The organism is Gilvibacter sp. (assembly GCF_013214815.1).
In the GTDB taxonomy this organism is placed as follows: domain Bacteria; phylum Bacteroidota; class Bacteroidia; order Flavobacteriales; family Flavobacteriaceae; genus Gilvibacter.
In genome coordinates this window covers 1-57671 of sequence record NZ_JABSPU010000002.1, presented here as the reverse complement: position 1 = coordinate 57671, position 57671 = coordinate 1, and the positions used below count along the sequence as shown (strand labels likewise).

Sequence of the window (57671 nt, the reverse complement as noted above, 5' to 3'; positions counted from 1 at the left end):
TTGATCCGTGTTTTTGATATGGGCATGGAAGGTGCAGCTTGGGCGACCTTCATCAGTTATGCCATCTGTTTTGCGTTCATCTTTTGGTTCTTTGCTGTTAAGAGTGAACTCCGTTTGAAATGGAGCTCCTTCTCTTTGCAGCGGAACATTGTTCGCGAGATCAATGCCTTGAGTTTTGTGACCTTATCCCGCCAAGGAGTAATTGCAGTGCTCACCATTCTATTGAACAATGTACTTATTCATTATGGGGATGATTTGGACGTGGCTGTTTACGGAATCATTTCGCGTATGCTCATGTTTGCACTTTTCCCAGTGATTGGTGTAAACCAAGGCTTCCTGCCTATTGCAGGGTACAATTACGGCGCCAAACAGTTTGAACGCGTGCGAGAATCCATCAACACCTCTATTAAATATTCCGGAGGATTGGCTGTACTGATCTTTGCCCTGATCATGGCATTTCCAACAGAAATAGTTACGGTTTTTATTGGCAGCAGTGACAATATTGACGCGCAGACACTGGCCAACAATACGGAGATTCTAAAAAGGACTCCAAACGCCTTACGCTGGGTATTTGCCGCGACTCCCATCATAGTGGTGCAACTCATTGGGGCGAGTTACTTTCAAGCCATTGGCAAAGCGGTTCCCGCATTGTTATTGAGTCTTACCAAACAAGGTTTTTTCCTAATCCCTTTGATCTTGATATTACCGACTTATTTGGGCGTATTTGGCGTCTGGATATCCTTCCCCATAGCAGATGTGCTGGCTACTGTAGTGACCGGTTATTTCTTAAATGCTGCGGTTAAACGGATGCGGGCCACGACTTAGTCGAACTCATTGATTCCGTAGAGGACTTCCTTCAATTTACTTCCATTGATCTCCGCAGGTTTATAGGCATTGTTAAATTTATCTATGGAATTGGTGATCTTTTGCCTAAGTACTTCAAATTCTCCTGGTATCTGCCCTCTGCAAAGTGCTTCGTTCTCGTAACTGGATAACATAATTGCGAATTTCTGGTAGAATTTTGCCCCTTGATCAATGAAGTTGTTGTACTGTGCAATGAACTGAAGCAAACGGTCTATACTGAATTCCAAATTGACTTGGAGCTTAAAAGCCTGATCGCTTTTAGAAGGATCCAAAATTGCCGATTGCATCTTATTTAAGTATTGATTCAAGGCTTCTTTAAGCGCATCCCAATCGTCCATAGCTCGGCATTTTTCTAAGCTATTTTGATATCCTATGGGCAAAGTATATGCTCTAAAGAGTTCCTCCAATCCATCTAAAAGGTCATCGCTGCTAGACTTTAAAAAAGCGGTTTCAAAGTAGATCGTGTTGAGGTCCTGATGCATGTTTAAAGAAAAATCCAAGATGCATTCAATATCCTTAATAGCCGCTTCCTTTTCCTTGCGGGACTGTCCGCTGTTGAATAGGGAAACCATTGAATGTACAACAGAAGTATATATGTTTTCACCCAGTAGATCCGGAAGGTCAAAATTCGATTTTTTTTGCTGCTGTTGTAGAATTCCTTTGACTTCATTGAAAGCTTCAAAGCTATTTGGATTAGCCATAGCGCTCATTTCTGAAAACGTGGTCACTGCTTCAAAATGATGATCCAAGGACAACATTTTCTCAAAGAGCAACCGTATCAATTGAAGTCCTTTGAGGTATCTTACTTTACTGATATCGGCATATTCTGTTTGCTTGGTAATGTCTAATAGCTCGAGCAGATGGTCTTTCCTGTAAATAAGCCTGACCAGATCTGCTGTCGTTTGCGCCATTAACATATTCTGACGTACTTCTTCAATGGCAAGACCCAAGGTTCTGTATTCCTGTTGATAGGAAATTCGGATTTCGGTGATCTCGCTTTCTAATTCCAGCAGAATCTGATCAAAGGTACTCTCAGGTGGAAATTCATCATGGAATGCTCTCAAAGGTTGAATGCATGCAGAATGGATAAGTGTAAATACAAGTAGTGCTTTCATACCCTTAAATTTTGGTGAGGTATATATTGACTTGACCCTGTTCCAAGGTTATTGGATAGTTCCGCGCACTAAGTCCACTAAGTTGAGAACCTAAACCATCTAATAAATTTTTAACTCCTTCATTGAAGCTAAAAGCGGTGTCAATTCTTATAAAGCCTGCGGGCGAGGTGATGATTGTCTCAGTGAGCTGACTTTTGGCTTTTGAATCCAAAAATTCGGTGTGTATCCTTAAAACGATAACACCGTCTTCTTTGATCAAGGTTGCGTTGTGTTCTTGTCTTGCGGCTTCACTGCTGATCGCGCAGATGCCGCGACCGCTGTGGCACTCTCCATAGCGTCCAAACTGTACTTGAGCTGTTTGGGCATGGATGGGTTGGGACAAGGCCAAAGAGGCCATTGCCATAAAAAAATAGCGTTTCATAATGTATATTGGCAGGGGAAGTTAAATGCGGCTAAAAGCTTTTTCTTTAGCCTTTTTGGTGGTGTCTAAATCCAGTTTTGACAATGTTTTTTCTCTGAGCATGAGTAAACCTGATATCAAAAAAGGACTGAACATAATTAGGATTAAAAAAGAGGAGATTAGTGTAGAGATGAGATTCATTTCATTCGTGGCCAGAGCTTCAGATTCCATCCAAAAAGTATTGGGATACTTCTTTAGGTATGACGGTAAATTGATCAACATATGCAGTAAACCCATCCAATAGATATTTCGGACATGGATGTAAATGGCTCCTAAAAAGACGCCCATAAAAGTTGCCATTACGGTTTGATTAAGAACTGAGACGGTATCGGTATTGGAGCTTAGGTTAATCAAATGCATACTGCCAAATAGCGCGGCAGAATAAAAGACAGCCTGCCGAATCTTAACCCCTCGAATAAGGTACCCGTTAATTAAAAGGCCTCTAAAAATAAGTTCTTCCGCAAAGGTCTGAACAAATACAATACCCAAAAGCTGGGTCAAGAAAATCGAATCATAATTGTCCAAATTCACTCCTGATGAGGTAGCCCAGCAAAATACAAGGCAAGCAATCAAACTAATCCAAAACCAGATTCCTACTTGTATCCCAGTGCGTAGTTTTAAACTAAATACAACTGTGTTTGACCAAAAAAGAATAACTACAGTGGTGATTAGAATCCCGTTGGTAATTAGCACTTTGAGCAATTCAGGCATTTCGACATCTTGAAACTGTCTTATGATCACACCCACCACTAGAACGATCAGTAAAAGCAACGGGATGCGTTTATCTATTTTAAAGAGGCCTTTCATTTTTTAGAGCATAATCAGATCACTCAGGCTTATACTGATCTCGCAGGATTCTATTTTCCAACAGCTCCAGCCAAACCAATTACATGCATTACAGGTGGTCCCATTATCACAAGGACAACCGCAAGGAACGAACTTACAGCCAATTCCCTTAGAGCTTACCTTGCTGAGTTTTTGATGGTGTTTGAACTGATTGCCAACGATAACCACATCGAGAAAATCGCGATTTCGTAGTTTTTTATAATCACCCAACTCTTTGGAATGATAGATACCATCTCCGGCTTTTGGATCGTTTCCTTTGCCATCATCAGTAAAGGTAACGCCACTAAACCCGAAGCCTTCGGGAAGTTGTTTCCGACCACTAAAATCTGTGAGCTTGATTTGAAACACAAAGCTTCCGTCTTTCTGATCCACAAGATCTATACTCGTGATGGCCAGATTTTCACTCATATAAGCGGTAGATTGGGCCATGGTGTTGTTGTTGAAAATAAAGGTGCAGAGGAGTAACATTATGAACAAGCGTACATTGATTTTCATAATATTGAGATTGTTTAGTTAATGATTGGCCTATGGCCGGATAGCTGGAATCAAGACACCTAGTATCTGGTTGATTCATTTTTCAAATGTCATGTCATTCTTGTGAGGTTTTAAAAGTTAGTGATGGTGGCTTTTTTGCCAGGAGGATAAAAGTAGGATGCTAATAAACTCATTTCCAAGCATAAGAAATCTACTTTTATGTATTTAGGGTGATATTCATAAATGTGCGAACGACTCAAAATCACCGCTGTATCCCCTTTTTTAACAGCTTCTTAGCGAATTCTTGGTTATCTTTACGTAAACCAAAAAACCATCCTGATGTTTTACGCAAAGATTCGTGCAACTGTCCTTGCACTCACACTCCTTTTTGTAGCCATTCCTTTTGAAACTCAAGCCCAGGCGGTAGATGAAGCCCTGTACGATGCCATGGAGTATCGTTTGGTTGGTCCATTTAGAGGCGGACGTAGCGCGGCTGTTACCGGTGTCCCGGGGAAGCCCAATTTATTTTACTTCGGAGCCACTGGAGGCGGAATTTGGCAAACCAATGACGGAGGACGTACCTGGAAGAATATCTCAGACGGTTATTTCGGTGGTTCTATCGGAGCCATTGAAGTGGCAGAAAGCGATCCCAATGTGATCTATGTGGGTGGTGGAGAAAAGACCGTGCGCGGTAATGTATCTTCTGGTTACGGAGTTTGGAAAAGCGTTGATGCCGGAAAGACCTGGACGCAAATGGGCTTGGAAAAAAGCCGACACATTCCGCGAATTGCCATTGACCCGAACGATCATAACGTAGTGTATGCCGCGGTGATGGGGAATATTTATAAACCAACCGATGAGCGCGGAGTCTATAAAAGTATAGACGGAGGGAAAACCTGGCGCAAGGTACTTTTTGCCAACCGCGATGCAGGAGCGGTAGATTTGACTATAGACCCGAGCAACCCAAGAGTGCTTTACGCTTCTACTTGGAATGTACGCAGAACGCCTTACAGTTTAAGTAGTGGAGGAGACGGTTCCGCTTTGTGGAAGAGTACCGATCGCGGAGAGACTTGGACAGAGATCTCAAAGAACCCTGGTTTCCCAACGGACACTTTAGGAATTATTGGTGTCACAGTTTCTCCTGTCAACGCTGATCGTGTTTGGGCCATAGTAGAAAACAAAGACAAAGGTGGAGTTTACCGTTCAGAAGACGGTGGAGCCACTTGGAGCCACATCAACAGCGAGCGTAAACTAAGACAACGCGCCTGGTATTACACGCGCATCTATGCAGATTCTCAGGATGAAGATCTGGTTTATGTACTCAACGTACGCTACCATAAAAGTACAGACGGAGGGAAATCCTTCAGCACTTATAACGCACCTCATGGGGATCACCACGATCTGTGGATTGCCCCAGAGGATCCAAAACGTATGATCATTGGAGATGACGGAGGAGCGCAGGTAACCTATGACGGTGGAGCCACTTGGAGTACCTACCACAACCAGCCTACGTCTCAGTTCTACAGAGTGACTACAGATAACGCATTCCCGTATCGTATTTATGCAGCACAGCAGGATAATTCTACCATAAGAATCAATCACAGAAATGAAGGATTCAGCATTGGAGAGAACGACTGGGAATCTACTGCCGGTGGAGAAAGTGCTCATATTGCCATTGACCCATTAGACAATGATATCGTTTATGGTGGTAGTTATGACGGATTCCTGACGCGTTACAATCACAGAACAGGAACAGTACGCAGTATCAGCGTATGGCCGGACAATCCTATGGGACATGGTGCAGAAGACATGAAATATCGTTTCCAGTGGAATTTCCCGATCATCTTCTCACCTCACAATCCGAAGAAGATGTACACATTCTCCAATCACGTACACGTGACTACCAATGAAGGACAGAGCTGGGATATCATTTCTCCCGATCTGACCAGAAATGATCCGGAGAAACTAAAATCTTCCGGTGGACCAATTACGCAAGACAACACTTCTGTTGAGTACTATTGTACCATTTTCGCTGCGGCAGAATCGCCAGTGACAGAAGGCCTTATGTGGGTTGGATCTGATGATGGATTGGTTCATTTAACCCGTAATGGCGGAGCTTCTTGGGAGAACGTGACTCCTAAAGGCATGCCAGAATGGATGATGATCAACAGCATAGAACCTTCTCGTTTTGACCCTGCAGTATGTTATGTGGCGGGGACCAAATACAAAACAGGTGACTTTGCACCTTATCTATACAAGACCAGCGACTACGGAAAGACTTGGAAAAAGATCACAACAGGAATCGCTGCAGAACACTTTACGCGCGTTTTGCGTGAGGATCCAAAACAAAAAGGCTTGCTTTATGCGGGTACAGAGACGGGAATGTATGTTTCCTTCAATGACGGAGCCAACTGGCAAGAGTTCCAGTTGAATTTACCTATCGTACCGATCACTGACTTAGCTTTAAAGGATGACAACTTAATCGTTGCCACACAGGGACGTAGCCTCTGGATCATTGATGACTTGACCTTATTGCGTCAAGCAGCCAGCAGTGCCAAAACAGATGCGATGTTGTTCCAGCCAAAAGATACGTATCGCATGGGCGGTGGTGGACGTTCGGGTTCGCTGACCTCTGGAGCCAATCATCCGGGAGGCGTTATGACGTATTTCTATGTGAACGACCCTAAGGATAAAGACATTCGTTTGAGTTATATGACTCAGGCTGGAGATACCATTATGAGCTACGGAACCAAGGATCCTAAAAACAAATTAAAAGTTTCTGAAGGCAGTAACCTCTTTACTTGGAATATGCGTGGAGAAGGTGCGGAGCGCCTAAAAGGAATGATCCTTTGGTGGGCAAGTACCAATGCGCCTAAGGCGGTTCCGGGCACCTATAAAGTAGCCTTAAGCGTGGATGGAGAAAGTCAAGAAAAGACCTTCAATATCTTAGCTGATGAAAATGCGGAGACTGATATTGCTGGAATGCGTGAGCAGTTCAACTTCATTAACGATGTCAATGAAACGGTAGATAAAGCGCATAAAGCGATCAAAAAGATCAGAAATGTCAATAAGCAATTGGAGGCTTTCCAAAAGCAATACAAGGGAGATGAGCGTGTGGCAGAACTCATTGAGCAAGCCAAGAATCTCAGCGAGCAGTTTGGGGAGATCGAAAAGGCCTTGTATCAAACCAAGAACCGTTCTGGGCAAGATCCTCTCAACTTCCCGATTAAATTGACCAATAAATTGGCGCACTTGAACTCTTTGGTAGGGATGGATGACTTCCCGCCAACCGAGCAAGATGTGATGGTGAAAAACGAACTTACTGCATTGATCAATGAGCAGTTGGATAAGTTTGATGTGCTCATCACCCAAGAAATTGCCAATTTCAATGCGGCATTTAATAGTTTAAACTTGAATTATCTGTTTGTAGCTGATGAATAAGCTTCTGACTTTATACCTCTTTTTAACTGCTGCGCTTGGTCTCCAAGCGCAGCAAGATTTTAAGGCCGATTTTGACTTCCTTTGGGATGAGGTCGAAAAGAATTACGCCTATTTTGAAAGACAAGGCACCAATTGGAAGGCTGTAAAAGAGCACTACCGTCCGTTAACCGATACGGTTACGCATCCGTACTACTTTACGCTTTATTTGGAAGCCGTGTTGCGCGAATTGGCGGACTCACACACCCATTTGTTGACCAATACCGATCGATCTCAACGTCTGTTGCCTAGCGGAACAGATATGAAAGGAGGTCTCATTGATGGCCGCTATACTATTTTGGAAGTTCGTGAAGCGGCTCCTGCAAAGTCAATAATAAAACCTGGGGATGTCGTAGTATCGATCAATGGAGTTCCTATTGAGGATGCTGTAGCTCGTTACAGCGGAAAATTCAATGGAGGATCGCAGATTTCCTTAGAAAACGGATTTAATATTGCGCTTGCCGGTGATTATAGATTGCCTCGAACCGTTACGGTCATCCGTGAAGAAAAACAGTTGGAATTAGACCTCGGGATTTGTCCGTATCCACAAAATGAGAATGCTTTACTCACCAGCAAAATGTTGGATGGGAACATTGGATATATCCGCATAGAGAACTCCTTGGGGAATACAGACTTGATCACTGTATTTGATGATGCCTTGAATACGTTGATGGACACCAAAGCCTTGATAATAGATCTAAGGAACACCCCATCTGGGGGTGATTCTAATGTGGGGATGCCCATTTTAGGTCGATTCACTGCAGCACCTAAGCCGTACCAGACCCATTACCGGGTAGCAGAAGACAAGCGCTGGACAGAAATTGTTGAACCGCGCGGAATCACTTACGATAAACCCGTTTATGTTTTGGTGAACTTTTGGACGGGAAGCATGGGAGAAGGCGTGACCATTGGATTGGATGCCTTTGGCAATGCTACTGTTGTTGGCACCCAAATGGCGCGATTGCTAGGTGCAAATTATTCTGTGAATTTGCCCAATTCAGGCTACGGATTAAACATTACCTTTGAGCAATTATTTCATGTGAACGGAACCCCTCGGGAAGACTTTTTACCGGAAGTCTCTTTGAATTGGAACGATTTGAATGCTGATGGCGATCCGTGGATGGAAAAAGCCCTCGAACGTATAGGCAACTAATATGGAGTATAATTACATCAAATCCCTTCACTTGATCTTTGTGATCACCTGGTTTGCTGGGCTCTTTTATATAGTGCGCTTGTTTGTGTATCAGATAGAGGCTTCTCAAAAGCCAGAGCCAGACAAGACCATTCTTGGAGATCAGCTAAAGATCATGGCCAAAAGACTTTGGTTTATCATCACTTGGCCGTCCATGTTTTTAGCTACGGGCTTTGCCATTTGGCTCTTAGCGTTGCGCCCGTTTTACATTACCGATGCATGGATGCAGGTTAAATTAGCTTTTGTGGTAGCGCTCATCGCTTATCACATTAAATGTCATTTGATCTATAAGGATTTACAAGCTGATAAAGTAAAGTACAGCTCTAACTTTATGCGTTTGTTCAATGAGGGTGCCACCTTGATCCTCTTTGCGGTGGTCTTTTTGGTGATCCTTAAAAATGCGATCAACTGGATCTACGGCACTTTAGGAATTATAGTCTTTGCGCTAATTTTGATGCTCGGATTCAAGGCCTACAAAAGATATCGAGCAGAAAAAGAATAATTCTGGTCTAATATTTGTAGTTTGAACGGACATTAAAAACTTTCAAACCCGGTGAAACTTAGCTTAAGAACACGGATATTTCTTTCCATGTTGCTCTTGGTGATTGCAGCCTCCGTGCTCATTGCCGCGGTTTCTATTTATCAGTATAGTGAGGAGGCCAAAGACTACCACACTGAACGTCTAGAACGTAAGGAATCGGCCATAAAGTCCAGCATCAACTATGTGCTTAAAACAACGACTTATCCAGTGGAGACCGAGAATCTTTCGCTGATTTTTCGCACTAAGATCTATGAGATCAAAGACATCCACAATCTGGAATTGTATATCTATGATCTGGATGGGAAGTTGCTCAAAAGTTCCAAAGCATCTTTGATGCGCGATACCACTCGAGTGCAAATTCCACAGGATATGCTCAGTGGTTTGCAGAACTCCTCCACCAAAAAATACGTCCAAAAATTTACCGAGGAAGGCAAGAGCTTTCGCTCGTCTTATTCCTATATCACTGACAACAAATTCAAGCCCATTGCTATCTTGAATCTTCCCTACATAGAGGAAGATGACTTTATCAGCCGGGAGTTGGTTGAGTTTCTGACCCGCTTGGCGCAAGTGTATTTATTGATGTTGGGGATTGCGATCTTTCTGGCATTCTTCCTTTCCAAATACATCACCAAGTCGCTGCAGTCTATCAGTGATAAAATGACAGAGACCTCCTTGGGAATTCGCAATGAAAAGATCGTCACTGATGACACCAGTCCGGAGATCGTCAATTTGGTGGAATCTTATAACGCCATGATTGATGAACTGGAGATCAGTGCGGCAAAATTGGCTGCTGGAGAACGCGAGGCTGCATGGCGTGAAATGGCCAAGCAGGTTGCTCACGAGATCAAGAATCCGCTAACGCCGATGAGACTGTCTGTACAAAGTTTTGAGCGCAAGTTTGACCCCAACGACCCAGACATCAAAGAGAAGGTTAAAGAGTACAGTAACACGCTCATTCAGCAGATCGATACCATGAGTTCTATTGCTTCTGCTTTTTCTACTTATGCCAAAATGCCTGCGCAAAAAGATGAAACGCTTAATGTGGTCAAGATCACGAAGCTTGCTTTGGACATCTTTAACGAGTCTTATATTTATTTTGAAGCTGATGAAAATGAGGTGATCGCCAAGTTTGACCGTACGCAACTGATCCGCGTAATCACCAATTTGGTCAAGAACTCTACCCAGGCCTTGGTCAATAAAGAGGACCCTAAGATATTTGTACATGTTTTAACTGATGCAGATTCAGCAGTGATTCGTGTGAAGGACAATGGTGTTGGGATCTCTGAGGCGAACAAAGAACTCGTTTTTGAGCCAAAATTTACTACCAAAAGCAGTGGGATGGGACTTGGACTCGCAATGGTAAAAAATATTGTGGAAACCTACGGCGGAAGTATTAATTTTACCAGTGAAGAAGGTGTTGGAACCACCTTCGAAGTTCGTTTTCCAAAACTGACCTAAAAAACCAAACAATCATGACTTACAACAATGTGCTATCTGAATCGGCTAATGGCGTTTGTACCATTACCGTGAATCGTCCTTCAAAACTTAACGCTCTGAATACAGAGACCATCTCTGAGCTGCATGAAGCCTTCAAGGCAGCAGATCAGGATGAGCAGGTTAAGGTGATCATTGTGACAGGTTCTGGAGAGAAAGCCTTTGTTGCTGGAGCGGATATTGCCGAGTTTGCTGATTTTTCTGTCTCAGAAGGAGAGAAATTGGCTAGCAGTGGGCAGGCACGTCTTTTTGACTTTGTTGCTAATTTATCAACTCCAGTAATTGCCGCTGTTAATGGATTTGCCTTAGGTGGTGGGTTGGAATTGGCTATGGCTGCACATTTTAGATTGGCCAGTGACAACGCACGCATGGGCTTGCCAGAGGTTTCTTTAGGGGTGATTCCAGGTTATGGAGGTACGCAACGCTTGCCGCAATTGGTCGGTAAAGGTCGTGCTATGGAAATGATCATGACCGCTGGAATGATCAAGGCAGACAAAGCCTTAGAATACGGTTTGGTAAATCACGTGACCAGTCAAGAAGATCTCATTCCAAAATGTCACGAGATCGCCGGAAAGATCATGACGAACTCTTCTGTTGCGATTGCCGATGCAATAACTGCCATTAACTCCAATTACGAAGCTGGAGAGAACGGCTACGACACCGAGATCACCGAGTTTGGTAAGTGTTTTGGTACTGCAGACTTCAAAGAAGGCACTCAGGCTTTTTTAGAGAAACGCAAGGCACTCTTCCCAGGAAAATAGGCGGAAAAGATTGCGCCCGTTTACATACTTCATTTTTTATTAACTACTAAATTTTAATTGCTCTTGAAAAAGATTAATGTTGCCCTATTTATGCTTACTGCTGTCTTAATTGGTTTTTCCTCTTGTGATAGCGATGACTCTGTTTCTGATATGTTTGAAGATGCTAACGGCGGAGATGTTGCCCAAAATTTGATTGCTCAAGTTACTGTGGAAAGTAACGATCCTTCCGAGGCAGACCGCAACATTACGGTCAACTATGCTTCGGATAATTCTGTAACCTCAGTCAATGACGGAACAGATACTGCGATTTTCTCTTATGAAGGTGGAGCCTTGAGTCAAGTGACAGGTTCTGGAGATGCTTTAAATATTATGGAACTCTAAGAGGCGCCTTTGGATGCTTTTGAGATTGGTGAGGTTTTGAGCTACGATTCTAACAACAACCCTTCTGTACTTTCATTAGTGGAAGAAGAGTTTGACGGCACTTTGACCTTCTATGAAGCTACCATCACCTATGACAGCGAGCCTAACCCAACATTTTACACCTTGCAAGCCGCTGGAATTATTGAGGTTTTGGACCAAACGGAACTCAGCTTTTCCATGATTCCGGATCCTGCGGAGATCGTTTTGGCGCGTATGCTTTATCCGCTTAACAATCCAAATGGGATGGTAATTCGCGATGAGAGTGGTGCTGTTGTGGTGACTATGAGCATCAATCACGTTTACAACGATGACGATTACCCAACCTCGTCTACAGTGACCATCGATTCTACAGATGACGGAGCTTCAGCTTACGTGTTGACTTATACATACCGATAGACTTTTAGGAAATAATCCTAATATTTGGAAATATTCCAAATTAGTTTGTACTTTGGTGGGAGTAATTCCCACTAAAGTACATGCAAACACATCTAAAAGGTCGGGGCGCGCAAGAGCGTGTCCACAATAAATTCGCCTCCGAAAAACACGAGTGGCTGGATGACTTTTTGGAGTATTGCAGCAAGGAACAGGAAGACTTTGAATCCAACAAAACGCGCTATTTAACCGTTTATCCCAAAAGTTTTGTAAATCCTGTGACCAGCCCTGACGTGGGGATGCAATTCTCTGCGAATCCCTATCAAGGTTGTGAGCATGGCTGTGTCTACTGTTATGCAAGAAACTCTCATGAGTATTGGGGTTACGGTGCGGGATTGGATTTTGAGCGCGTGATCATGGTCAAGAAGAATGCTCCAGAATTGCTCATCAAAAAACTCAAGAGTAAAAAATGGGAGCCGAACCCAATTGTACTTTCTGGTAATACAGATTGCTATCAACCCGCAGAAAAGAAATTTGAATTAACGCGCAAATGCTTGCAGGTTTTGCTAGACTGGAAACATCCAGTTGGGATCATAACCAAAAATTCTTTGGTGCTTAGAGACCTGGATCTACTTAAAGAGTTGGCCGCGCATAACTTGGTTCAAGTGGTGATCTCCATCACCTCCCTATCTGAAAAAACGCGCAGGCTGTTGGAACCCAGAACGGCAACCATCAAGAAGCGTTTGCAAACTGTAGAGACCTTAGCGGCTAACAATATCCCTGTAATGGTTATGATGGCGCCAATAATTCCATCCCTGAATTCTCATGAAATTCTGCCCTTAGCCAAAACAGTTGCAGATGCTGGAGCACTTAGAATTGGTCATACCATCGTTAGACTGAATGGACAATTGGAGCAGATCTTTTCTGCTTGGTTAAAAGCCGCCCTTCCCGATAGAGCCGACCGTATTTTGAACCAAATTGCAGATTGTCACGGTGGGCAAGTCAACAGTTCTGAATTTGGAACCCGTATGCGTGGCCAGGGAGCCATTGCAGCACAAATTAATGATCTGATTGCGCTGGCAAAAAAGCAGTATTTCCCCGCTGCAGAAAAACCTAAACTCCGCACGGATCTATTTACAAATCCGTATGAAAATCAACTCAAATTGTTTGATTGATTTATGTAAATTATAGTAACTTTTTATTGGAATTTACCTTTAAAGCGTTAATTGAGTCGTAAATTTATATAAATCCCAAGCGGGAGTTTTATGTGACTTGTTATGAAAATGCGCTTTGTTTTATGGGTAATGCTCTTGTGCAGTTTTTCCTTGCTCGGACAGCAAGAATGGATTGTGCAAGGATATCTTTATGATGCAGAGACGAAAGAACCTATAGAATTTGCAAACGTCGGGATCGTATCTAAAGGAATTGGTACCATCAGCAAAGAAACGGGCTTTTACGGCTTTACATACTTTTCAAATGATGCGGAGCCTACAGACCGCTTGCAATTCTCCATTCTGGGATATGAGACTTTGAATTTGTCTTTGGGCAAGTATCATGGGTTATACGGGGAAGAGCGCGCTAAGATCTATCTCAAGCCGGCCATAAATGAGTTGGATGTGGTCAACATTACTAACGAAGAGCGCAAGTATGAGACCATCGGCTTTGAAAATTTGGACAACAAAACCATTGGGTATTGGAAAGATAAAAAAGGCCTTGGTGGAGAGATCGCAACGCGAATCAGAATAAAAAGAGAGCGCACTAAGCTTTTAAATTTGAGCTTCAAGATCTCCGAAAACCTCTCCGACAGTTTGCGTATACGGGTCAATGTTTATGATTACCGAAATAAATATCCCGGCAAAAACATCTTAGCTAAACCCATCTATCACATCATTTCTAAGGATTACGGAGTAGAGACCATTGATCTCAAACCTTATAATATTATTGTGGATGAGGACATCGTAGTAAGTCTGGAATTGGTGGAGATTTATGGAAAAAAGATTGGGTTGGCACTTTTTGGATCATTTGATCGGGGAACCTCTTATTTGCGTTTGGTTAGCCAAGGCGATTTTGATCGAGCAGATTATATAGGTATGGGCTTTTGGTTGGATACCTCCAGACCTAAAAGCTCTGGAATCTCCAAGGAACTCAAACGAGAAGAAGTCAACACGATGCTGCTTTATTGGGACGCTTCTGCGGCCTCTTCTGAGCGCAACTTTACTGAAGAACTGGAACTACTCAAGAACTTCATTAAAAAGCAAAAAGACGCCGATATCACCGTGGTGAAGTTTGCCATGGGATACCGAGAGAAGCAACGCTTTGAAAGGGCGAGAAAGTCTTGGGATGAGTTAGAAGATTTTCTGCTCGACACTAATTACGATGGGGACTCCGACTTTAAAGTCTTGCAAGAAGATATTGGGTCTAAGGCCGATGCAGCACTCTTATTTACCAACGGATTGAGTGCCACCAGCCAACTTACCGAACGATACGAGGTTCCGCTCTTTGCTGTGAATAGCAATGAAACAGCAGCAGATGCCGCTTTGAAAGATGTGTGTAGATTGAGTGGCGGGCACTATATCAATTTAGCCCGAATGAATATGGATCAAGCTATGCGCTACCTCACCTATGACCTCAATGATAATTTGCGTTATGCGCCTCGAGGTGTTGCTGGGCAGTCCGGTGACATATTTGGGCGCATTAGTAATGAAGCAGGTCCATTACCCGGTGCGTTTATCAAAGTATTGGGCAGTTTTGAATCAACGGTTAGCCGTGGTGATGGATCTTTTTATATCGATGCGGATATAGGCGATATAATCACGGTTGATCATTTAGGGATGAAGCCCTTGCGTTTGGTCCTTGATCAATTGGGAGAATTAGACCTGATTATGGAGACCGATGGACAATTGTTGGATGAGGTTGTGGTGCAAGCCGCTGCTGCCTCAGAGGCGACTACAGTGGATACACCCTTTGGTGAGCGCAATGTAGATGCAGTTGGATATGACCTGCAACAAGTTACTCGGAAAGACATAGGTCCGCAGCATTTAAACTTAGATCAATTGGTCGTTAAATTACCCGGTGTATTGGTAACAGGGATTGGCGATGAGAAGCGTTATACCTTTGCGCGTTTAACCACAGGTTCAGTCACCCTTGATACCAGCCCAATAATTGTTGTAGATGGAATCACCTATCAGCAAGGTCAGGCGCCCTTGGATCAGCTTTTACCGCCTATAGATCCGCAAACCATTGAAAGCATTGTGGCGCTGAAATCCGTTGTTGCCTCCAACAGATACGGTTCATTAGGCGCTTATGGGGCTATTGTGATCAAAACAGAGAACAGTTCTATGCGTTTTGACACGCCTAAAGAGACCAATACGGCTCTGGTTAAGGGCAATGATTTTGCAGAAGACCTGCCGCGATTGGAGGCTGTTATTCAAGATCCGAATTATGTGGTCCGTTACAAGAACGCGGAAAATACAGAAGATTCGAAAGCGCTTTATAGAGATTTTAAGGGGCAAAAGAGTATGCTCAATGTACCTTTTTTGGTCAATAGCGGTAACTACTTTAGACAAGTCGATGGTCGATTTGCGAAACGATTGTTTTCCAATCTAGCGGTTTTGGCTCCCAACAATGCCAAGATCTTAAAGACCTATGCCTTTGTTTTGGAACAGCAAATGCAATCTAAGCGCGCTATGGAAGTTTATCAGACCATTCATCAATTAAGACCTTATGAAGCCCAAAGTCTTTATGATCTGGCCAAAGCGCAAGTACGCGCTGGGGCTTATGAGGAAGCCTTTGAGAATTTCAAGCAGATCCTTGCCAATCAAACGGACGGCGTGGACTATCAAGAGCTCGCTCAGGATGCCACTTTTGAGATGAAGCGTCTTTTGAATTCGCATCGGGATCAGCTCAATACTGATGATCTTCCTACCTGGTTGGAAGACGATGAATTTTCTCAGAAAATACGCGTTGAAGTGAGTTGGAATGACCCTTTAGCAGAATTCGAGATGCAATTTGTCAACCCACAAGGGAAGTTTTACAACTGGAGTTTTGACAGTTTTTCAAATCCTGAAGAAATGGTTCGATTTAGGAAGTCTGGAGTTTATACCAAATCTTTTGAGATCGCAGAAGATGCTCCTGGGATCTGGCAGTTCAATCTAAGAAACATTGGAGCGCCTAATGCTGCCAATCCGGCCTACCTTAAATACACCTTATATCTCAATTATGGGACGCCTTTTGAATCTCAGAGAACCAAGGTGGTTAATTTGGCGGAACTGCCTGCAAAAGTGGTACTTGACCGCTTCACAAACAAACGTTAATTTCTATCGGGGATTACTTTTTTAGTGGTTTGCGTTGTATCTTAGATATCAGTTAGTTGTGCATGCAGTGATAACTTTTAAAGTTGCTATTATGAAAACAGTTTTATCATTTTTATTAGCGATTCTGACGCTACCGGCGGTAGCTCAGATGAATGTGGTGACCATAGACGCCTATGTCTTGGATGGATCGACACAACGACCCATAGAATTTGTAAACATCAATGTCTTGGACCGAGACCTCGGTACGGTAACAACAGCAGATGGAAAATTTAGACTTGAGATCATTGAAGATCAAGTCGGACCACAAGATCAGATCAAATTGGTAGCCTTGGGCTATGCTCCTAAAACCATGAGTATGGAGCGTCTGTATAACCTTATGGAAAAGAATAATGTCCTCTACTTGAATCCTTATAATGAGGTGATCAGTCAGGAAACAATTAAGGCCACCAATCAGGGCAGTCGTGCTAAAGGGGTTGCTGGAGTTGTCCTTGCAGAAGGAGTTCCTGTTCAAGGAGCGACCATTCGCGTTAAGGGATCCTACAAGCAAGTGAAAACCGATGCAGACGGGAAGTTCCAGATCGACGCACTTTCTGGAGATGTTCTTCAGGTGGATTATTTGACCACGCTTCCTAAAGAGGTGAGTGCTCAATCGAGCATGAATATTGATTTGACCGTAGACGGTCAACTCCTAGAACAAGTCACTTTAAAGTCTGAGAAAAGAGAGTTCTTAAGTGATAGAAACATTGAAACGGCTTACGGCAAAAAGAAATTTGACCGATTGGGTTACCGAGCGGCTCAGATCACTGCCGATGAGATCTCTGAAGGCGCTTTGACCTTTGAGCAAGCTTTGTTGAGACTACCAACTGTTGGTGTTGTAAACCCAACCTCCATTAACTTGAGTAATGGTCGTGCCATTGTTATTGACGATATGGTTTACGGTCCGGATCAAATTGGTCCCTTGGGAGTAAACGGATTGGTGGATATCAATAATGTTTACAGCATTACGGTAATTCCTGGAATTGTTGGTTCTGTGCGTTATGGAACTCTAGGACGCAATGGTGTGATCATCATCAGAACAAAAACCTATGCGTCTGCGCAAGGTGATTATAAGCCAGGAGAGAAAGAAGAAACTGCTTTGGTTACTGGAAACAACTACAACCAAAGTTTAGTAATGCTAGAAGACCTTCCTGTGAGTGACTATGTTGCTCGCTTGAGACAAGCCAATTCTTTTGAAGCTGCTAAGTCTATTTACAATCAACAAAGGTCATTAGCTAGCGGAAGTGCTTACGGAATTGACTTCTTTGTAGAGGCTTCAGAATACTTTGAAAAGTGGAATATGGAGTACGCTGCTCAGGTAGCTCAGGAAATCCTAAACATCGCACCCAAGAATGACAAAGCTTTAAAAACCCTGGCCTATCGTTTAGAAGATATGGGAGACTTGGAAGGAGCTAAAGCTGCCTACCAAAGATTAGCGCTGCTCAATCCTAACGATGCACAGAGCTTTAGAGATCTAGCCTATATTTACAAGGAAACTGGAGAGTACACCAAGTCCTTCGCGCTCTACAAGCGAATCTTAGCCAATCAAACTCCTGGCGTTGATTTTAGTGGAATCCAAGGAGTCGCAGAAGCAGAATTGCGCGAACTTTTGGCCAACCACAAAGACAAGGTTTATTACAAGGATCTGCCAAATAACTTGTTGCAAACAGATTACAAGCGTGACATGCGAATTGTATTTGAATGGAACGATCCTGCAGCAGAGTTTGACATTCAATTTGTAGATCCGAGCAAAAAATACTTCACCTATAAGCACACGCGTTTTGACAATTTGGAACAAATGGAAGACGAATACACCAAAGGATATTCCATTGAGCAGTTTGAGATTGACGACAGCGTTCGCGGAAACTGGTTGATCAATGTGGAATCACTAGCTGGTGAGGCCTCTATCAACCCGGTATATTTGAAGTATACCATTTACACAAACTACGGCAAGAGTAACCAGACCCAAGAAACAGGGATGGTGAATCTGTCTGATTTGAATCAGAAAGTGACCATTAAGCAGTTGCGCTACTAAGCCGACCACGCTGCGATTTATTGCATTGACCCTGAGGGGTCTGGGTATACACGCCAGAAGACACCTACGCTTCTGGCTTGTAACCCAATAACCTTAAAACATGTATACCTATGAAAAAGATCATTACACTACTACTCGTTTTTATGAGCTTTCCGCTCTTTGCACAAATGAATGTCATCTATGTTGACGCTTACGTTTTAGATGGCAAAACCCAACAACCTGTTGAGTTTGTGAATATCAATATCGTTGATCGCAATTACGGAACAGTGACTCAAGCAGATGGAAGCTTTAAGCTGGAAATCGTTGAAGAACAGATCTCATCCGCAGATCAAATTGAGATCTCAGCCATAGGATACGCACCAAAGGTGATGAGCATGGAGCGCTTTTACAACTTGATGGAAGCCAATAATATTCTGTTTTTGAATCCGTATAACGAGGCGATCAGCGCTGAAACTGTAAAGGACAAAGCTGAGGTTAATGGAATTAGCGGGGTGGTCCTTTCAGAAGGAGCGCCAGTACAAGGCGCAGTAGTGCGTGTAAAAGGAAGCTACAATGAAGTTAAGACCGATTATATGGGTCGCTTTACCATTGAAGCTTTGCCTGGAGATGTTTTACGTGTGGATTATTTGACCACCTATCCTGCAGAGCTTGTAGCTAAGGCAGAAGCTCTAGAGATCAACTTAGAGACGGATGGGGAATTGCTTGAAGAAGTAGAACTAAGAGCGCGTAAAGAGCGCGAGAACAAAGTAGGTTCGCGTACCATCAATACAGCTTACGGAACTAAAGACTTTGATGCCTTAGGTTTCTCTGCTTCTCAAATTACAGAAGAGCAGATCTTACCGAGCTATGTGGTTTTAGGCCAAATTCTGAACAAAATGCCTGGAATTATTGTGTCTGATATCTTCGGTCCAAACCCGATCTATGCATTTAATCGTTCTCTGGGAACTTCTGTGACTCAAAGTACCTTACCTATCATTGTAATTGACGATATGATCTACGAGCAAGGGATCAATCAGGTGCCATTAATTGACGTACAGAACATTCACAGCGTGACTACCATTCCTGGAGTGGTTGGTAGTGTTCGCTACGGATCCCTAGGCCGCAGTGGTGTGATCATCATTGAGACCAAAACCTTTGCAACTGCGCAAGGAAAGTATCCAACTCCAGAAGAAAAGTTAGAAGCGCTTAAAGCGACAAACAACGATTATTCAGAAGGTATTTTGGCTATGGATGATATGGTCAAAAGTGAATATATCAATCAGCTGCAGCAGGCCAGTAGTTTTGATGAGGCTCAGGACATTTACAAACAACAAAGCTCTTTGGCCAATGCTTACGGAGTAGAGTACTATTTGAATGCTTCCAAGTATTTTGAAAAGTGGAACAAGGAGTTTGCCATGAAGGTGGCATCTCGTATCCTTGAAGAGGCTCCAAACAATCCAAAGGCATTAAAAAGCCTTGGATACCGCTTGCAAGAGCTAGGCGATCTCAACGGTGCTAAGTCGGTTTTCCAACGCATTGCAGTGCTCAATCCAAACGATGCGCAGAGTTACAGAGATCTTGCGTATATGTATAAAGAGACTGGAGAATATGCTAAGGCTTTTTCACTCTATAAGTTCATCTTAGACAACAACAATCCGTCTTTAGATTTCACTGGAATTCAAGGAGTAGCTGAAGCCGAAATGCGTCAGCTATTGTCCAACTACAAGGACAAGGTGGCTTATGAAACTTTGCCAAACCGTTTGCTCAACGTAGGTTACAAAAAAGACATTCGTATTGTCTTTGAGTGGAATGATCCAGCTGCGGAGTTTGACCTGCAATTTGTAAGTCCAGCTGGGAAGTTCTTTACCCACAAGCAAACGCGCTTTGATAACTTAGAGGCTATGAAAATGGCTTATAAAGGAGGTTATGCAATTCAGCAGTTTGAGATCGATGATGCTGAGCCTGGACAGTGGTTGATCAACTTGGAGTCACTCAATCCAATGGCTTCCATCAACCCAACTTATTTGAAGTATACAATCTACAGAAACTATGCGACTCCACAGGAGACCAAAGAAGTGGGAACGATCAACCTGTCTGACTTGGACAAGAAGATCACACTTAAAGATCTGAAGTACTAATTAGCGCTCACCTTCCCATTCCCCGTAGAACTGGGAAAGGTAAGCTTCCATAAATTTATGCCTGCCGGCTGCCATTTGGCGGCCGGTTTTGGTATGCATCATATCTTGGAGCAGCAATAGCTTCTCGTAAAAGTGGTTGATGGTAGGAGCTGTACTCTTTTTGTACTGCTCTTTGGTCATATTAAGCTGAGGTTCTATTTGCGGATCGTATAGTGCTCGGTTTTTAAATCCACCGTAATTGAAGGCGCGTGCAATTCCAATAGCTCCAATGGCATCAAGACGGTCAGCATCTCTGACCACGCGTAATTCTAGACTGTCATAGCTATTTTTTTCAAAGGAGTTTTTGAACGACATATGTTCAATGATCTTTACTACGGAGTCTATCTGAGCCGGGTCAACCTTTTGGGTTCCTAAGAATTCAGCAGCTTTTTTAGGCCCTAGGGATTCGTCTCCGCCGTGAAACTTAGCGTCAGCGATATCGTGAAGCAAAGCTGCCAAAGCGACTGTTTGTACTTCTGCTTGCTCCTCTTTCGCTAGGCGCATAGCTGTTTTGTAAACGCGCTCAATATGAAACCAATCATGACCACCTTCTGCCTGAGCCAGTTCTTCTTTGACAAAGGCAATGGTATTGTCAATGAGGGCGCTACTTAATGGCATCGTGAACAGTTTTCTCAAGTTGGCCTATCAGAGCTGAGCGGTCTTCAACGGATTCTAATAAAATCGGATCGTGTACGGTAAAGCGAACATGAGTTCCCAGACCTAATGGGAAAGAACCGTAACGCCAAAGCTTCCAAGAATTGTTGATGCTCACAGGAACAATAAGGGCTGATGGGATCTTTTCAAAAAGTGTCAATAGCCCTTTAGACTGAAAGGGCTTGGGTTGTCCAGTACGGCTACGGGTTCCCTCTGGAAAGATCACCGCTGCACGTTTGTTGCTTTCAATATACTCTCCAAAATTGGCAATAGCGGCCACTGCTTGCGCAGCATTCTTACGATCAATTAGTACGCTACCACCATGTCTTAGATTAAAAGATACTGATGGTATTCCTTTCCCTAAGGATTTCTTGCTGATGAATTTCACATGGTTTTTTCTGAAATGCCAGATAAGCGGCGGAATATCATACAGGCTTTGGTGATTACACACCAAGATCAAAGGTCTGTCGGTACCTATTTTGGATTTATGCGGATTCTTGAAGCTGTATCGTGTTCCCAAAATGCCGGTTCCCGCCATTAGCCAGAATTGCAACCAATCTACAGTGACTTTGTGTGCTTTATAGCCAAAAACACGCAAAGCGATCCACTGGATCGGATGGAAGATCACTAAGGTCAGTCCAAAAACCAGATAATAAATTGCCGATATGGGATAAGATAGCAGTTTGGCCATGCCCAAAATTAGTCATAAAAAAACCACGTTTAAAAACGTGGTCTTATTTTTTGTTGAGCGGAGCTTAACAGTATTCGTTAAAAGCGTCCATAAGGTTCTCTGCAATCATGTCTGCTGGACGACCTTCAATGTGATGGCGCTCTAGCATATGAACCAATTCTCCGTCTTTAAACAAGCCCATAGAAGGAGAGCTTGGAGGGAATGGAATCATGCGCTCGCGTACAGCGTTTACAGCCTCAGTATCAACTCCGGCAAAAACAGTCACCAAATGATCTGGTGTTTTCCCGTTATTTAAGGCGTGCTTTGCTCCAGGACGTGCATTTGCTGCAGCACATCCGCATACAGAATTCACTACAACTAGGGTAGTTCCTTCTTGATTAAGTGCTTGCTGAACCTCGTCAGCAGTATATAATTCAGAAAACCCAGCAACCGTTAGGTCTTCACGCATGGGCTGTACTAATTCTGGTGGATACATAATTTTTCTTGTTTTTGTGTAACAATTTAACTGCAAAGATAACCAATTTTGTACTAGTATTAGCGACTGAGTGGCCGCTCACACGAGGTGAATTGGTTATCTTTAGTCGCATTTTTAATCTTTATTTTACACGATTATGTTTCGATGGGCTGGAGCCGTATTAGGTTGGGTTGTTGGAGGTCGATTCTTTGGAGCCGTTATAGGTTTTATCATTGGTAGTTTTATCGATGAGATCAACAAAGGCAAATCTCAAAAGCAACCTTACAAACGCGTTTTTAATCAACCCAAATCCGATCAGGTCTCACCAGCGGATTTTGAGTTGAACCTACTTTCTTTGGCTTCGTTGGTGATCCGTGCAGACGGTCGCGTCAATGAGGACGAGCTCAATTATGTACGTCAGTACTTTGTGCAGGCTTATGGCAAGCAACGCGCCAATGCCGCCTTTAAGGTCTTTAATGATGTGATTAAGAACCGAGCCATCTCCGCAGAGAACATTTGTAAACTCATGCGTCAAAAAACGCGCTACGAATCCAGACTGCAGATCTTACACTTTCTGTTCAGCGTTGCCAATGCAGATGGACGTGTGGATCAATCAGAAGTAGAAGAGATTGGGCGTATTGCGCGTTATTTGGCAATCAGCCAGGCAGATTTTGAGAGTGTGAAAGCGATGTTCTTTAAATCTGCAGATAGCGCCTATAAAATTTTGGAGATTGAAAAAACTGCTTCAGACTCTGAGATCAAAAAGGCTTACCGTACCATGGCCAAGAAATACCATCCAGACAAGGTGCAGCACATGGACGATGCCTATAAAAAAGGTGCGGAAGATAAATTTAGAAAAGTTCAAGAAGCCTACGAACAACTCCAGCAAGAACGCGGTTTCTAAAAACAAAAAAGCCCGATCAAAACGAGCGGGCTTTTTCAATTAAACGCTATTATCTTCTACGAATAGGTCCGTTGTCTGGTGAGGTTGGACAACCGGATATGCAATAGTCTGTGGCCATGGCCCAGTTAGAACCGCCAATTTTGGTTCCTTCTGTCCAAGCGGTTTCTGTAACCACGGTGTTTCCATTGCTGTCGATTTTAGATACAACCGAGTGTGCTGCGAGGGTAAAGCAATCAGGTACGGCGCTCTTAGGAATAGTGTAAACAACCTCATTTGTGTCATTGTAGTGACTTGCACTATAAGGGAAGTGGCCAATACGGGGGTTGCCAGATCCATTTACAGGGATATCATCGCGGTGTCCTATAAATAAGTGCGTTTCATCGATAACCCAATTAGAGATTGTAGTATATGTGACGTAGATATTATCAGAATCGGCAAGAATGAATAATTTTCCAGCAATCGTATCTTGTCCTGCCATAATGTAAGCTACAGAACAAATCTCCGGTGTAGTGGTGCCTGTTGCAGTTCCAGCATTCAAGACTGTTTTGGAAGAAACTGAAAACGATGCGTTGTTGTCTAGTGTCAGATTTTCGTCTACGGTTTCTGTTGAACAGCTTGTTAAAAATCCTGCTAACAGTGCCCCAATAAAGATTAGCTTTTTCATGTTGTTGTTAATTAATCTGGGGCGAATATAGAAGGTGATTTTGAAACTGTAAGAAAAAACAGACACTTTGCAGGAAAATTCGTTCAAATGCACAAATGATTAGATTTCAGACCCTTATTTGTAGATGAATTTGTAGGAATTGAGATCTAATTTATACGTGAAATCGGCTTAAAATCCAGTTTAATCAATACTAAAAATCATATAAAGTACAGTAAAAGAGGGTTTTGAGTATTTAATGATCAAAAAAATGTATGATGCTATATATGTAGGAAGAACTAGTGCGCTTGTAGGAAATTCAAAAGTTGTTTTGCATCCATATATTCAAAGAAACGCTCTTCTAACTTGAATTCTGCGTTTAGAATTACAATTGCCGGAAGCGAAAAAGGTTGGCCCTCTCTTGACGCGAGCAACAATGGAATTTGATGCGTGGGCCTTCTGGACTTACCAATTTGTTCGTTTATAAATTGATCCCCACCAAAAATAATCGTGTCTTTGGTATCTGCGTTCATTTTAACCGCGTAGTATTCTAGGTTTAGTAAATCTATTACTTGAGGATCACGATATGCAACTCGATCCATTTTTTTGCAATAGACACACCAATCGGCATAAAAGTCTATATAGACTTTTTTTGCTTTTACCGCCAAGGAGTCTTCCAATTGCTCAAAGCTAAGCCACTGGACTTTCTCCTGTTGTTGCGCCATTCCCACTTTTGCAAACAGGAATAAAAAGATCAGGTATGTCAAAAATCTGGACTGCATCGGCTAGTGAAACTTCCCAAATTTAATTCCGAAGAAAATAGAACGGGGGAGGTTAGGGCCATAAACATAATCGGAATCACGCTGTGGGCCGCTATCAAAATCGTCTTGGTAACTATTGAATATGTTTCGGATCCCTCCAGAGAAGGTGATCATGAAGTTTTCACTGATATCTAAGTGTTTTTCCAATTTTAGGTTCAAGTCAAAAAACGGGTCAACTTTATTGAGTTGCAAAAATCCGTTGTCATTGATTACCAGGGGAACAGTCATAGGACCTGTGTAGGTACCGGTCAGGTCAAGATTGAATTTCTTACTGGGAATCCAGCTTGTATTTAAATAACCGTAGAAATTAGGAACCCGTACAAACTCGTCGATTGTAATATCGGTTTCTGATGCACTTCCGTCGCTTTCATACAAAATTTGATCCTCATCGTATTGGGTGCGTTGTAGTGTTCCGCCCAATTGAAAGCGCCACTTTGGGTTGGGAGAAAGTCCAAATTCAAAATTGGCACCAAATACTCGGGCATTCTCACCATTGCGAACCTCTTCAAGTATGGAACCGTTCTCTAAGGCCGCACCAGTACTTACCAAAGTAAAGGGATCTTCTAATACGGTATAGAAACCTTCCACTAAGAAATCCATTTGTAAGAGATTAATGGTCTTTGAGTAGTTCAAAGAGCTAGTAAAAGCATTGGAGAATTCGGCTTCCAGATCGTTGGATAAAATTACAAATTGAGGTTCTCCACCCACGCTGGATATGTGCAGGTCTTCATTAAATGCTTGTGGGGCTCTAAATCCTCTTGCGTATCCTCCGCGTATCCGCAAATCTTCCGTTATTAAATAAGAAAGTGTTAGGCGCGGTGAAAGTGCCGTTTGGCTTATATCAACACCGCGAGAGATGCCTCCCACGTTGTATTTTCCATCCACAACTATATTGTCCAATCGCGCTCCAAGAAGGGCGGTGAAGCTGGTGGACGGCTTCCATTCATATTGAGCATATGCTCCTAAGGCATTAACGCTTTGGTCAATAAGACGGTTATAACCCGGAATTACATCTTCTGTGCTGGTTATATTGTATTCAACACCAGTAGTGAGCACATCCTTGTTTTTGAGATAATTTGTGAATTGAATACCGTTGACCCAAGCCAAATCAGTAGTAGTACCAAAGGCATTGTTTGCCGTAATACTATCCTGTGCCGTTCTGGCCCCACCAAGTCCTCCGTAGTAACTGTCTCTATTGGTGTAGGAAGCTGAGGTGTATATCTGAAATTTATTGGTGTTGTCTTTACTATTGATCTCGTAGTCTAGGCCTCCTAAAAACGTGTCGTGGTCCAGTTCCTCAGTGATGTCTGTAAATTGAGGAGCCAGCTCTAGCCGATCCCCACCTCTACGATATTCTTTAATCGCATTGAGGTTTATAGAAATTCTGCTGCGGTCATTAGGCTTTAAATAGGCCTTTGTTCCTATAGTTGTATTGCGGAGTTCAACAATCTCGGTAAAACCATCGTCATTGGCATCATAGGAATCTCTAGTTCTGGATGTTCCGAATATAGTGGCGCCGCTTCTAAGATCATCTGCAACTATGGACGCGTTAGCGGTAAAGTTTCGGTCAATCGCATCCCCATCAATAACTGCGAGATTGCTCCCAACTTCCCAAGAGTTTAAAATAGGATCTTTGGTGATCACGTTTACCGTACCCGCAATGGCATTAGAGCCATAAAGGGCAGACCCTCCGCTGCGCACTACTTCTACACGATCAATGATGTTCGTCGGTATTTGCTCGAGTCCATAAACGCCAATTAATGAAGTAAAAACCGGTCTGCTGTTGAGCAGAATTTGTGTATATCCCCCATCAAGTCCATTGAGACGTACTTGAGTAAATCCGCAATTTTGACAATTGGTTTCGACGCGAATTCCAGGAGCATAATTGAGTCCATCAGCTAAGGTGATGGACTGCGTTGCAGTTAGCAGTCTAGGTTTTATAGACGATACGACTACCGGCGTCTTTTTGCGTTCTACACGATTTCTTGTGGCACTAATAACTACCTCTTCTAAGCCTAGGGCATCTTCCACTAAACTAAAGTCTAATTGTATGCGATCGTTTTGAGAGACCGTAATATTCTGTGTTTGACTTAGAAAGCCTTGTGATTTAGCGATGACAGAATAGGACCTTGCCATTACTTTGAGTTCGTACTTTCCATCTGCATCTGCTGTTGTAGCAAGACTTGCGTCTGGAATGTAGATTGTTGCAAAGGCTACAGGCTCTTTCCCTGAGCTTACCTGGCCATATATTGTTGTATTCTGCGCAATGGAGCAGAAACTGGTGAGCACCAAGGATGCTGCCATCAAAAAATATCGAAATCGAATTTTCATAGATTCTCGGTCTGAGTCACCGTTAACGGTAAAACAAGACGCATTTTGCTTTTTCTAAAACAATTTTTAGGCAAAGCTAAATAAAAAGTCAGAGTTTTCCAATAAAACGTATCTTTGCTTTATGAAATACAGTCGTTCAGAAGAAAATTATCTCAAAGCAATCTTTCATTTGCAGCAAGCTGGATCTAGAGGAGTGTCTACCAATGATATTGCTGAGGCTATGGAGACCAAGGCATCCTCGGTTACTGATATGATCAAAAAACTTGCGGCTAAAGATTTGGTCAATTATGTGAAGTATCAAGGGGTTAGTCTGACTGAGTCTGGCCGTAGCACGGCAATCATGGTTATCAGAAAACACAGACTTTGGGAAGTGTTCTTGGTGAATAAATTGGATTTTCCCTGGGATAAGGTTCACGATATAGCCGAACAATTGGAACACATCAAATCAGAAGAATTGGTGACAAAATTGGAAGCCTTCCTTGATTACCCAAGTGTCGATCCACATGGAGATCCCATCCCTGATCAGCACGGAAATTTCAAACAAACGCAAAAGAGACTACTTGTTAAGTGTGACTTGAATGAGAAATACTTATGTGTTGGAGTTAAAGACTCTAGTAGCGAGTTTTTGAGATTTTTAGACAAAAAACACATCAATATAGGCAGTAATATCACGGTCTTGAGCAAGGAAGAGTTTGATGATTCCATGCAGATTCAAGTGGACGATCAAAAACACTTCATTTCAAAAAAAATCGCCGAAAACATTTATGTTTCTGCCCAATAAAATACCATGAATAAGATCTTATTTATAATCACCGCGCTTTTACTGGTTTCTTGTAATTCGGCTAAAGATGTCGACTCCAAACCAAACGTTGTTGCAACTACAACAATGATCAGTGATCTGGCGCGTCAGATCGGGAAAGACTCCATAGATGTTCAAGGGCTTATGGGTAGCGGAGTTGATCCGCACCTTTATAAGGCCAGTGAAGGGGACGTGTCTAAGTTGTACAATGCAGATTTAATCCTCTACAACGGCCTTCATTTAGAAGGAAAGATGGGAGAGGTCTTTGAAAAGATGCAAGCGCAGAATATCAAGACTGTTGCCCTGGCAGAGACCTTAGACCCCTTGGTGCTTTTAGAATCGGAATACTTTGCATCTAATTATGATCCGCACGTTTGGTTCAATATTACCTTTTGGCGCCGAATAGCCACAGCGCTTAAAGACGAGCTGGTTGCCTTAGATCCTGAGAGCAAAGCCTATTATGAAGCCAATTACGCAGCCTATATTGAAGACCTGACTAACCTAAAAGATGTCGTGGAACAGATCATTAGTAGTTTGCCCCAAGAGAAGCGCTATTTGGTTACTGCCCATGATGCCTTCAATTATTTTGGACAGGCCTATGGATTTGAAGTGATAGGACTGCAAGGGTTGAGCACCGCCACGGAAGCGGGTGTTCAGGATGTACAGCGCTTGGCAGATTTCATTATTGAGAAGCAGATCAAGGCCATCTTTGTGGAGAGTTCTGTACCCAAAAGAACTATTGAAGCTTTGCAAGCAGCGGTACGAGCCAAGGATTTTGAAGTGGTAATCGGTGGCACACTTTACTCTGATGCGTTAGGATCTGCCGGTACGGATGAAGGCCAATACATTGGCATGTTCTTGTCCAATGTGAATACTATTGTAAAAGGATTGAAGTAATGGAAAAGATCGCGGTAAGTGTTGATGATCTCACGGTAGCCTATAATTACAAACCTGTTTTGTGGGATATTGATTTGGCCATTCCTGAAGGAGTACTCATGGCGATCGTTGGCCCCAATGGAGCCGGTAAATCTACTTTGATCAAAGCTATCTTGGGCATTATTGATCCTATTGCCGGAAGTGTTGGGATCTACGGAAAACCTTATGAAGACCAAAGACAGCTGGTAGCTTATGTGCCTCAAAAGGGAAGTGTGGATTGGGATTTCCCAACTACTGCTTTGGATGTCGTAATGATGGGAACATACGGTAGCCTAGGTTGGATAAAACGCCCAGGAAAAGCTCAAAAGAAAGCGGCTTTGGAAGCCCTAGAAAAAGTGGGAATGCTTCCTTTTAAGAACAGACAAATCTCTCAACTTTCTGGAGGGCAACAACAGCGTATATTCCTGGCCAGAGCCTTGGTGCAAAATGCTGCCATCTATTTTATGGACGAACCCTTCCAAGGGGTGGATGCCACTACAGAAAAGGCCATCGTCAATATTTTAAAAGAGCTGCGTAAAACCGGTAAGACGGTAATTGTTGTACATCATGATCTGCAAACGGTCCCGGAATACTTTGATTGGGTGACCTTTTTGAACGTCAAGAAAATTGCGACAGGACCCGTCTCCACGATCTTTAATGATGATAACCTGACCAAAACCTACGGTATCAATTATAAAGTGAGTCTGCAACAATGAGTTTAGGAGAGTATTTTGAACTGCTTTTTACGGATTATACCCTCGGAGTAATTACGCTGGGTACTGCTGTATTGGGTGCTGTTACTGGCATGTTAGGCAGTTTTGCTGTGCTTAGGAAGCAGAGTCTTTTAGGCGATGCGATCTCTCACGCCGCACTTCCAGGAATTGCTTTAGCCTTTCTCTTTACAGGAGCCAAAGACAGCAATGTACTGCTCATTGGAGCTTTGATCAGTGGACTTTTGGGTGCCTTTTGGATTCGGGGGATGGTTAAGAATACGCATTTAAAGTCCGATACTGCTCTTGGGTTGGTGCTTTCACTTTTCTTCGGCTTGGGAATGCTCTTGCTGACCTATATTCAAAAACTTCCCAACGCAAATCAAGCCGGCTTGGACAAATACCTCTTTGGACAAGCAGCGACCTTAGTAGCGCAAGACGTTTGGATCATGGTGGCCATAACCGCAGTTTCTCTCTTTATACTCTTGCTGTTTTGGAAGGAATTCAAGTTGCTTCTGTTTGATGCGGATTACACCAAGACCTTGGGCTTTAATACACGTTTTATCGATTCACTGATCACCTTTTTTATCGTTATTGCCATTGTGATCGGGTTACAAACGGTAGGTGTAGTGCTTATGAGTGCCATGCTTTTGGCGCCTGCGGCAGCGGCAAGACAGTGGACCAACACCCTCACTGTAATGCTTGGTTTAGCGGCCTTTTTTGCTGCGTTCTCTGGTGTTTATGGTACGGCCATCTCTGCAACTCAAAGCAATCTGTCAACAGGACCGGTGATCGTTTTGGTTGCGGCCTTTTTTGTGCTGATCTCCTTTGTGTTCTCTCCAGGGAGAGGTTTGCTCTTTAGAGAGATTCGCTTTCAGAAAAACCGACGCGAACTGGAGCTTAAAAAGACCTTGCAGTTCATGTATTCAATTGCTAAAACGCATGAGGACATTTCTCACCCGCATGCCGTGAAGATCTTGAATAACTTTCAAGGTTTTACCAAAAAGACCTTGCAGCAAATGGTAGATAAAAAATGGGTGACCCTTAATGGAGCCATGTGGTCAATGACCGCATTGGGTTATGAGGAAGCCGAAAATCTTTACAGTCAAACATGAGCACACCGCAGATAGAAATACAACTAATTGCTGCTGTAGTTGCCGTAGCCTGTGCCATTCCTGGAGTCTTTTTGGTACTGCGCAAAATGGCTTTGATCAGTGATGCCATCTCTCATTCCATTTTACCGGGAATTGTGCTTGGTTTCTTTTTAACTCACGATCTAAACTCGCCTTGGTTGATACTCTTGGCTGCCTTAATGGGAGTGATCACGGTAGTGCTTGTTGAGTTCATCCAAAAAACAGGACTCGTAAAAGAAGACACTGCAATAGGATTAGTTTTCCCTGCGCTTTTCAGTATTGGAGTGCTGATGATATCCCGCAATGCTAGCGATGTGCATATGGATGTGGACGCCGTTTTACTTGGTGAATTGGCCTTTGCGCCTTTTGATCGCTTGCTTATTGGTGGCGTGGATTTAGGTCCAAAATCCTTATGGGTGATGGGGATCATCTTACTGATCACCATGGGTTTGTTGTGGGCTTTCTTTAAAGAATTAAAAGTGAGTACTTTTGATGCTGGCCTATCGGCAGCACTGGGCTTTTCACCAATGGTGTTGCATTATGGGCTTATGTCTGTGTCTTCAATTACCGTGGTTGGCGCCTTTGACGCCGTAGGGGCAATTCTTGTGGTCGCTTTAATGATCGCACCTGCTGCTACCGCATATTTGCTTACTCATGATCTCAAAAAGATGCTTTGGCTCTCCATTATTTTTGGAATTAGCGCTGCAATAGGAGGTTATTGGTTGGCTCATTTATTAGATGCTTCCATTGCTGGCTCCATTACGGCAGTTTTAGGATTTATCTTTTTACTGGTCTATTGGTTCGCTCCCAACAAGGGAATCATTGCGGTCTTTTATAGAAAACGGCAACAGCGCATAGAGGTATCGCTGCTGACCTTTTTACTTCACCTGAATAATCACCAAGAAGAATCAGAAAGACACATCAACCACCTCAATGAGCACATCAATTGGCAGAAAGTGCGTTCAGAAGCGGTGGTTAAGCTCGCCTTAGAGAACAATATGATCACTGTGGAGGATCAGTTGGTTTCCCTTACTGACAAAGGCAAGGAATTCACAGATCTCGCCCTGGAGTATATCATTACCAATAAGGACGAGCATATTGAACACCTCAAAAAAGACTTCTTTCTATTTAGAGGATAGGGATTTGGCACGATTTTTTAGTACACTTGTGTATGAGATTGATTACAACCCTATTCATGTTACTTAGTACCACATTGACTATGGCTCAAGAGGATTCTTTAGAAAAAGTGGAGCTCAAGGTTGGAGATTCTGATTCGGCCATGGACATGCAGTTTAGCTTTAAACAAGTTTTGATGGATTCTCGTTGCCCCAGCGACGCACAGTGCGTTATGGCCGGATGGGCAGATGTTGAGGTAGGGCTGATAGTGAATGAGGGCGAGGAGCAAATTGTAAAGATCCGAGTGGATGCCAGTGAACAACATTTAATTCACCCTACCGTTTTGGAGCGGGAAAATGGACTTCGTGTTATGGTCGGTAAACTGACGCCATATCCGCTATCTACGCAGAAGTTTGAGGATCGGGAATACTGTTTAGAATTGTGGATCTACCAAGATCAGTGACAACCGCAGTCTTTATCACCGCATTTGGTTTTGCCACCGTCTAAGGTACCGGCAGTGGTCTTTTTTCTGGATTCAAAAATGGGATTCCACACAAACTTCTTCAGCAAGAAACCTGCTGCAAAAGCAAAGACAATAAGCACAAGTGTTTTTTGAATCATCTTATTTTAAGATTTGATAGCTTATTAATGCTGTAATATACGCAATTACTGACATTACAAAGAGTTGCCACATCGGCCACTTCCAGGAGTTCGTCTCTTTTTTCACAACAGCTAGGGTACTCATACATTGCATAGCAAAGGCATAAAAGAATAACAATGAGATTCCACTGGCAAAATTGTAAATAGGTTTACCCATGCTGTCAACCTCCGCAGCCATTCGATCTCTTATTGGCTCTTCTTCCTCACTTCCCACACTGTAAATTGTGGCTAACGTACCGACAAATACCTCTCTAGCAGCAAAACTACTGATGATAGCAACGCCGATTTTCCAATCGTAACCCAAGGGTTTAACGGCTGGTTCTATGGCTTTACCCATGATTCCGATATAGGAGTTTTCCAGCTTAAATGAGGCAATCTCTGCCTCGAGTTCTTGTTCCGTGAGACCATTATTGATGTTCTCCTGCATCACGATCTCTTCGGCCTTATTAAAGTCGCCAGGACCATAGGAAGCTAACACCCAAAGCACAATAGAAATGGCTAAAATGATCTTACCGGCATCAACTACAAAGGTTTTGGTCTTTTCAAAAACAGTGGTGAGTACATTACGTGGCATTGGGACCTTGTAATTAGGCATTTCAATCACGAAAAAGCTCTTGGATCGCATTTTAAGGATCTTATCCAACACATAGGCAGATCCAATAGCCGCCGCAAATCCTAGGATATACAAGCCTAACAAGGTCAGGCCTTGATAGTTGAATATACCCCAGAGTTTCTCATCCGGAATCACCAGCGCAATGATGATCACATATACAGGCAATCGGGCAGAGCAGGTGGTAAGGGGTGTTACCAAAATAGTGATCAAACGTTCTTTCCAATTCTCGATATTTCTTGTAGCCATAACGGCAGGAATAGCACATGCTGTTCCTGATACTAAAGGAACCACACTTTTTCCGCTAAGTCCAAAACGACGCATACTACGGTCTAAAAGGAAGACTACGCGGCTCATATAGCCACTCTCTTCCAAGATCGATATGAATAAAAACAAAAAGGCGATCTGCGGGATAAAGATCACTACCCCTCCCAGTCCGGAAACAATTCCTTCGGCCAGCAAATTGGTAAAATCTCCGGCAGGCATACTGGTTTTAATCCATTCACTTAAGGAACTGAAACTCTCATCAATGAAATCCATAGGATAGCTCGCCCACTCAAATATCGTCTGAAATATAACGGCAAGTATCGCCAAGAAGATTCCGTACCCCCATATGCGATGCGTCAAAATTCGGTCCATTCTGCTTCGCAGATCCTTGGCATTGGCTTTATCTACAACGAGAACCTCTTTGAGTACTTCATTGATGAACTGATAGCGCTTAATGGTCTCGCGCTGTTGCATTCTTTTGAGGTTGCTTTCAGACTCTGTTTTAAAGGTCGCGATCAAGTCTGAGTTGTCGCGTTCAACCTTTCCAAAATTGACATCCTGCGTAATCACCAACCACAACTTGTACAGATCTTGGTTGGGGAAGGCTTTTTTGAGGCGATCAAAATACTCCGGAGCAAAAGTCAATGCGTCCATGCAGGGTTTTGTAGAAAGTTCCCTGTAGTTTAAAATGAGTTCCTTAAGCTCATCAAAGCCTTGATTCTTTCTAGAACTGATCAGTGCAATTTTGGTCTTTAGCGCTTTTTCCAGTTTTGGAATATCCAGAGAAATGGCTTTGCGCTTCATTCGGTCGGCCATATTGATGGCCAGAATGGTTGGGATGCCCAGATCCTTGATCTGCGTATAGAGCAGTAAGTTTCTTTTGAGGTTTTCCACATCTGCAACTACAACAGCTACATCTGGAAAATCCTTGTCATTTTTGTTAAGCAAAAGCTCAATGACCACATTCTCATCCAAAGAAGAAGCATTGAGGCTGTAGGTTCCCGGCAAGTCCAGAACATGGGCTTTTACACCTCTGGAAAGTTTGCAGGTTCCTTCTTTCTTTTCTACAGTAATTCCCGGATAGTTCCCTACTTTCTGATTGAGACCAGTAAGCTGGTTGAAGACAGACGTCTTTCCGGTATTGGGATTCCCAATGAGCGCAACATTGAATTGTTTGGCCATTAGCTCAGCAGATCGATTTCTATTTGAAGCGCTGTTTCTCTGCGGATAGCCAAGTGGCTACCGTTGATGTTGAGGTAAAGCGGATCGCTAAATGGCGCTAACTGAACAAGTTCTACTTCCATGCCAGGAAGGCAGCCCATTTCCAAAAGCTTAAGCGGAACCGTATCAATAGGAAAATCCTTGATGATTCCCTTTTGACCGCGATTGAGATGAGCAATGGTGGGCATTACGCTTATTTAGATTGATTTTAAACAACAAAAATACCACATATACATCGCATCCAAAAGTAAATAGTGGTTTTTCTAGTATTCCGATTTTAGGATTTCAATATCCTCTAAAAGCTGTTCGATATCATCAGGATCTGTCCCGTCATAATAACCTCTGAGGCGTTTTTCCTTGTCGATGAGTACAAAATTCTCTGTATGGATCATTCCGTATTCACTAACGGCATCCTTCTTTGCGGCGAAATATGCTTTTCGGGCCAAATCATAGATCTGTTCGCGATCTCCTGTAACCAAATTCCAAACCGAATCGTTGACGCCTTTTTCTAAGGCATATTTTTTTAACTGCGGAATTGAATCGATCTCTGGTGTCACAGAATGCGAAAGCAGCTTCACCATTGGATCCCCATTAAGGGCCTCTTGAATTTGAACCATGTGATCCGTCATGATGGGGCAAATGGTAGCGCAAGTAGTAAAAAAGAAATCCGCTACATAGATCTTATCCTCGTAATCTGCCTCAGTGATAGTGTCTCCGTTTTGATTGAGCAATTTAAAATCTGGAATGCCGTGATATTTCTTGACGAATTGCATGCTGGGATCTACCAACTCTTCAGCAATAGTAACAGGCTCAATGATTGGCAAACGATCCTTGGGCTTTAAGGCGCGATACATAATGGTGATGATCAGCGCGGATAAGATCAGCAAAACCAAACCAAAAAACTTGTATTTCGCAAAGAATTGAAGCATACTAAAAATCCTTTTTGCAAAGGTACGACCGCCGCCTTAGACCCCACAATTCCAAGGCTTGTTTTTGCGGATTTTAACTTTGAAAAAGCAATTGCTGCTGTTCTATGATAAAAATGCGTTAAAAATTAAGCATCAAGGCCTTTCCCGAGCAGGCTGCATTTTCTAAAGCGGCCCGAATAGGTTACTTTTGTCCTCTAAATTTTAAGCAATGAGCGAATTTTGGGTCAAAGCCGCGCAGTTACTCTTGAGTTTATCCATACTGATCGTACTGCACGAGCTGGGTCACTTCATACCTGCAAAACTCTTTAAAACACGCGTAGAGAAGTTCTACCTGTTTTTCGATATAAAATATTCCCTGTTCAAAAAGAAGATCGGTGAAACCGTTTACGGTATTGGATGGCTTCCTTTGGGTGGATACGTTAAGATCTCTGGAATGATAGACGAATCCATGGACAAAGAACAGATGGCACAACCGCCTCAGCCGTGGGAATTCCGTTCCAAGCCAGCCTGGCAACGACTCATCATCATGGTCGGTGGTGTAACGGTAAACATCATTGTTGGGGTCTTGATCTATATTGGGATCTTCTACGTCAATGGAGAGCGCATTGTGACTCAAGAGTTGGCTCCAAAAGGATTCTCTGTAGCACAAAGTTTTAAAGACCTCGGATTCCAAGACGGGGATCAGATTCTTAAAGTGAATGGAGAAGACTTCAAAGACCTTGGAGACCTGAACCGCTATATCTTTTTGCGTGACGTAAACAACATTACTGTGGCCCATGCCAATGGAGCAGAAGAGACCATCAGCTTGCCAGAAGATATTGGTATGCGTATGTTTAAATCAGGCGATACCAATCCGTTTAACCGTTGGAGAGAACCGGTTATTGATACTGTACTTCCAGAGCTTCCGGGAGCCGTTGCAGGTTTGCAAAAAGGCGATGTGGTCGTTGCAGTTAACGACGTGAAAACAGTGAGCTGGAAAATGGTGCAGGAGAATGTTGCAGGAAACGCTGGGAAAGAGGTAGCTATTACTGTGGATCGCAACGGGCAACAACAAACCTTCAATGTAACTCCCAACGATAAGGGCAAGGCCGGAATCAACAACTTTGGAAAAGAGTATGACGGTAAATTCAAGCAACTTAAATACAGCTTTTGGGAAAGTCTTAGCGGCGGAACCGTTTTTGGATACAACATTTTAGTAGACTACGTGAAGCAGTTTAAATATGTCTTCACTAAGGAAGGAGCTACACAGATCGGTGGATTTGGAGCCATTGGCAACCTGTTCCCCGGAACTTGGAGCTGGACAGCCTTCTGGTTTAATACCGCACTCATCTCGATCATTTTGGCTTTTATGAATATCCTTCCTATCCCTGCTTTAGATGGTGGACACGTGATGTTTTTACTCTATGAGATCGTCTCTGGCAAAAAGCCGAGCGACAAGTTTATGGAGTACGCACAGATGATCGGATTCATCCTTTTGATCGCTTTGGTTCTGTTTGCCAATGGTAATGACCTTTACCGAGCGATTTTCGGATAGAAAAAAATATAATTTGCTTGTAGTGGAATAAAAATAAATTTATATTTGCCTCCGCTTAGCGAAATTCCTCCATAGCTCAGTTGGTTAGAGCACCTGACTGTTAATCAGGGTGTCCTTGGTTCGAGTCCAAGTGGAGGAGCCGAGAAGTCAAGACCCGATCAGAAATGATCGGGTTTTTTTATGGAGTAAACTTGTACTCGAACTCAAGGACACATCCGGCGCGGCAGGCTGGCCCCTCGGGCAAAATGTCCACTGGACATTTTGTGATCCCTCGGTCCGGTTCGAGCCAAGTGGAGGAGCAGAATCAACCAGTCTTAGGACTGGTTTTTTGTTTTTATATACTTTGGACTCTCCCAATCACACGCCCGCGCGGCAGGCTGGCCCCTCGGGCAAAATGTCCACTGGACATTTTGTGATCCGCCAACGCACCATCAGGCTCCTCGCTTTGAAAAGTCCACTGGACTTTCCAACTTTTAGGAAAAGACGCTCGGCCCCAGTTCGAGTCCAAGTGGAGGAGCCGAGAAGTCAAGACCCGATTAGAAATGATCGGGTTTTTTTATGTAATAAACTTGGGCTCGAATTCAAGCAGACTCTGCAAATTTAAATTCATTACTTTTGTGTCAGATTGACACAATAAGAGTAGCAATGAAGAAATGGCTTAAAAAATCGCTCAAAGTTCTCGGAGTACTTTTGGGTTTAATCGTGATCATCGCGGTGGTTGGTTGGATGTATTTCAAAGCGACATTCTTAGATTTTGAGGATGATTATGTAGAGCAAACCAGTTTCAATGAAATCACGGTCAATGGAAAGACCTATTTGGATCGCAATGCCAATGGGAAACTCGACATCTATGAAGACCCAGCAAATCCTATAGAGGCTCGCGTTGCTGACCTTCTTAGCCAAATGACCATCGAAGAGAAAATACACCTTTTGAAAGGTTCCGGGATTTCCGCTGCATTAGGAAGAGACGATGTGTATTCTGCCATTCCTGGAGCAGTTGGAACCATAGTCCCCACGCCTCGTTTGGGATTGCCAACAATCTATCTCTCAGACGGCCCGGCTGGACTCCGGATCGCTGCGGAGCGAGAAGGAGAAGACAGAACGTATTACTGTACAGCCTTTCCCATAGCGACTTTGCTAGCATCTACTTGGAATACAGATCTGGTCTACACTGTGGGAGATGCAATGGGTACAGAAGCCCTTGAATACGGGGTAGATGTAGTCCTTGGGCCAGGAACCAATTTACACCGTCATCCTTTCTGCGGACGCAACTTTGAATACTATTCAGAAGATCCTTTCCTCACTGGGCACATCGGGGCAGCGATGGTCAATGGAATTGAATCGAACGGAGTAGGTACTTCAGTAAAGCACTTTGTTGTAAATAATCAAGAGACCAATCGGAACTTCAATGATGCCATTGTCTCCGAGCGCGCTTTGCGTGAGATCTACCTCAAAGGTTTTGAGATCATTGTAAAGGAATCTCAACCATGGACGATTATGTCTTCTTATAATCTAGTCAACGGTACTTATGTAGCCGAAAGTGAAGAATTACTCAGCGATGTTCTACGATCTGAATGGGGCTTTGAAGGATTGGTGATGTCCGATTGGTTTGGCGGGAATGACGCCGTGGCCATGGTCAGTGCTGGAAACGATCTTTTGGAACCCGGTACAAACAAACAATGGAAGGCATTGACTGCAGGATATGAAGAGGGAACCCTATCCGAAGCTACCATAGATATAGCTGCTGGCCGTATCCTCAAACTCATCTTGAACTCTAAAAAGATGAGCAGTTATAACTATAGCGATAATCCCGATCTAAAAGCGCATGCACAGATCACGCGTAATGCCGCTGCAGAAGGCATGGTCTTGCTTAAAAACGATTCAGTACTGCCGCTCAATACCAGTTCCCGGGTCGCTCTTTTGGGGATCACTTCTTATGATTTTATCGCTGGCGGAACGGGCTCCGGAGATGTCAATGAAGCCTATACGGTTTCTTTGGAAGAAGGATTGAAAAATGCAGGATTCCCCATTAATGCCGATGCAAGACTGCTCTTTGAATCTCATAAGGCCAAAAATATAGAGGCCTTTAAAAAGTTGGAAGGCCTCGACGCGATGTTGACTCCATACAACGCACCAGAAATTCAATATTCCAAAACGCAACTAGAGGAAATAGCTGCCAACAGTGATGTAGCGATAATTACCATTGGTAGAAACAGTGGAGAAGGTGGTGATCGTGTTGTAGAAGATGATTTTAAACTGAGTTCTTTAGAACAAGAAATGATTGCAAATACCAAAGAGGTCTTTGGAGCTCTGGGTAAAAAAGTGGTCGTAGTACTCAACATTGGTGGAGTCATTGAGACGGCTTCTTGGAAAGCACTTCCCGATGCCATCCTGCTCGCTTGGCAAGGCGGTCAAGAAGGCGGTAATGCAACTGCTGATATTTTAGTGGGTAAATTGAATCCTAGTGGAAAACTACCGATGACTTTCCCCAATGCCGTAGCGGACCATGCCTCACACAGTAATTTTCCGTTAGATGGAAAGCCCATAGATCTCATGAGTTTTATTACCAATAGTGGAGTCAAAGACAAAGCCGATCAGATTAAAAATGAAGACTACACCCTTTATGATGAAGGGGTCTATGTAGGGTACCGCCATTTTGATAAGAATAATCTGGATGTATCCTATCCCTTTGGCTATGGACTTTCCTATACAGCATTTGAATATTCAGAACCAGAAATGATGCTGGACGCCAATGAACTATCCGTTTCCTTTACAGTCACAAACGTTGGCGATTTTGCTGGTAAGGAAGTCGTTCAATTGTATATCTCTAAAGAAGATCCTGGCGTAGACCGTCCAATTCAAGAACTTAAAGCTTTTGAAAAGACGGCCCAGCTTGAACCTGGTGCTTCTGCAACCATTAATCTGAAAGTTTCTATCCAGGAATTCGCCTATTGGGACGAAGCTCTTTCTGACTGGGTCGTAGAAAAAGGCAATTACACCATCAATATTGGTGGTTCCTCACGCAGCATTCGCATTTCTGATACCGTATCCATATAATTTTTGACTTCCCGACGTATTAAACCCGGCCTGTTTTGGTCGGGTTTTTTATCCTGAAAGAATTGGGCGCTAATTCGATCAAGCCGCAATGACTACAAAAACGCCCGCATCATAGACTCTTTGAGGTTCAAATACAGAAAGTTAAACTGTGATTTGGTCTTGTCTCGGGTAACGGTCACCTGTTCTTCTTTGTAAACTCCATTTTTATTGTCTGAATTATTCCGGACAATGAAGTTGGCCATAGAAGAAAAGAACTTATTGCGGCGACCATCTTTTTTCTTGAGAACTGCAATCTCAACATCTTTGAATCGCACTTTTACTTTGGCCAGAGACTGGTTACTATCACCGCTAAAGTCAAAGAATAAGGTTTTAAGCTCACCAGCCATCAAGGTGTTTAAGTTGGGTTGACAAAAGGCATTGAGGTCCTCCAATTGTACGTTCTTACAATTTCCACTAAAGCGAAAGCTGTCTTCCGGATTGTTGGAATTGAAGGTCCAAAGTGCCTCAATATCTGCCTTACCCATAAAGCGGCTTTGAATGCTTATTTCGGTGTCCTCAGTTTCTGGAAGTTGATTGCTCAGATTTTGAATTCCAATGTGGCCATCAGCAAAGAAGAGTTTTCCGCCCTGATTGGCGGCAACTACGCGTTCTTGATAATTGATCTTTTTGGGAGTGATGCTCATGCTATCGACTCTAAAAGGCCATGGAATGTTCCGAATCATTTCATTCACCGTTGGCTTATAGGAGAAGTCATCTGCAAGGAGTTTGTCTCTATAAATCGCTAAATCAAGTCCGGCTATATCAATGAATCCAGCGCTTAGTGAATAATCAGATTCTGGTTCAAAGAGTTCGAGCTCTTGCAATGACAACTCATCAATCAACAGCTCATAATGATCCCGTTCTTTGGGAATCATTTTGCTGAGCTCTTGCGGGCTTGGGATCGTTCTGAATGCTATTCCTTCTAGGGTGGTTTGCTGTTTATTGCCAGAGATCAGATCGATTTCCAATTCGTCAAATTCACTCGCCTGAACAAAAAGTGAACCCATATCCACTTCATAATCTTCAAAATAGATCCTAGGTTTTGGGCCTGTTTGTAGGTCTAGACTAAGCTCGCTAATTGTAAGTTCCGCATTGCCAATGATCAGCTTGCTGCTATCGGTTTTTTTCTCGCGCAGCGTGATGGAGGCTTCTTTAATTTCAAGATTTTCAATGCGAATTCCCTTTAGCGGATTGGGTTGTTTTGCTTTGGATGTGGTGGAGTCTTTGGCAATAACTGTTGGGGTGTAATAACCAATGGGTTTAGAAATTTCCAGACGATGGAGTTCAATATCCTCTCCTTGGATCAAAGCGTTTATTCCAAGTCCGGAGAGTTGAATAGATTCAATATGAAAAACCGATTTAATACTGTCCAGATTTACATTTTTGATCTGAAATAGCACCTCATTCAGATTTGCAGAACCACTCAGAATATCGATTGAAAGTGATTTATATTCTAATTCAAACTGTGGTGGGAGTTTTTCACTGAGCAGATTTTCCACTTTGGACTGCGCATACTTATTGGCAAAAATGTAGACTCCTAAAACCAAGAATAACAGCCCGATTCCAAACTTGAATATTCTGGTTTTAAAGATGCTCATGAACTAAAGATATTAAAATCTCTGTCCAATCAAAACCTGGCCAATTCTTTGAAGAGTGTTCAAAATAGGGTCGTAATCCCCTATAAACACAGCAGATGACAGCTAGGTGACATTTAAATGGCGGGTAAATTACCAGCAGTTCCGCTTACATTTGCAGTATCAACAAACAAAACATGAAACGAGCAAGTCTACAAGAAAACCTCCTGTACCACCGAAAACTCAAAGGCTACACCCAAGATGAGTTGGCGGATAGAACCACCGTGGGTGTGCGTACCATTCAACGTATTGAAAAGGGTGAAGTGCAACCGCATTTACAGACCGTAAAACTTCTCGCGGTTGGATTAGAGGTTGAGGTTGATGATCTATTGGTTTTGGACAATCCCAAAGAAGAACCCATCAATCGCAAATGGATGCTCTTGCTTCACGCTTCTCCATTCTTTGGGTTGATCATTCCGCTGGCTAACATTTTGTTTCCTTTATTTATTTGGATCAATAAGGCCGATCAGAACCCCATTTACGATACCCACGGCCGTGCAGTGATCAATTTTCACGCGAGCATGAGTCTGTTGATCTTGATATCACTTTTACTATTTTTTGCACTGCCTGGGCTTAATTTTTTCATTACTGGGTTCATTGCACTTATTGCTTTAGTCTTCTCTATTCGTTCCACGCTCTCCGCTATGGAATCTGGAACCTATTATTATCCGCTGTCCATTCCCTTCCTCAAAAAAAAGAACCAATAACACACATCAGATAGTCAATTATTATGCTTGGATTATTAGTCTTACTATTGATCTCTTGGGGGCTCCTATACCTTATTGAGAAGGAGAACTTAAGCGCGCTTGGGTTAATACCAAACAAAGACCGCTTGATCCAGTTTGGTCTTGGTTTGACAATTTTAGTGATGAGTTGTCTGGTTCTTATTGGGATAGAAACTGCTGTGCAATCCGTCCAGTGGCAGCGCACGGAGTTTGATCTAAAGACCTTTGCAGAGGCATTCTATTATCATTGGCGCTCCGCACTTACTGAAGATCTGGTCTTTAGAGGCGCTTTGCTTTATGTTCTTTTAAGGCGATTGGGCTCGCAAGGGGCTTTGTGGATATCTGCACTCTGTTTTGGGGTCTATCACGTGTTCTCCTATGGGATATTGGAGGATCGGTCGATACTCATTGCCTACGTTATTGTTATCACGGGCTTTACCGGTTATGTATGGGCCTATGCGTTCTCTAAGACCCGTTCCATGTATTTAGGACTTGGCTTTCATATGGGTTACAACCTCTTAATGGCCTGTTTCTATGAGGCGCAGCCGTACGGAGAACTGCTCTTTTCAGAAGTATCAAAGCAGGAACTTTTGGATCCCTTGGCCAGTTTCTATTCGATATTCAGAGGTTTAGTGCCGACTGTTTTGACTTTTTTAAGTCTTAAAGTTTTATTCAATATGGGGTGGATGCCTGGAGTCCATCCGCAGAAAAAGTAAGGACCTAAATTCAAGTTCTGATCATCTCAGGGAATACCCTGAATTTTAATTTCAAGGGTATGCCCTGAAAGCGGGATCAAGTGGTTTAAATAGCTTGCAAACAGCAAAATAACCAATGAAATCACAGTTATGAAACCGCTCAATCTCATACTTTTTTTTGCCCTCCTTTCTACCTACACTCACGTGGCTCAAGTGGGCATTGGGACAACTACGCCCAATGCTTCGCTTGAGATCCAAGCCTCTAATGTGGCCAGCCCGGCCAACACCGACGGATTACTAATTCCCAAAGTAGATGAATTCCCAACCACTAATCCAGCCGCCGCCCAAGACGGTATGCTCGTATATGCCACTGGTAATGGTAGCGTAACCAAGGGATTTTACTTTTGGAACAACGGCAGCTCTAATTGGGATGTGGTCTCGGGGAGTTCCATTCAGCAAATAAATGATCTAACCGATGGGGTGTCCGACAATGATGGCACTAATGATGGTTCGTCTATATTCCTTGGGGTAGATTCTGGTTCAAACGATGACGGAACCAACAATCAGAATGTTGGGATTGGATTTAACGCAATACAACTCAACACCAGCGGGTTTGCCAATAGTGCTTTTGGCTATAGCAGCTTACAAAACAATTCCACAGGGAGTAGGAATACGGGTCTTGGCTATAGAGCACTATGGAGTCAAACTACAGGTAGTGATAATACTGCAATTGGGTCAAGTGCTTTGCGATCAAATACAACGGCGACCGGTAATACTGCGATTGGTAGACAATCCATGTACTTTAATACCACTGGAACTGCAAATACTGCGGTCGGGATAGAGTCATTAAGGCAAAATTCAACAGGTATCTTTAATACCACCATTGGGGCGTACTCATTAACAAGTAATACAACCGGTGAGGCTAATGCTGTATTAGGCTTTCGAGCGATGAACGATAATACCACTGGTTTTAGAAACACAGCTATTGGCTATTACGCTTTGGCTAATAATACTAACGGTCGAAGAAATACGGCAATAGGAAATCAAGCATTAGAGACTAACACTACCGGCTATTATAACACTGCCATGGGCAATCAGACGCTTTTCAGTAATACCACGGGTTTGTCAAACACTGCTATAGGAAACAATAGTCTGTTAGAAAATACTACGGGTAGTGGCAACTTGGCCTTAGGTTATAATGCAGGTCGTGCAACAGTTGGGGACAACAATGTATTTGTGGGATATGAAACTGGATCTAATGGAGACGATACCAAAAGCGGGAGCGTTTTTATCGGCTATCAGGCTGGATATGATGAAGGGAACAGCAACAGACTGTATATAGAGAACTCCAGTAGCACTACACCTTTGATTTACGGTGAATTTGAAAATGACTTTTTAAGAATCAATGGCGATGCGGAAGTTGAGAAGTCTACAGATGCCGGTCTGGCGGTGGTAACTCCTTTTGGTTTTGAATCCTCTTTAAAACTATTTGAACGCGGGACCAGTGGTGATTTTGGATTCGAGTTTGAATACGACGGTTCGCCAGATAAATTCTATTTATGGTCTCGTGGATTCTCAGGTAACGAAGGTATTCGCATGACCTGGCTCAAAGACGGACGTGTAGGTATCGGAACCACCTCGCCCTATGCCAAATTGGACCTAGAGGCCAGCAATGCTGCTTCACCGAGCACAACCGATGGCTTTTTGCTCCCGAGAATCGATGCCTTTCCTTCCACCAACCCAGGAGCTAACCAGAACGGAATGTTGGTCTTTCTAAATACAGACAATTCCTTTTACTACTGGGACAACAGCACTACCTCGTGGGTGAATATCATTAGTTCTGCAACAGAAGTAGAAGAGGTCAATGATCTTGCTGACGGAAGATCTAATTCTTCCGGGTCTTCCATATTCATTGGCGAAACGGCTGGTCAAAACGATGATGGTACGGTCAACTCTAATACCGGAATGGGCTATTGGAGCTTGAGAAATAACACCAGTGGAGCTTATAATTCGGCCTTTGGTAGTCTAAGCCTATCGAGTAATATAGATGGTGTGAGTAATTCAGCTTTTGGCAGAAGAGCCTTAGAGAATAATCTCTCTGGGTCATCAAACTCGGCCGTTGGACATTATTCGTTACATCAAAACACCTCAGGAACTAACAACACAGCCCTTGGCTATGGAGCCCTTCAGAATAATACAACAACAAGCAACAATACTGCTTTAGGGTATGGTGCTAGTGGTTCTACAACGTCTTATACGAATACCACGGCCTTAGGCTACAACGCCCAGCCAAACACATCAAATCAAGTGCGCTTGGGCAATGCCAGTATCGCAATCATTGGGGGAAATGCTAACTGGTCCGTGTTTTCTGATGGACGCGTAAAGACCAATATCAGGGAAGATATTGTTGGTCTGGAGTTCATTAAAAGACTGCGTCCGGTAAGCTATAATTACGATATGGATGCCATTGCGCGCTTTGAGAAAACGCCAGACAGTCTTCGGCTACGCAATGCCGAAGGCTTGAAGGCGGCTGAGGTGCAAACCGGGTTTATTGCTCAAGAGGTAGAGGCCGCTGCTCAGGCTACAGGCTTTGACTTTCACGGGGTGATCACTCCCCAACAGCCAGACCAACCTTATGCTCTGCGCTATTCGGAATTTGTGGTGCCTATAGTTAAGGCGGTGCAAGAACAGCAGGCCATCATTGATGAGCAAGCGGCAGAGATTGAAGCCCTAAGGCGTGAAATTCAGCAGATTAAACTACTTTTAGAAAACGATTGATCAACTAACCTCCTTTGAATTGAATTTGAAAAAGCAATTTTTTCTCGCCCTCTGGCTGCTTATGCTTGTTAGCGCTCAGGGGCAAAACCAGAGTCCAAAAGACAGTTTGCTTTTGGTCATTCGAACTTCACAAGACAAGGCGGCTGTAGCCAGCGCCCACGGTAAGTTTGCCTGGTTGAGTCTGATGAGTGACAATCTGCTCGCCCAAAAACACCTGGACACCTCTTTGGCTCTATTTACCGAGTTAAAGGATGCGGAGCAGATCGCTCGAGCAAACTATAGAATTGCTGTGCTCCATCGACTTCAAGGAGACTATCAGCAAGGCCTCATTCATATTGAGCAATCCTTAAATTACGCAGAACAACAGCAGGACTCGCTAAGCATAGCCAACAACCTTTTCCAAAAGGCCGTGATCTATTCTCTAAAAGGAGATTATGACGAAGGCTTGGAGGTATATCTGAGGATTCTAGATGTATACGAGGCTTTGGAGCATCGAAAAGGCATGGGACTTACTTTAAACAGCATAGGAATCACTTATGCAGATTTGGGTAAATATGAAGATGCCATTGCCAATTATGAGCGGGCCATCGAAATTCACGAAGCGGACAAAGACTCGGTAAACCTGCCCAACGTTTATGGCAACCTGGCTTTGACCTACTCCAATCAAAAGCGCTATGAGTTGGCTATGGAATACTACCTCAAGGCTCGGGAAATTGACAAAGCCACCGATAACAATTGGGGTTTGGGTATAAACAGCGAGAATATTGGTCTTGTGCTTCAAGAACAGGGCAAGTATCAGGAAGCCATTGTCTATTACGAGCAAGCCAAGAGCATTTTTGAAGCGAATAATTTCACTACGGATCTTTCTAGAGTATTGACCAATTTAGGAAGGGCTTATTATTTGTTGGGGGATTTTTCCGCCAGTAAAAAGAACTTGCAAGAGGCTTTGAATTATCAGACAGATTCCAAAAAGGTGACCATGGAAATTCATTCCAACCTCTCCCAATTGTACAAAAAGCAAGGCCAGTTTGGTTTGGCCTTAAGTCATTTTGAAGATTTCACGCAGTACAAGGACAGTATTTTTGAAGAGGATCGGATGCGCAACATCAATGAGCTTCAAGTCAAATATGAATCCACCAAAAAAGACAAAGAAATTGCTACCCAACAGCTTGCCTTGAATCAGCAGGAAACGGAGATTCAAAAAAAGCGGACGCTTCAAAATTACTTGATTGGCGCCGTTGGATTTTTAGCTGTGGCCGCTTTGTTGATTTGGTTGATCTACCGTCAGAAACAAAAACGAAAGGATCAGGAACTTCTCACCTTAAAGCGGGAGTATCAGATCAAATCCTTGGAAGCCCTTATTGAAGGAGAGGAGAAGGAGCGTTTTAGAATCGCTAAAGAGCTACATGATGGGGTAAATGGAGATTTGTCCGCCATTAAATACAAGCTATCGACCTTGATAGAAATGAACAACAAGGTCATCAAAGAGGCTATCACGATGATTGACGATTCCTGCAAGCAAGTCCGTGCGATCTCTCACAATTTGGTGCCGCCTGCTTTGGAGAACTTTAGCCTAAAAGAAGCTGCGCAAGCCTATTGCGAAAGCATGAATGCCGCTCATCAAGTACAGATCAACTTTCAATCTTTAGGAAGTGAATTTCAACTGCCCAAAAAGGCTGAGGTGAATGTATTGAGGATCATCCAAGAGCTGGTGGCCAATGGGGTGAAACATGCTCAGGCTACCGAGATTGATGTGCAGATCAGCTATCAAGAGAACGGCCTTCAAGTCACCGTTGAGGATGACGGTATTGGTTTTGACCGAGATGAGATATCTGGTGATGGAATTGGCCTTTCTAATATTAATTCACGGATTGATTATCTTAACGCCAATGTTGATTTTGTTTCCAACCAAAAAGGAACTTCCTTTACTTTTGAAATAGACACCCGCGAACTCGATGAGTATTAAAATCGCCATTACAGATGATCATCAATTGGTTTTGCAAGGCATTAAAAGCATGCTGAGCGATACTGAGGAGGTCAATGTGGTAGCTGGTTTTTCTACTGCGGAGCAGACCTTGCAGGGCTTAGCTTCTTCAGAGGCTGAGGTTTTGCTACTGGATATAAATCTGCCAGATCTGGACGGAATCTCATTGAGCAAAAAACTCCTGCAGCAGCAACCGGAACTCAAGATCATTGCCCTGACCAATTTTGAAGACCTTTCTTTTGTCAAGCGGATGCTCAAAAACGGAGTTCATGGATATTTGCTTAAAAATACCGATAAACTGGAGCTCATTTCTGCTTTAAAGGCCGTGCTTTCCGGAGAGATCTATCTGCAAAAGGATCTGCAGAAACGCTTGCTGCTCAACGATACCAAATCCAACTCAAGAAATCAACTGATCCCAAAACTCACTCGCAGGGAACAAGAAGTTTTGCAAGCCATTGCTGAGGAATTAACCACTAAAGAGATCTCAGAAAAGCTCTTTATCAGTCCAAAGACCGTAGAGACCCATCGCATGAATTTGATGAGTAAGCTCGGGGCTAAAAACAGTGTGGGGATCATCAAGATCGCTCTTGAAAACGAGCTGTTGTGATTATGCGTTAACGCGTCTTTTTGTCAACCAGAAAATCAGAAGTCCTATAATAAGTAGTCCGCCAATTATAGACCAAAGAAGGTAGTTTGGTGAAGCATTTATTGCAGAATCATTTCCATAGATCACAAAGCCCGCCCAATAATAGGGTTGAGCTAGTTTGGTTCCCCGATGTTGAGTCAGAAAGCTTTGTTTAGCCAATCTTAGTGCTTCTGATTTGGTTTTGCCCGCTTTGAGGTTTTGGTAGAATTCCACCATGATCTGTCCAGTTGCTTGATCTGGGACTTCCCAAAGACTGGCTACGGTAGCAGGAACTCCTGCAAAGGTGAACGCCCGTTGAAAAGATTCAAAACTTCTGCCAGCGTTTTCTTTGCCCAGTCCTGTGTTACAGGCACTGAGCACGGCCATTTCTGCGCCTAGGCTCATTCCGTAGATTTCTTCCAGGTATAGGTGGTCGTCATCATTCTCAGACCTGCTAAAGATGAATTTACTGAGTTCAGGTTGGTCATTATTTACCTCTGCGTGCATGGCCAGATGTAACATTCTGGCATTGGCGGAAGTGGTGATGAAAGCTTCCTTGTTCAAGCTACTTTCATCATAAACTTTGGCGCTGAATAGGGATCCAATTTTACGAGCCTCTTTTTGTGCACCAACAAGGACGGATGACTGACTTCGCGTAAGACTCATGGTGGAAGTATCCTCGTAATTAGGAACATATATAGCCAACTGCTCAGCGGCAGTGGTCTGTGATGCCTGCGTGTCAATAAACTTTAAATTGGAGGTATAGCTAATAGCAAAATCCTCAAAAAGATATCTGTCATCAGAACTGAGAACTTCAAAGGGCAATTGGAATAATTCCCCATCTGGATTGATGATCAACTTGCTGTAGCCATTGATATTAGGAAGTAGGGCTTCGCTGAGATCTTTTGCTATTTGGGCATCGTACTGCTGTGTTTTAAGATTATCTACAAAGTGATCGAGTAGAGCTTTCTCACCTTCTCCCCAAGGCATTAAATCTACTTTGATATCACTTTTAGAAATGGAGAATAAGGCTAATTTATCTTTCAGGAAAATATACTTCAAGATCAATGCGTCCGAATCCATAGTGCTTTGTTGCTGTGCAATGGCGAATTTTGAAGTACTCAAAAGATCCAAGTTGGGAAACTGTTCTTTGATCACGCGTTGATGTCCTCGGATCAACTGCTCAATGGAGTCTGCCCTTTGAGTGGCATCACTTTGTTTGGCTTTCACCAATTGGGTTCTGAGTTTTACACTGCGCTTGCTTAAAGAATCTAAATTGGGTAAATAATTCGTGTACCTGTTTTGATTGAATTGTTTCCAGGCTAATTGATTTCTAATGGTCTCTGATTCATTAATGATGTCTTCCAAACGAATTCCTTCCAAGCCAAATCCTCTGTTTTTAAGATCCAATATTCCATCAAGGATTAGACGTAATGTGCGGTTGTATTTGGTATTGAAACTCTTGTCTGCATAGCTGGAATTGAACTGCTTGAGCGCGCCTTGATACAACTTGGCCACTTGCTGAGAAACTACAGTGTCTTTTGGGTAAAATTCGTCCAACTTAGCCGCGATCCTAACCATCATGTCTGTATGTCCAAATACGGTGCTTGGACTGTAATTGCTGTAGTCTTTGGCCAGTAAAGTGTCACTGCTGTGGGCCAAACTCATGGCTTTGTAGAAATAAGCAATACAGCTGTCTTTTTCTTTTTTGAGCGCCTGAATCAGTCCTTTCTGCGCATAGAAAAAGGGTCTTCGTGGATCCGTTTGCGATAAACTTTCCAAAAGCGCAGTGATCTGAGTGTCGGCTTCTTGGTATTCTCCCGCAAGGGCAAGAACTTTTGGCTTGTTGTATTTAAAGCTCATGATTGGACCGTTGTAGCCTTCCTGTTCGACCAAATTGATGGCTTCATCCAACAAATTTCTCGATCGGGCGATATCTGCTTTTGTCACCAGAGAATCCGTTACGCGACTAATAAACCAATCTGCAGCATGATTCAGGGCTGTAGTGTAATATTGACTTTCATACTCTTTGACAAATTCGGCACTTTGACGAATTTCCTGCAATCGGTCAATAGTGGCTTCCAATTCCAAACTGTCTTTGGCAGTAGTTCCCAGTCTCCAAAGCATATACGCTTTCCGATAAGGGAGCATGACTTCTAAACGGTCGTAATTCCGATAGATCTCACGCCGCTCTTTTTCAATATTTTCTTGGTCCTCAAAGTAGATGCGTTCTGCCAGTCTTAAATAACGCTGCGCCTCATCCTTGTCGCCATAGTATGCCTCCAAGGTTGAAGCGAGGATATAGTCCCCCACCAGATATAAATTGTTGGGATTTTCTTCTTGGTTGAGAAGTTCCAAAGAGGTCAGGATACTCTTGCGGCTCTTATTGGAATAGCCCAAATCACTCTCTGCCCAAGCTTTGCTGTTGTAGAGTTTGGCTTTTAATTTGTTTCCTTCCAAGGATTCCGAGCAGTAGGGTAGTCCCTTGGTTGTGGCGTACAGACTTTTATCTGATGCGTTGAGTTGCCTTAAACTCAGCGCGCGAACCAGATAAATATTCCCCAGGCTTAAACTGTCCTTTTCATTTTGAGCCGAGTGTTTTGTGAGAATTGAATCTGTTGCTTCAATAACTTTTGCAAAAGCACCACTCACATAGATTTCCATGGCGCTTTTAGCCACACTATCCAGATCAATACCTCTGTTTTCTGCTTGTGCAGGCGCGCTTAGATTGGGTTCAAAGTTAACTGAACTCCAAAATAAAAAGAGTCCACAACTACCCAGAATTAGCGTTAAAAGCAGTGATTTATTCAGGCTCGGTACGGTCAAATTAGCGGGTTTTTTTCAATATAGGAATTGTCTTCAAATCGTGAAAACCAAATTATCGGTTGTTGAGGAATTCAATAATGGCAACATCAATAAATAGGGAACTTGCCCCTTCACTGAGCACCTTGGCGTCTGGCAAGAACTGCGACTCGGTCTGACCACAGATCTCTTCATCTTCTCTGGATCGGGCCGATCGTTTTTCTACACACTGCTCAATGCCATCGCCGTTGAACTCAGCAACAAAACGTTCATTGTCAAACTGTTTGATATACAAATACCCTGAGAACATTTGATAATCTGTCATGGTTTCGTCGTTATAAAAAACGATGGAATAGTTGGAATTTTCCTCGTATTCTTTGATTTCCATGCTGCCAATAGTGGAATTGTCAAGGGCTTCTGTATAACCTTCAGTTAAAGCCAAAAGCTGTTTCTCTGCCTCTTCTGGCGTGATGGTTCCCGCCATGAGTTGTTGGGAGATCTCCATCCCTTTTTTCTTGATCATTTCAGCATTGTTCGCCAGAGCGGCTTCTTCTCCCTGATTGCGATTCCTTTTATAATCTTCTACTTGACCCTCGTTGAATTCGTTTTCTGCTAGGGCATCTTGAAGTAAACTCACCCTCACGTATACACTGTCTTTTTCAGTGATTGGAAACTTAAAACCACGTTGAAAATCAACTTCTAAAAGAAGCACTTTTCCGTCTTCGCATTCGTCGCAATTGTCTTGCAAGTATTTTGAATCGTATTTGTCAATTTCCATTAAGGTCAGCATCAAAGTCTGATCAGAAATCTGTGCTTGAGCTACCTCCAGGTTTGATTTAAAACTCGAGCTATTTACGCGCACTGTATTTTGACCTATAGCCGCGCTGGTCATTAAAACCAGAAGCAGGTAGAGGCTGTTTTTGATATGTTGAGTTTTCATAAGGTGATGGTTTTAAATCCCATAATGTTCTGCCATTTCTATGGCAATTTCTTTAACCTCTTTTCCAGAATTGGTTGTGGCTCCGCGTCGGTTAGGCGGATTGATATTATAGATAATTCCGTCCTTTAGGATCAGCAACTGATTAACAGCCGTGAGAAAAACAGCTTGCTCTCCAAATCCGTCCACTGCGTGGTACATATTGGCATTGCGCTTGGGGTCGTATTGCCATAGAGGATTTTCAGTTTTTGGAGCCCAAGCCCCTACCTGTCCTTCATAAAATTCGTAGTCCTTTTTACCGTAGAAAAGTTTGATCTTACAGTGATCCAAAACACCTGTTTTGTATTCTACACGCTCACTTTCAAAACGCAAACCATCAGGGTTGTATTTGAGGATAAGCGCTTCTGGGAAATCCTTACATAGAGTTTCTGCAATGTCGGCGGCTTTTGTAGCAAAAGCTTCATTATTGGTAGCAGTCACTTTTGAGTCTTCTTCGGATTTTGATTGCTCTACTCCACCTAAACAACTCAAGAGTGAAAGGGTCATAAGCAGGGTAGAGGCTCTAAAAATTATAGATTTCATATGGATGGTTTAGTTGAGGTATCCTGCGCTTTTGGCCATTGCAATAGCAGCTGCTTTATAATCGCGACTGAGCGCCATTTCCTGTGGGTTCGATTTGTTGACTAGCGGATGCACCTTGAGGGTGTAGCCTTCAAATTTGATCTCCAAAGTGTTCTGCTGGCCGTGCCATAGAGCGGCCATTCCAAGGTTGGGCACCCACTCAGTGGATTCATACATTGATTGCTTAAGCTTCCAAGCTTCTACCCAATCTGTACCAGAACCAGTGGCCTCAGCCACATCGCCCATAAATTCATCTTTCCCGATCTCGCGTTCTACAGCTATCGAACCGCGCAACCATTGAAAGTCGTTATCTCCGGATTTGATGTAGAAAGAGCATAAAGGCGTGGAGGTGGCGCTTCGCTGCGGATTGGTCAGTGGGTCATCAATGATAACCGCACTGACCGAGACTTGATAGATTTGGGCGATCTCATCCGCAGATAATTCACTACAAGCACTCATGCCCTCGGTGTAGTTTATGGCATTGGCTTTAAAATCTTTATTGACAAAAGAAGTGTCTGATAAGTCTTCCCCAACAATGGTTTTTCGATCTCCCATGCAAGCGCTCAGAATAGCAAGACTCGCAAGGGCGAATAGGGCATTTTTGATAATCATATTTTCGAGGTGTTTGGTTTAAGTTGATGGTTTACTTACTGCTGCATCGATGGGGATTTCAATGGACTTGCATACGTGCTTTAGTGATCCCTGAGATCAAAAGGTTAACACCGACTAAAAAAAATTATATTTGCTATTGACTGTTAACCTTCAACACTTCATTTCTACTAAGTGGAAAGAAACACTGATCCCCAAAATTTGGAAAGCCGTTTGCGAGCCGATGACAAATCTGCTTTAGAACAGGTCTATAAATTATACCGGGAAGAGTTTCTGAATTACGTAAAGCGTTATAAGATTGACGATGCCCAAGCCATGGATATCTATCAGGATACCATTATAGCCATGCATCAGAATTTTGTAACCAAACAGTTGCAACTTCAACAAAGCAGCTTAAAGACCTACCTCTTCGGAATTGGAAAGAACAAGGTTTTTCGCTACTTAAAGTTGAGTGATCGACATCTGCGATGGGAAGCTGATTTTGAAGATCAAGAGTTGGAAAGTCCGGAAGAACCCGGACTGAGTCCGCAGCAAAAACTCTTGGCCAGAAAGTTGAATCAGATCTCCGAGCGCTGTAGAGAAGTTCTGTTGCTATTTTACTTTAGGAATCTAACCATAAGTGAAATTGTTGAGCAGACTCATTACAAGGATGTCAATACTGTAAAGAGCCACAAATCGAGATGTATGAAGAACTTAAAAACCTTAATGGGAGTTGATCAATGATGGAGCACGAAGAGTTAATACAAGGATATTTTAAGCAGAGCCTTTCGGAAGCTGATTCCCAAAAGGTGATCCGTTTATTAAAAGAGGACTCCGAATTCAAAGCGGCCTTTGAAACGTATCAGCAGATGCATATGGCCTTTAAAAAGGCGGAATATGACAATCTCAAAGCCCAGCTTCAAGCGGTAGAATCAAAGATTTCTGAGCAGACTAAACCATGGTACATTCAGCCTTGGTTGCGTTATGCCGCAGCAAGTGTGCTAGTAATTGCACTGGGCGTGAATTTCTTCTTTGGCGGCTCTGACAATTTGTACGACGATTATTTTGAGACCTATCCCAACGTATATCAACCGGTGATTCGCGGTGCGGCATCTACTTCAATAAGTGATGCTTTTGTATTCTATGAAAACGGAGAATTTGAGCAAGCTGCCGCCTCTTTTGAGCAGCTTTTAGCTCAGCAGGATGATGTCAACCTGAAATTCTACCGGGCCATGGCGCTACTTAATGCTGGCGATACGCAACAAGCGCTTCCACTTTTAGAACAATTATCTGAAACTGCTTTTGAATTTCAGACAGAATCTAAGTGGTATTTAGCTTTGACTTATTTAAAGTTGGATCAGAAAGAAAACGCCAAGTCCCAATTGGAACAAATGGACGCCATTGACGCGGAATTTAAGGCAGAACAGCGCAATAGTATCCTCAAAGAGATTTAGTTCCAATTAGTCTTTTTTGGAACTAGATGACGTTTTAACCTCAATAGTCTTCGGAGGTTTTTCTTCATAACACAAAGGTATTTTCTATTGAAAATCAGGTTTTTACCTCTTGATTGGGCTAATTCAGCGATCTACATTTGATCCTGAGAACTAACCAATCAAGACAATCATGAAGTTACTAAATCCAATCCGTAGCGCGATTAAATTGCTGCTGCTGATCTTAAGCATTATGCTTTTCAGTTGCGAGTCTACGGTTTTAAAACCAGAGATCGGATCGGTCACGCCAGGCGAAGGTATTCCTGGAACCATTGTGACCATTAAGGGGAAACATTTTAATAGAATTTATCACCGCAATGAAGTGACCATAGGCGGTGGACAGACCAAGGTGATCAGTGCCACAGACAGCACCATACGTTTGGTACTTTTACGAGATATTGCCACAGGGCCGGTAATTGTCAATAACCTGGACGGCCCAGTAGCAGATACCAGCACTGTGGTATTCAATAGAGCTGGAACCACAACCCAGGCCACGCCCTTGGAAGATAGTGATGCAGAACTGGTTCAGGGCTTGAAATATATTTCCAACAAAGAATATGATATGGCCGCTCAAGGCACGAATCAGCGTATTCTAATTGTTTTAGCGCAACCAGCCGATATTACAAATCCTGACTCTACGGCTTATTTAGATACTAGTGTTGCAGCTACCGCTCGAGATTATATCGTGGCTAAAGCCGCCGAAGCCAATACCTTCTTTACACAAGCATCCTATGGAAAGACCTCTGTAGATTTTGATGTGACCCCGGATTGGATTCCGTTGAGTCAACCTCGGGACTTTTATATGTGGACTCAGGCCGATATTGATCGCGCTCAGAATTCCCTGGATGGAGCCAAAGCAGATATGGATGCTTTACTTCTGGATCCAATGGCCACAGAGGCACAGGTAGAAGCTCAGCAAGCAATTATTGATGATAGAGAGACCAAGCTTAAAACGGCTCAACGTCTTAAAAATTTAGTCCAAGAACCAGATTTCTATTATGCAGAAGCCCTTATTGGAGCCAAAGCCGTCATGCCTGATTTTGACGATTACGGCGATTATGTGGTAATCTGTGCGGGTAGATTTTTACGCGGTTCTTGCTGTTGGAGGGAAGAAGGGTTTCATGCGGAATCAACTATTCTAGGCCTGAATCTGGATATCGATTTTACTGCACGCAAGGGTCTTACCTATGTGGCTCAGGGAACGCATTGGGGTCGATTAGGACACGAGCTATCTCACTTCTTTGCAGGTGGAGATTTGTATTCAAACAATCCTGGAAACGGTTCGGCAAGCAGATATGCTTTTATGGGAAGCCATGACTCTGGTCCGCTCTACATTGGTTACAATATGGAGAAGCGTTTGGGGTATTTTGAACCGAGTAATATTGCCAATGTGAATTGGGGCAGTAGCCCGACATTTAATGAGACTTTTGACGTGGTTGCTCACGCGAATAATCCGGACAGTACAACAGATGATGTTGTCAATCTGATCAGTCTTAAGGTGACGGAGGGACTTTACTATCACGTGGAAGTCCGGCAGCGCCCAGATGCCAGTCTTGGCGCTCCGAACGATTATATCTTTGACCAAAACATCAACCTCACTGGCTCACCAAGCTGGGCTGGGGGAGTTTTAGTGAGTCGTGCCACAGAAGATACTAACCAGAATAACAATAGTGACAGACAGGTAGAACTCTTGTTCCCGCAAAGGATCTTACAAGTGGGTGATGTAGTCAATGACCCCGCGCGAACCATTCGTATTAGTGTTGATTCTAAATTATCGGATAGACCCCTCAAATATAGAATTCGTGTGGAATGGGGAACCTTACCTGCACCCAATCCTGATGGGCAATTTGATCTGAGAATTAATCCTTGGAATCCTCCGCCATGGGAGTCTGTTGATATTTGGGCAAACAGTCCAAAGAATGATGAAACCTCTCCGGCGAAGATCATATACAAAAACCATGAAACAGGAGATGAGACTAAACCGATAGGCAACGGAGATTCACCTTGGGTTGACAATCCAAATGATCTTTATGCACGAATTCGAAATAACGGAACGGTACCCACGCCAGAAGACGTAAAAGTGACCTTCTATGTCAATACACCCCCTGGAGTGGGCGATGATGGTAACTGGGCGCCCTTTGACGAAGTAAATTTGGGGATACTCCCTGCTGATTTTGACACGATAGTAAAGGCCAACAGAAAATGGGTGCCGCGTGTAGGTGAGCACACCTGTGTTAAGGTTCAGATTCAACCCATGACGGGAGAAATCACCTTTAATAACAACATGGCACAGGAGAATTTTGTAGAGTTTGAAGCGGCTTCTGGAAGTCCATTTAGACCCGTGGAGTTCGAAGTTGATGTTCGTAATCCATACGATAGAAATGTCATTATGGATATGAAGGCTAGAGATGTTCCGCGATTCTGGAATGTGGCTTTAGAACACGGTTCCATCTTTTTAAAGGCTAATGAAGTGCGGCGAATGAAAGTCGTGGTTTGGACAGATATGGATGAGTCTGCGGTCTTTGCCGGAAGCAATGATGATCAAGATCGGAAATACCAACGCAAACCCATGATCAGCATTGAAGGTTGGGTCGGTGATATTCCGCACTATTTCTTCCCTGTTGGCGGTATGACGGCTTTTGTTCAAGCTGTAGTTCCTTCTGAGATCAGCGTAAAACCATTTTATGAACAGCCCAATATTATGGGCCGAGGCAGTGTTTCTCCAAAAAGAGCTGGAGTTCCTGTTGCGGT

General features: G+C 43.2%; 48 protein-coding genes and 1 tRNA gene (1 of these 49 running past the window's edge). 30 read left to right on the top strand and 19 right to left on the bottom strand.

Going from position 1 to position 57671, the window contains the following annotated elements; all coding sequences use genetic code 11:
• On the top strand, positions 1-825 hold the 3' portion of the coding sequence (locus HRT75_RS00745) for an MATE family efflux transporter (protein ID WP_291182033.1). 555 nt of this gene lie to the left of the window's left edge; the window shows 825 of its 1380 coding nt (coding positions 556-1380); its start codon lies beyond the left edge, outside the window; it ends in the stop codon at positions 823-825.
• Here HRT75_RS00745 and HRT75_RS00740 read toward each other — a convergent pair.
• The 4 genes from HRT75_RS00740 to HRT75_RS00725 are packed head-to-tail and all read right to left on the bottom strand — an operon-like array spanning position 822 to position 3780.
• Positions 822-1979: a hypothetical protein gene (locus tag HRT75_RS00740; protein ID WP_291182032.1), complete on the bottom strand. Its 1158-nt coding sequence runs from the start codon at positions 1977-1979 to the stop codon at positions 822-824. The genes HRT75_RS00745 and HRT75_RS00740 overlap by 4 nt on opposite strands.
• A 4-nt stretch (positions 1980-1983) precedes the next feature.
• On the bottom strand, positions 1984-2400 hold the full coding sequence (locus HRT75_RS00735; protein WP_291182030.1) for a hypothetical protein: 417 nt from the start codon (positions 2398-2400) through the stop codon (positions 1984-1986).
• 21 nt (positions 2401-2421) lie between these two features.
• Positions 2422-3246, bottom strand: a complete 825-nt coding sequence (locus HRT75_RS00730) for a CPBP family intramembrane glutamic endopeptidase (protein ID WP_291182029.1) — start codon at positions 3244-3246, stop codon at positions 2422-2424.
• Positions 3247-3249: 3 nt separating this feature from the next.
• Entirely contained in the window at positions 3250-3780 is a 531-nt protein-coding gene (locus HRT75_RS00725; RefSeq protein WP_291182027.1) for a hypothetical protein, read from the bottom strand.
• 318 nt (positions 3781-4098) lie between these two features.
• Here HRT75_RS00725 and HRT75_RS00720 point away from each other — a divergent pair, with 318 nt between their 5' ends.
• The 11 genes from HRT75_RS00720 (at position 4099) to HRT75_RS00670 (ending at position 20517) form a co-directional block, all read left to right on the top strand.
• Positions 4099-7200 carry a glycosyl hydrolase gene (locus HRT75_RS00720; RefSeq protein WP_291182026.1) on the top strand — a complete coding sequence of 1034 codons (3102 nt, stop codon included), beginning with the start codon at positions 4099-4101 and terminating at the stop codon, positions 7198-7200.
• Positions 7193-8389: a S41 family peptidase gene (locus HRT75_RS00715; protein WP_291182024.1), complete on the top strand. Its 1197-nt coding sequence runs from the start codon at positions 7193-7195 to the stop codon at positions 8387-8389. The genes HRT75_RS00720 and HRT75_RS00715 overlap by 8 nt, the downstream gene beginning before the upstream one ends.
• A 1-nt stretch (position 8390) precedes the next feature.
• Positions 8391-8930: a CopD family protein gene (locus HRT75_RS00710; RefSeq protein WP_291182022.1), complete on the top strand. Its 540-nt coding sequence runs from the start codon at positions 8391-8393 to the stop codon at positions 8928-8930.
• Between the two features lie 87 nt (positions 8931-9017).
• A complete protein-coding gene (locus HRT75_RS00705) occupies positions 9018-10427 on the top strand; it encodes an ATP-binding protein (protein ID WP_291182103.1) in 1410 nt (469 codons plus the stop codon).
• Positions 10428-10441: 14 nt separating this feature from the next.
• Positions 10442-11224, top strand: a complete 783-nt coding sequence (locus tag HRT75_RS00700) for an enoyl-CoA hydratase-related protein (protein ID WP_291182021.1) — start codon at positions 10442-10444, stop codon at positions 11222-11224.
• Between the two features lie 63 nt (positions 11225-11287).
• Positions 11288-11605, top strand: coding sequence for a hypothetical protein (locus HRT75_RS00695; RefSeq protein WP_291182020.1), 318 nt, complete (start codon positions 11288-11290; stop codon positions 11603-11605).
• Positions 11606-11614: 9 nt separating this feature from the next.
• Positions 11615-12040, top strand: coding sequence for a hypothetical protein (locus tag HRT75_RS00690; protein ID WP_291182018.1), 426 nt, complete (start codon positions 11615-11617; stop codon positions 12038-12040).
• Positions 12041-12120: 80 nt separating this feature from the next.
• Complete coding sequence (locus tag HRT75_RS00685; RefSeq protein WP_291182016.1) at positions 12121-13191, top strand: PA0069 family radical SAM protein; 1071 nt, start codon at positions 12121-12123, stop codon at positions 13189-13191.
• A 102-nt stretch (positions 13192-13293) separates the two neighbouring features.
• Positions 13294-16329 (top strand): carboxypeptidase-like regulatory domain-containing protein, encoded by a 3036-nt coding sequence (locus HRT75_RS00680; RefSeq protein ID WP_291182014.1) that lies wholly within the window; start codon positions 13294-13296, stop codon positions 16327-16329.
• Between the two features lie 91 nt (positions 16330-16420).
• Positions 16421-18400, top strand: coding sequence for a hypothetical protein (locus tag HRT75_RS00675; RefSeq protein ID WP_291182012.1), 1980 nt, complete (start codon positions 16421-16423; stop codon positions 18398-18400).
• 110 nt (positions 18401-18510) lie between these two features.
• Positions 18511-20517 (top strand): hypothetical protein, encoded by a 2007-nt coding sequence (locus tag HRT75_RS00670; protein WP_291182011.1) that lies wholly within the window; start codon positions 18511-18513, stop codon positions 20515-20517.
• Here HRT75_RS00670 and HRT75_RS00665 read toward each other — a convergent pair whose 3' ends face one another.
• The 3 genes from HRT75_RS00665 to HRT75_RS00655 all read right to left on the bottom strand — a co-directional run bounded on the left by HRT75_RS00665 (position 20518) and on the right by HRT75_RS00655 (position 22376).
• Positions 20518-21174: an HD domain-containing protein gene (locus HRT75_RS00665; protein WP_291182009.1), complete on the bottom strand. Its 657-nt coding sequence runs from the start codon at positions 21172-21174 to the stop codon at positions 20518-20520. It abuts the gene before it with no gap.
• Positions 21161-21901, bottom strand: coding sequence for a lysophospholipid acyltransferase family protein (locus HRT75_RS00660; RefSeq protein WP_291182008.1), 741 nt, complete (start codon positions 21899-21901; stop codon positions 21161-21163). The genes HRT75_RS00665 and HRT75_RS00660 overlap by 14 nt, the downstream gene beginning before the upstream one ends.
• Positions 21902-21965: 64 nt before the next feature.
• Positions 21966-22376, bottom strand: a complete 411-nt coding sequence (locus HRT75_RS00655; RefSeq protein ID WP_272830709.1) for a BrxA/BrxB family bacilliredoxin — start codon at positions 22374-22376, stop codon at positions 21966-21968.
• Between the two features lie 136 nt (positions 22377-22512).
• Between HRT75_RS00655 and HRT75_RS00650 the strand changes: the two genes are divergently transcribed.
• Positions 22513-23259, top strand: a complete 747-nt coding sequence (locus HRT75_RS00650; protein WP_291182006.1) for a TerB family tellurite resistance protein — start codon at positions 22513-22515, stop codon at positions 23257-23259.
• 49 nt (positions 23260-23308) lie between these two features.
• On the opposite strand, the gene HRT75_RS00645 is transcribed toward HRT75_RS00650, so the two are convergent.
• The 3 genes from HRT75_RS00645 to HRT75_RS00635 all read right to left on the bottom strand — a co-directional run bounded on the left by HRT75_RS00645 (position 23309) and on the right by HRT75_RS00635 (position 27051).
• Positions 23309-23923: a hypothetical protein gene (locus HRT75_RS00645; protein ID WP_291182005.1), complete on the bottom strand. Its 615-nt coding sequence runs from the start codon at positions 23921-23923 to the stop codon at positions 23309-23311.
• A 275-nt stretch (positions 23924-24198) separates the two neighbouring features.
• Positions 24199-24681, bottom strand: a complete 483-nt coding sequence (locus HRT75_RS00640; RefSeq protein ID WP_291182003.1) for a thioredoxin family protein — start codon at positions 24679-24681, stop codon at positions 24199-24201.
• Positions 24682-24684: 3 nt separating this feature from the next.
• The gene (locus HRT75_RS00635) at positions 24685-27051 is read right to left on the bottom strand and encodes a TonB-dependent receptor (protein WP_291182001.1); all 2367 of its coding nucleotides are present in this window, start codon (positions 27049-27051) and stop codon (positions 24685-24687) included.
• 121 nt (positions 27052-27172) lie between these two features.
• Between HRT75_RS00635 and HRT75_RS00630 the strand changes: the two genes are divergently transcribed.
• The 6 genes from HRT75_RS00630 to HRT75_RS00605 are packed head-to-tail and all read left to right on the top strand — an operon-like array spanning position 27173 to position 32187.
• Positions 27173-27832: a metal-dependent transcriptional regulator gene (locus HRT75_RS00630; protein WP_291181999.1), complete on the top strand. Its 660-nt coding sequence runs from the start codon at positions 27173-27175 to the stop codon at positions 27830-27832.
• Between the two features lie 6 nt (positions 27833-27838).
• The gene (locus HRT75_RS00625; protein ID WP_291181997.1) at positions 27839-28747 is read left to right on the top strand and encodes a zinc ABC transporter substrate-binding protein; all 909 of its coding nucleotides are present in this window, start codon (positions 27839-27841) and stop codon (positions 28745-28747) included.
• Positions 28747-29481 (top strand): metal ABC transporter ATP-binding protein, encoded by a 735-nt coding sequence (locus tag HRT75_RS00620; RefSeq protein WP_291181995.1) that lies wholly within the window; start codon positions 28747-28749, stop codon positions 29479-29481. The genes HRT75_RS00625 and HRT75_RS00620 overlap by 1 nt, the downstream gene beginning before the upstream one ends.
• A complete protein-coding gene (locus HRT75_RS00615) occupies positions 29478-30590 on the top strand; it encodes an iron chelate uptake ABC transporter family permease subunit (RefSeq protein WP_291181993.1) in 1113 nt (370 codons plus the stop codon). Before HRT75_RS00620 ends, HRT75_RS00615 begins: the two co-directional genes overlap by 4 nt.
• Entirely contained in the window at positions 30587-31747 is a 1161-nt protein-coding gene (locus tag HRT75_RS00610) for a metal ABC transporter permease (RefSeq protein ID WP_291181992.1), read from the top strand. The genes HRT75_RS00615 and HRT75_RS00610 overlap by 4 nt, the downstream gene beginning before the upstream one ends.
• Positions 31748-31803: 56 nt before the next feature.
• The gene (locus HRT75_RS00605) at positions 31804-32187 is read left to right on the top strand and encodes a hypothetical protein (RefSeq protein WP_291181990.1); all 384 of its coding nucleotides are present in this window, start codon (positions 31804-31806) and stop codon (positions 32185-32187) included.
• Here HRT75_RS00605 and HRT75_RS00600 read toward each other — a convergent pair.
• The 4 genes from HRT75_RS00600 to HRT75_RS00585 form a co-directional block, all read right to left on the bottom strand.
• The gene (locus HRT75_RS00600) at positions 32181-32345 is read right to left on the bottom strand and encodes a FeoB-associated Cys-rich membrane protein (protein WP_291181989.1); all 165 of its coding nucleotides are present in this window, start codon (positions 32343-32345) and stop codon (positions 32181-32183) included. The genes HRT75_RS00605 and HRT75_RS00600 overlap by 7 nt on opposite strands.
• Before the next feature lies 1 nt (position 32346).
• Positions 32347-34443, bottom strand: coding sequence for a ferrous iron transport protein B (feoB, locus tag HRT75_RS00595; RefSeq protein ID WP_291181988.1), 2097 nt, complete (start codon positions 34441-34443; stop codon positions 32347-32349).
• Positions 34443-34670 (bottom strand): FeoA family protein, encoded by a 228-nt coding sequence (locus HRT75_RS00590; RefSeq protein ID WP_291181986.1) that lies wholly within the window; start codon positions 34668-34670, stop codon positions 34443-34445. Before HRT75_RS00590 ends, feoB begins: the two co-directional genes overlap by 1 nt.
• Positions 34671-34745: 75 nt before the next feature.
• Positions 34746-35411, bottom strand: coding sequence for an SCO family protein (locus HRT75_RS00585; protein WP_291181985.1), 666 nt, complete (start codon positions 35409-35411; stop codon positions 34746-34748).
• Between the two features lie 208 nt (positions 35412-35619).
• Here HRT75_RS00585 and rseP point away from each other — a divergent pair, with 208 nt between their 5' ends.
• The 3 genes from rseP (at position 35620) to HRT75_RS00570 (ending at position 40002) form a co-directional block, all read left to right on the top strand.
• Positions 35620-36945, top strand: a complete 1326-nt coding sequence (rseP, locus tag HRT75_RS00580; RefSeq protein WP_291181984.1) for an RIP metalloprotease RseP — start codon at positions 35620-35622, stop codon at positions 36943-36945.
• 65 nt (positions 36946-37010) lie between these two features.
• Positions 37011-37084, top strand: a tRNA-Asn gene (locus HRT75_RS00575).
• A 506-nt stretch (positions 37085-37590) separates the two neighbouring features.
• A complete protein-coding gene (locus HRT75_RS00570; RefSeq protein WP_291181983.1) occupies positions 37591-40002 on the top strand; it encodes a glycoside hydrolase family 3 C-terminal domain-containing protein in 2412 nt (803 codons plus the stop codon).
• 92 nt (positions 40003-40094) lie between these two features.
• On the opposite strand, the gene HRT75_RS00565 is transcribed toward HRT75_RS00570, so the two are convergent.
• Entirely contained in the window at positions 40095-41639 is a 1545-nt protein-coding gene (locus HRT75_RS00565) for a hypothetical protein (protein ID WP_291181981.1), read from the bottom strand.
• Positions 41640-41812: 173 nt separating this feature from the next.
• Between HRT75_RS00565 and HRT75_RS00560 the strand changes: the two genes are divergently transcribed.
• The 5 genes from HRT75_RS00560 (at position 41813) to HRT75_RS00540 (ending at position 48464) form a co-directional block, all read left to right on the top strand.
• Positions 41813-42382 (top strand): helix-turn-helix domain-containing protein, encoded by a 570-nt coding sequence (locus tag HRT75_RS00560; protein ID WP_291181980.1) that lies wholly within the window; start codon positions 41813-41815, stop codon positions 42380-42382.
• 23 nt (positions 42383-42405) lie between these two features.
• Positions 42406-43116 (top strand): CPBP family intramembrane glutamic endopeptidase, encoded by a 711-nt coding sequence (locus HRT75_RS00555; protein WP_291181978.1) that lies wholly within the window; start codon positions 42406-42408, stop codon positions 43114-43116.
• Positions 43117-43245: 129 nt separating this feature from the next.
• Positions 43246-45873 (top strand): tail fiber domain-containing protein, encoded by a 2628-nt coding sequence (locus tag HRT75_RS00550; protein WP_291181976.1) that lies wholly within the window; start codon positions 43246-43248, stop codon positions 45871-45873.
• 25 nt (positions 45874-45898) lie between these two features.
• Positions 45899-47839 (top strand): sensor histidine kinase, encoded by a 1941-nt coding sequence (locus tag HRT75_RS00545; protein ID WP_291181975.1) that lies wholly within the window; start codon positions 45899-45901, stop codon positions 47837-47839.
• Positions 47829-48464, top strand: a complete 636-nt coding sequence (locus HRT75_RS00540; RefSeq protein WP_291181973.1) for a response regulator transcription factor — start codon at positions 47829-47831, stop codon at positions 48462-48464. The genes HRT75_RS00545 and HRT75_RS00540 overlap by 11 nt, the downstream gene beginning before the upstream one ends.
• On the opposite strand, the gene HRT75_RS00535 is transcribed toward HRT75_RS00540, so the two are convergent.
• From HRT75_RS00535 to HRT75_RS00520, 4 genes are read right to left on the bottom strand one after another with little or no spacing between them, the layout of a single operon-like run.
• Positions 48465-51308 (bottom strand): CHAT domain-containing protein, encoded by a 2844-nt coding sequence (locus tag HRT75_RS00535; RefSeq protein WP_291181971.1) that lies wholly within the window; start codon positions 51306-51308, stop codon positions 48465-48467.
• A gap of 52 nt (positions 51309-51360) precedes the next feature.
• Positions 51361-52224 (bottom strand): hypothetical protein, encoded by an 864-nt coding sequence (locus HRT75_RS00530; protein ID WP_291181969.1) that lies wholly within the window; start codon positions 52222-52224, stop codon positions 51361-51363.
• A gap of 12 nt (positions 52225-52236) precedes the next feature.
• Positions 52237-52803, bottom strand: coding sequence for a hypothetical protein (locus HRT75_RS00525; RefSeq protein ID WP_291181967.1), 567 nt, complete (start codon positions 52801-52803; stop codon positions 52237-52239).
• Positions 52804-52812: 9 nt separating this feature from the next.
• On the bottom strand, positions 52813-53454 hold the full coding sequence (locus HRT75_RS00520; RefSeq protein ID WP_291181965.1) for a hypothetical protein: 642 nt from the start codon (positions 53452-53454) through the stop codon (positions 52813-52815).
• Between the two features lie 171 nt (positions 53455-53625).
• Here HRT75_RS00520 and HRT75_RS00515 point away from each other — a divergent pair, with 171 nt between their 5' ends.
• The 3 genes from HRT75_RS00515 to HRT75_RS00505 form a co-directional block, all read left to right on the top strand.
• Positions 53626-54174, top strand: coding sequence for a sigma-70 family RNA polymerase sigma factor (locus HRT75_RS00515; RefSeq protein ID WP_291181964.1), 549 nt, complete (start codon positions 53626-53628; stop codon positions 54172-54174).
• Positions 54171-54884: a hypothetical protein gene (locus HRT75_RS00510; RefSeq protein ID WP_291181962.1), complete on the top strand. Its 714-nt coding sequence runs from the start codon at positions 54171-54173 to the stop codon at positions 54882-54884. Before HRT75_RS00515 ends, HRT75_RS00510 begins: the two co-directional genes overlap by 4 nt.
• A gap of 169 nt (positions 54885-55053) precedes the next feature.
• A partial coding sequence (locus tag HRT75_RS00505) for an IPT/TIG domain-containing protein (RefSeq protein ID WP_291181961.1) occupies positions 55054-57671 on the top strand: 2618 nt, incomplete at its 3' end.

What these genes read in the sequence shown, in the direction of transcription:
- HRT75_RS00740 (WP_291182032.1), bottom strand. Translation starts at nt 1,979, where the DNA reads ATGAAAGCACTACTTGTATTTACACTTATCCATTCTGCATGCATTCAA.
- HRT75_RS00735 (WP_291182030.1), bottom strand. Translation starts at nt 2,400, where the DNA reads ATGAAACGCTATTTTTTTATGGCAATGGCCTCTTTGGCCTTGTCCCAA.
- HRT75_RS00730 (WP_291182029.1), bottom strand. Translation starts at nt 3,246, where the DNA reads ATGAAAGGCCTCTTTAAAATAGATAAACGCATCCCGTTGCTTTTACTG.
- HRT75_RS00725 (WP_291182027.1), bottom strand. Translation starts at nt 3,780, where the DNA reads ATGAAAATCAATGTACGCTTGTTCATAATGTTACTCCTCTGCACCTTT.
- HRT75_RS00720 (WP_291182026.1), top strand. Translation starts at nt 4,099, where the DNA reads ATGTTTTACGCAAAGATTCGTGCAACTGTCCTTGCACTCACACTCCTT.
- HRT75_RS00715 (WP_291182024.1), top strand. Translation starts at nt 7,193, where the DNA reads ATGAATAAGCTTCTGACTTTATACCTCTTTTTAACTGCTGCGCTTGGT.
- HRT75_RS00710 (WP_291182022.1), top strand. Translation starts at nt 8,391, where the DNA reads ATGGAGTATAATTACATCAAATCCCTTCACTTGATCTTTGTGATCACC.
- HRT75_RS00705 (WP_291182103.1), top strand. Translation starts at nt 9,018, where the DNA reads ATGTTGCTCTTGGTGATTGCAGCCTCCGTGCTCATTGCCGCGGTTTCT.
- HRT75_RS00700 (WP_291182021.1), top strand. Translation starts at nt 10,442, where the DNA reads ATGACTTACAACAATGTGCTATCTGAATCGGCTAATGGCGTTTGTACC.
- HRT75_RS00685 (WP_291182016.1), top strand. Translation starts at nt 12,121, where the DNA reads ATGCAAACACATCTAAAAGGTCGGGGCGCGCAAGAGCGTGTCCACAAT.
- HRT75_RS00680 (WP_291182014.1), top strand. Translation starts at nt 13,294, where the DNA reads ATGAAAATGCGCTTTGTTTTATGGGTAATGCTCTTGTGCAGTTTTTCC.
- HRT75_RS00675 (WP_291182012.1), top strand. Translation starts at nt 16,421, where the DNA reads ATGAAAACAGTTTTATCATTTTTATTAGCGATTCTGACGCTACCGGCG.
- HRT75_RS00670 (WP_291182011.1), top strand. Translation starts at nt 18,511, where the DNA reads ATGAAAAAGATCATTACACTACTACTCGTTTTTATGAGCTTTCCGCTC.
- HRT75_RS00665 (WP_291182009.1), bottom strand. Translation starts at nt 21,174, where the DNA reads ATGCCATTAAGTAGCGCCCTCATTGACAATACCATTGCCTTTGTCAAA.
- HRT75_RS00660 (WP_291182008.1), bottom strand. Translation starts at nt 21,901, where the DNA reads ATGGCCAAACTGCTATCTTATCCCATATCGGCAATTTATTATCTGGTT.
- HRT75_RS00655 (WP_272830709.1), bottom strand. Translation starts at nt 22,376, where the DNA reads ATGTATCCACCAGAATTAGTACAGCCCATGCGTGAAGACCTAACGGTT.
- HRT75_RS00650 (WP_291182006.1), top strand. Translation starts at nt 22,513, where the DNA reads ATGTTTCGATGGGCTGGAGCCGTATTAGGTTGGGTTGTTGGAGGTCGA.
- HRT75_RS00645 (WP_291182005.1), bottom strand. Translation starts at nt 23,923, where the DNA reads ATGAAAAAGCTAATCTTTATTGGGGCACTGTTAGCAGGATTTTTAACA.
- HRT75_RS00640 (WP_291182003.1), bottom strand. Translation starts at nt 24,681, where the DNA reads ATGCAGTCCAGATTTTTGACATACCTGATCTTTTTATTCCTGTTTGCA.
- HRT75_RS00635 (WP_291182001.1), bottom strand. Translation starts at nt 27,051, where the DNA reads ATGAAAATTCGATTTCGATATTTTTTGATGGCAGCATCCTTGGTGCTC.
- HRT75_RS00630 (WP_291181999.1), top strand. Translation starts at nt 27,173, where the DNA reads ATGAAATACAGTCGTTCAGAAGAAAATTATCTCAAAGCAATCTTTCAT.
- HRT75_RS00625 (WP_291181997.1), top strand. Translation starts at nt 27,839, where the DNA reads ATGAATAAGATCTTATTTATAATCACCGCGCTTTTACTGGTTTCTTGT.
- HRT75_RS00620 (WP_291181995.1), top strand. Translation starts at nt 28,747, where the DNA reads ATGGAAAAGATCGCGGTAAGTGTTGATGATCTCACGGTAGCCTATAAT.
- HRT75_RS00615 (WP_291181993.1), top strand. Translation starts at nt 29,478, where the DNA reads ATGAGTTTAGGAGAGTATTTTGAACTGCTTTTTACGGATTATACCCTC.
- HRT75_RS00610 (WP_291181992.1), top strand. Translation starts at nt 30,587, where the DNA reads ATGAGCACACCGCAGATAGAAATACAACTAATTGCTGCTGTAGTTGCC.
- HRT75_RS00605 (WP_291181990.1), top strand. Translation starts at nt 31,804, where the DNA reads ATGTTACTTAGTACCACATTGACTATGGCTCAAGAGGATTCTTTAGAA.
- HRT75_RS00600 (WP_291181989.1), bottom strand. Translation starts at nt 32,345, where the DNA reads ATGATTCAAAAAACACTTGTGCTTATTGTCTTTGCTTTTGCAGCAGGT.
- feoB (WP_291181988.1), bottom strand. Translation starts at nt 34,443, where the DNA reads ATGGCCAAACAATTCAATGTTGCGCTCATTGGGAATCCCAATACCGGA.
- HRT75_RS00590 (WP_291181986.1), bottom strand. Translation starts at nt 34,670, where the DNA reads ATGCCCACCATTGCTCATCTCAATCGCGGTCAAAAGGGAATCATCAAG.
- HRT75_RS00585 (WP_291181985.1), bottom strand. Translation starts at nt 35,411, where the DNA reads ATGCTTCAATTCTTTGCGAAATACAAGTTTTTTGGTTTGGTTTTGCTG.
- rseP (WP_291181984.1), top strand. Translation starts at nt 35,620, where the DNA reads ATGAGCGAATTTTGGGTCAAAGCCGCGCAGTTACTCTTGAGTTTATCC.
- HRT75_RS00570 (WP_291181983.1), top strand. Translation starts at nt 37,591, where the DNA reads ATGAAGAAATGGCTTAAAAAATCGCTCAAAGTTCTCGGAGTACTTTTG.
- HRT75_RS00565 (WP_291181981.1), bottom strand. Translation starts at nt 41,639, where the DNA reads ATGAGCATCTTTAAAACCAGAATATTCAAGTTTGGAATCGGGCTGTTA.
- HRT75_RS00560 (WP_291181980.1), top strand. Translation starts at nt 41,813, where the DNA reads ATGAAACGAGCAAGTCTACAAGAAAACCTCCTGTACCACCGAAAACTC.
- HRT75_RS00555 (WP_291181978.1), top strand. Translation starts at nt 42,406, where the DNA reads ATGCTTGGATTATTAGTCTTACTATTGATCTCTTGGGGGCTCCTATAC.
- HRT75_RS00550 (WP_291181976.1), top strand. Translation starts at nt 43,246, where the DNA reads ATGAAACCGCTCAATCTCATACTTTTTTTTGCCCTCCTTTCTACCTAC.
- HRT75_RS00540 (WP_291181973.1), top strand. Translation starts at nt 47,829, where the DNA reads ATGAGTATTAAAATCGCCATTACAGATGATCATCAATTGGTTTTGCAA.
- HRT75_RS00530 (WP_291181969.1), bottom strand. Translation starts at nt 52,224, where the DNA reads ATGAAAACTCAACATATCAAAAACAGCCTCTACCTGCTTCTGGTTTTA.
- HRT75_RS00525 (WP_291181967.1), bottom strand. Translation starts at nt 52,803, where the DNA reads ATGAAATCTATAATTTTTAGAGCCTCTACCCTGCTTATGACCCTTTCA.
- HRT75_RS00520 (WP_291181965.1), bottom strand. Translation starts at nt 53,454, where the DNA reads ATGATTATCAAAAATGCCCTATTCGCCCTTGCGAGTCTTGCTATTCTG.
- HRT75_RS00510 (WP_291181962.1), top strand. Translation starts at nt 54,171, where the DNA reads ATGATGGAGCACGAAGAGTTAATACAAGGATATTTTAAGCAGAGCCTT.